This window comes from Natrialba taiwanensis DSM 12281, assembly GCF_000337595.1.
Classification (GTDB): domain Archaea; phylum Halobacteriota; class Halobacteria; order Halobacteriales; family Natrialbaceae; genus Natrialba; species Natrialba taiwanensis.
Map to the genome: position 1 here is coordinate 1 of NZ_AOIL01000049.1, position 55,690 is coordinate 55,690.

The window sequence follows — 55,690 nt, forward strand, 5'->3', positions numbered from 1 at the left end:
ATTCCTGCTGACCCGCTCTTCCGATCTGAGCAATGGTCCCCCGCGACATCGGGCTGGTGATCGGCGAGACGGGGATCGCTCGCGGCGACCGCGTCCTCGACGCCGGCACCGGAACGGGCGTGCTCGCAGCCTCGATGGCCCGGGCCGGCGCGTCGGTCGTCACCTACGAGCGCGACGCCGAGTTCGCCGACGTCGCCCGCGAGAACATGGAACTGGGTGGCGTCGAGGACGCCGTCGACGTCCGAACCGGTGACCTGACCGCTGAACTCGAGACCCTCGACCGCTCGTCGTTCGACGTGCTCACACTCGACACGGGCGATGCGGCGGACGTGGTTCCGCACGCCCCGGACCTGCTGGTCGAGGGCGGCTTCGTCGCCGTCTACAGCCCGTTTATCGAGTCGACCCGCGAGGTCGTCGACGCGGCCCGCGCGGCTGAACTCGCGAACATCCGCACGCGGGAGACGATCCAACGCGAGATGCAGTTCGACGACCGCGGTTCCCGACCCTCGACGGCTCCTGTGGGTCACACGGGTTATCTGACGATCGCGCGGAACGAATAGCGTCTTTTTACACCGTCACGGCCGGAACCGGCGACACATCCGAAGCGGCAGCTATGCTCCCGCAAGACGCGACAGACCGCAGCGTAAAATTCCGTTAGTTGTCGTCCTCGCGCCACTTGTGCTCGCACTCGGTACAGATGAAGAATCTCGTCTCGGATTCGTCGGCCGAGCGAATCTGTTGCATGTACCAGTACGCGCGGTCGTTGCCACACTCCGGACACTTCGCATCCGTCTCGGGAAGCGACGTCTCCTCCGAGGACTCGATGACCTCACTCGCCTCCTGATCTTCGGTGACGGTGTACTGATCCGCGTCGCCCTTCGGTTTCGTAAACCCGCAATTACCGCACTCCCAGACGCCGTCTTCGGCTTTCATCATCGAACCGCATTCGTCACAGAACTCCATTGTTGTCCGGCTTACGGCGGTCGAGCGACTTAAGCCACCCGTTTGGATACGGGACGGCTACCGGCCCGTCTCCCCGTGCGTCTTGCAGGTCCTTGCAGATCCGAACCCCCTCAGCCCTCTCCTTCCGACTGAAACGGCTCGCCCACCGCCTCCCGTGGCAACACGTTGTGCAACTCCGCCTCGAGTTCATCGGCCGTCTCGAAGCGGTCGGCCTGCAGCTGCCGAAGCAGCGACCCGAGGTTCCGTTCGCCGTCGGCGAGCACCAGCGTCGTGTCGCTGAACTCGTCTGCCGCATCGTCACTCGTCACCGGGTACGTGAGCGTCTCGAACGCAGTGTCGATCTCGTTCAGTTTGAGTGTCGATACCATAGGGGACGAAACGCCGTCTACCGGCTTGTACCTCCCCATCCGTGGCGATGACGCTCACTCGCGGGGACATTTCGGTTCGAAACGCTAATCGGTCGAGGGGGCACACGTCACTACCAATGCGAAGTCTCGTTCGACTGGTCGCTGCGCAGTTTGCCGTCGATCGGCGAGTGCTCGCGCTCGCGTTCGCCCGCATGGCGGACGGAATCGGGAACTCGTTTCTGGTCATCGTTATTCCCCTCTACATCGGAAGCGACATCGTCGGTGGAACGACGTTCGGACTGTCGGAGTCGATGATCATCGGCGTTATTCTCTCGTTGTTCGGTTTCTTCAACAGCAGTTTTCAGCCGCTCACCGGCCGTCTCTCGGATCAAACCGGTGCCCGAAAACGGTTCGTGCTGATCGGTCTCGCCGGCCTCGCAACGACTAACGCGGTCTATCTGTTCGCCGAAACGTACGTCTCGCTCGTCGTCATCCGCGCACTGCAAGGCGTCAGCGTCGCGTTCATCATTCCGGCGTCCGTCGCGCTCGTCAACGAACTCGCGACGACGCAGGACCGCGGCGGAAACATGGGCGTCTACAACACTTTCAGGCTGGTCGGCTTTGGCTCCGGACCAGTCGTCGCGGCCGCAGTCGTCAACGCGGGTCCGTACGGCCTTCCGATCGGAGGGCTGACGGTGTCGGGTTTCGATGCCGCGTTCTACATCGCGACGATCACGGCCGTCATCAGCTTCCTGCTGGTAACCGTGTTGATCACCGACCCGCAGACGACGCGAGCGAACGCCGGTGCGGACCTCTCGATTCCGATCCGGGATCAGTCCGGCCGGCACCTGCTCGATCCGATCTTCACGCTCGGCGTCGCCTCGCTGTTTATGGCGACATCGATCGCGCTCTTTGCGACCATCCAGATTCAGGTCAACGAACATCTACAACAGGGAGAGGTCTGGTTCGGGTTCCAGTTTGCGGCGTTTATCATCGCCCAGGTCCTGCTCCAGACGCCGATCGGCCGCGCCTGTGACCGCTACGGTCGCCGTCCGTTCATCGTCGTCGGCATGCTGCTCTTGATTCCGACGACGCTCTCACAGGGGTACGTCCCGACCTCGGAGACGATGTTTCTCGCCCGCCTTCTGCAGGGTGTCGCCGGTGCAATGGTCTTCGCACCGTCGCTCGCACTTGCGGGAGACCTCGCCGGCGAAGGCGAATCGGGCTCGAAACTCTCGGTGCTGACGATGGCTTTCGGCTTCGGCATCGCTATCGGTCCGCTTTCCTCGGGCGCACTGGTCGGATTCGGTTTCAAAGTGCCGTTCATCTTCGGCGCGGTACTCGCCACGCTCGGCGCAATCTTGGTCTACACGCAGATCGAGGAAACCCTCGAACACACCCAGCCGGTTCCGGTCGTCGGCGACGACTGATCGAGACCAATCCGATTTGACGCCGCGGGACCGACACACGACCACCACGAAACCGGCACAAAACCGGCTGTCAGCGCCACTACGACCCACGCTGCAACGCTGGAATCGGGACGCAACGCAAAAGTACCACATCCCCGTACGCTTCGACGATGACGCTCTCGGAGGAGGCCAGTGAACGGCTGGCCGACGTAGTGGAGTTACAGCCGACGAAAAACGCCGAGTTGCAAGATCGGTGGGGGTTAGAGAGCGGCAGCGAGGTCCACCAGTATCTGGAGAACGAACTCGGCGACTACTACTTTCGCGACGACAACAGTCTGATCCGCGCGACCGCCGAGGCAGCCGAACTGGTCGACGTCGAACCCGGTATCGAGAGCGACCCCGAGAACGAGGGCGTTCCCTCCCGCGTTCGCGTTCCCGAACTTCAGGTCCAGATCGTCGACGTACTGGCCGGTCCCGACGAGGAGTCCGAGAGCGTCGTCTCGGTGCTTCACGCGCTCCGGGACGAGTTCAGCGTCGATCCCGACGCCGAGGACGTTCGGTCTGGGTTACAGAGTCTGCGCCGGAAGGGTGTCGTCGAGGTCGAGTACCGGACGGTGCCGACGTTTCGGCTGGCCGTTTCGCGCGACGAGATCGATGTCGAGGTTGCCGACTGAGAGCTGCGTTCGGTCACTGACTCTGTAGCACGGGCCGCTGTTGATCGGGGGTCGGGAGTATTCGCCTGGAGTGGGTCCGTGCGATCGCGTCTGTGCGCCACATTCGATACCGTCCAGACGAATCTACTCGCAACGTATCTCCCGAACGAATAGAAGGGATTATTGACAGTATCTGCGTACTGTTCGACATGGACGACACCAGCAGCATCGATTACGCCCTTTCCCTCGACAGATTCGCGTTTACGTTCGCTATCGGACTGCTACTGATGGGGTATTCAGCGGTGACGTACTGGCAAGTCGCGTACTCGGCCACACGTCCAACGGTCTCAAATCTCTCTCCGGGCCTCCCTAATACACTCCTGTACCTTGCCGTGTTTCTGATCGGCGCAGTTCTGGCGTTCGCAGCGACCATGACTGCACTTTACAAGGTGTTACAGGATGCGGATTTCCAGCACTCCCGATAGGACAGTTGACTCTCGGTCGTGTACTGCGGCCGCCGGCAGAGGCGGGTGTGCCCTCGTGATCGATTTTTCATCGACTGCTATTCGACAGTCTGAGTGTGAGTGTGAGTCTGAATTTGGATCGGGATCTGGATCTGAGTTCGACAGTCTACGGCTGATTTTGATCGTGGGTCCCTGGGTCGATACCGGCCGTTAGTGGTTCTGTCCTGGCCGTCGCCGCCGCCGTCGTGCTGCCAGCAGTTGCTGGCACCGTTTTCCGGGACCGCCTTCGATCGGCCAGCCGCGCGTCCGCCAGACCGGCGGCTCCGGTTCGAACGCGGGACACGACCCGCAACACTCTGCCCCCGTCGGCTGGCAGTCCTTCGCCGTACAGTAGGGCACGAGCTGCGTTCCATCCTCGCGCAGCGTAAACCGTCGACAGTCCGGCCGCATCGTCTCGACGAACGACCGCCAGCCGCGCTCGTAGGCCCGCTCGGCGATCGCGAGTCGCGTCTCAGCTTTCGCGTCCGGATCAGCGAACTCGAAGCGAGCCGCCGAACCGTCACGATCGCCGCCGCTCGAGCGCTCTATGATCCGCGTTCCCGGCTCCTCGACTGCAAGCTGGCGGGGGTGCCACGCGATTTCGGCATCGAGCGTCGCCGAGTTCAGGACGAGGATGCCCGCTTCGACCGGAAGGTCCTCGAAGAGCACGGGTTCGACGCGGCCGTCGGTTTTCCGTGTGGCGACCCAGACCTCGTCCGCGAGCGCCATGCCGACGTCGAACTCGAGTTGGGAGGCGAGAGCGCGGGCGGCGCTCGCATCCAGATCGGGTTTGTTCTCGATGGCGACGATACGCTTGACCCACGCCGGATAGGGCCACTTGCGGCGAATCTGAATCCGATTGCCCTGCTTGCGCGTGTCCAGAACGTCGCGGTCAGCGGCGCGGTGAATCGATTCGCGGACGTACCGCCACGGATACCCCGGCTCGGGAAGCGCATCGCGATAATAGGTCCACTCTCGGGGTGCGTTTCGAACGACGTGCAACAGGTCACTGTCGAGTCGCTTCGGCCCGAACTTCGCGCGCTCGCGAAGGGCGCTTGGATCGCACTCGAGGACGATCGTGTCCCAGCGGCGGCGTTTCGTTCCGAGCTGTCGGGCGACGAGCGCATATGTGTCGGTCTCGCGTTCGTCCAGTGGCCACTCGCGTTCGGCCCATCGGCAGGTCCGTAGCTCGAAGCTGAACTCGGCAGTGTCCGTGCTCACGGACGCCGTTGGATGCGTGGGAAGAAAAACGCTGCTCGACCGATTCGTGAGGACGGTTCTCAACGCATCGTCAGTCTCGTCGCAGCAACGGTCGTCGTCAAGCAGCGGTAGTCACCGCCGAGCGGCGCGCTTACCGACCCACGCTGACCGTCCAATCGCTCTCGGCCGCATAAGTAGCGGCCCCGCACAAGTGGCGGGCGGGGACCGCTTACGCGTTGTCCTCGTCTAAGATTTCGTCTAAGTACTCGTGGGCGTCCTCCAAGATTTCTCGTGGGCCGTCCTGTGTGACGGTGTTGACTGCCTGCTCGTAGTCGCGCCATTGCAGGTCGCGGTGTTCGTTCGAGAGTTCAGCGCTCGCCTCGAACGACTTCGCAATAAAGAGGTGAACGGTTTTGTGAATCGTCTTGCCGTTCGCCTCGAAGACGTAATCGTAGTCCTTGCGAAACCCGTCGAGAAGGCGAAACTGATCGATACCTGCCTCTTCCTTTACTTCGCGGATCGCCGTCTGTTGTAGCTCTTCAGCTCCTTCGACACCGCCCTTCGGAAACTCCCAGTCGCCCGGGCGGCTCTTGAGTAGAAGATACTCGCGCCGGCCCCGCGTGTCGCGGAAGAGGATCGCGCCTGCGCTCGTAGCTTCGACTGCCATTATCAGTGCTAATAGATGCGACGTTAAGAGAATATCGGACTGTTCGTCGCGCGTAGACGTATCTCAGCAGGTTTTTACGCGCCGACCGTGGACGATTGGACAACACAGCCATGACCTTCGTCACCCGCCTTACGCTCCAGAGCGGCGATCGCGCCGCCCTCGACGGTATCGTCGACGACATCAAAACCACCGCCGAGCGGAAGGGTGCCGCCCTGAAGGGTCCCCACTCCCATCCGCCGAAGAAACTATCGGTGCCCCAGCCCTGTCGGCTGCACGCAGACGACGACCGCCGCTTCGACTCGTGGGACTACACGGTGTTCACCCGCGAACTCGAGATTCACGGGCACGATAACCTCGCCCGCAACATCGCCTCGCAGAACTTTCCGGATTCGGTCCATATCGAGGCCGAAGTCGAACAGATTCACGGTGCAGGCCGCGGAAACCGAAACTAGTCCCACCCGGTCGATCCACGGGTGCGTGCGTTCGATCCTGTCTACGGCTTCTCCAATGTCACCCAGTAATGGGCCTGATTTTCGCCGGATTCGTGCCGTACCTCGGCGACGTGCCACCCGGTCCCGACGGCGGCCTCGCGCACTCGTGAAGGACTGAACAGCCGAAAGAGCAACGTTTCGCCGACCTCTCCTTCGTACTCAAAGTGCAGCAATCGGTACGCCAGGCCGGGCGTCGGATCCGACCGGTACCCACACAGTGTCTCGGCGCCGTCGACCGTCGGATCGTAACAGTCCAGAACGGCCGTCGCCTCGGGCGCGGTCACAACTGCCAAGTCTCCGAGAAAGCGCCGTAATCCCTGCATCGACCCCGCAAGGCCGAGTTGCGTCCCGTGAGCGAGCGCCGACCGGAATTGGTTTCGGTCGAACGACTCCCGGAGTTCGAACATGTCGGCACGCCGCGCGTCGCGAACGCCGCGCTCGCGCATCGTCTCGACGAGGTGCTCGCTCACCTCGATGGCGACCGTCTCGAACCGCTCTTGAAAGTATCGCGCGTGCCGTCCCGCCCCCGCACCGATATCCAGGAGCGGCCCCTCCAGCCGCGATTCGAGCCACTCGCCGTCTGCACTCTCGCCGGTGAACGGCGTGAGGTAGAACTCGCCGATTGGATGCTCGCCGGATTCCGGCCCGTCTCGATGGATGAGCGGCTCGGTTTGGTTTCCCTGAACGCGATCCCGGATAGCGCGGCCGTACGGATCTGGTGACATCGCACCTCGAGTTCACTCGCCATCGGTACTAACGCTAGGTATGCATTGGTACCGAGACACACTGTCTGTGACTGCAATCGATGACGCCGTCTGCAGTGAGACGACTCGGTGACCGACCGACACCACGAGACGCGACTACGACCGGTCGGCACGCCTTTCACACCGCTCGACAATAGTCCGCTATGGTCGATAGCGACCTCGTCACACTCCGGCGAGACCTGCACCGCAAACCCGAACCAGCCTGGCGCGAGTTCTACACGACCGCTCGCATCGTCTCCGAACTCGAGTCTCGATTCGAACTCGACGAACTCCACGTCGGCCCGGACGCGCTCGCCGGCGAGCATCGGCTGGCCGTCCCCGACGACGCCGAACTGGCCGACTGGTACGAGCAGGCCCGCGAGTACGACATCGACCGATCGGTTCTCGATGAACTCGAGGGCGGTTACACGGGAGCCGTCGCGGTCCTCGAACGCGGCGAGGGACCGACGGTCGGCCTGCGGGTCGACATCGACGGTCTCCCGCGACCCGAGTCCGACGACGCCGACCACGTCCCCGCCGCTGAGGGATTCCGCTCGGAACACGACGGCGCGATGCACGCTTGCGGGCACGACGCCCACGCGACCATCGGCGTCGGGGTGCTCGAGGCCATCTCGGAGAGCGACTTCTCGGGCACGCTCAAAGTGTTCTTCCAGCCCGCCGAGGAGGTCATCGGCGGCGGCAAGTCGATGGCCAAGAGCGAGCACCTTCAGGACGTCGACGCCCTGCTCGCCGCCCACGTCGGCCTCGATCACCCGACCGGCGAGATCGTCGCCGGCATCGACGGCTTCCTCGCCGTCTCGCACCTCGAAGCCACGTTCACCGGTGAACCGGCCCACGCCGGCGGCCACCCCGAGCAGGGGCGAAACGCCGTTCAGGCGATGGCGACGGCCGTCCAGAACCTCTACAGCATCCCCCGACACAGCGACGGGCCAACGCGGATCAACGCCGGCGTCGTCGAGGGCGGCAGCGCCGCGAACGTCATCCCCGAAGAAGCCCGCATCGTCGCCGAAGTCCGGGGCAAGACGACCGATCTCATGGAGTACATGCGTTCGAACGCCCGCCAGGTGCTCAACAGCGCCGCCGACATGCACGACTGCGAGGTCGAGATCGAACTCGGTGCCGAGGCTCCCAGCGCGACCAGCGACGCCGATCTGGTCTCCGTCGTCAGCGATGTCGCCAGCGAAACGACGGGCGTCGAAACCGTCCTGGAACGAGATGAACTCGGCGGCAGCGAGGACGCGACGTTCTTGATGCAGGCCGTCCAGGACAACGGCGGCAGCGCCTGCTACGTCGGTATCGGGACCGACCACCCCGGCGGCCACCACACCGCGACGTTCGACGTGGACGAGGAGAGCCTTGAGCACGGCGTGGCTGTGCTCGCCGGTGCGATCGAACGGCTCGACAGCGAGCGGTAGTCGTTTCCGGTCCTGTTATTCCAGAATGTTATTATAACCCAACCAGTATAGGTATCTGACAGTGCGTTTCACTACAGTCACTGCTTGGCCCGACCCGGCCGAGGTGACGTGTCGGTGATCCAGCTGACGCGATTCCGGCTCGGACTCTGGCTTCGAATGACTGTCGCACTTATCTTAGTCACACTCGGCCAACTCACCATCCTTGCCTTTGAGTTCGTCATCGTTGCGATCTGTGTCGTATATCTGTACCTCGAACTCGAGACGCTGCTGGCGATCTTTTTCGTCTTCGGACTGGTCTTCACGTGCGTGTACGCCGGCTGGGTCGCCGTTACGAAACCGATACGGTGGCTCTATCCGGATCGGACGCTTTCCGATCGGATCGCTCATGACGGCGTCGCCGACGCTGTCGAATCCGTCGGTGAGTGGCTGCTGTCCTCACAAGTACTCATGAAGTGGCAAAAGTCCCTCGCGACACTCCTCACACTGGTTGTGGGACTCTTTGTCGGCTTCGCCGTCGCGGAGTCCACCAATTGGCGTGCGGCGATCAACCTCCAGCAGACAGCAGTCGTGGTCGGCGTTCTCGCAGTGCTAGCCCTCCTCGCGCGGGTCGTCTACGGCGAATGGACCGACGACGCGGCCGCGCTCCGTGAACTCGAGGACTCTGCCCGCGTGCCCGAGGACCCAGCGGTCGAACTTGCGGCCCAACGGGCAGCGGTCCAGGCTCGCGTCGACCGCCTTGCCAGGCAAGTCGACGTGCCGTCGCCGACGGTCGTACTCGGAACGTCGTCGACTCCGATCGCCGCAACCGCCGGCTACCGCCCCACGAGTTCGACCGTCGTCATTTCGCGCGGACTTGTCGACGTACTCGAGGCCGACGAACTCGACGCCGTCCTCGCACACGAACTCGCGCACGTCCAGAATCGAGATGCCGCAGTGGTGACGATCCTCTCGGTGCCGGCGGCGTATGCGTGGGAAATGGTTGAACGGTACGAGCACGGCGCCATCATGATCTTGGCCGGGGCAGTCCTCGCTGCGGTCCGCTGGTCCGTCGCCATCGTCAGCAGATACCGCGAATACTGCGCGGACGAGGGGTGCGTCGCGATCACCGGCGATCCTGCCTCGTTGGTGAGCGCTCTCGAGACACTTGATACCGAACTCGAGCACCGTCCCGCAGCAGATCTCCGACACCACGACTCGGGTGCGGCGTTCTCGATCGTGCCGCCTCCGTGGAAGGAACACCGGTTTTTCGATCGGACGCGGAAGTTCATCGACCGGAAACTGTTGGGAACACACCCGCCGACCGAAAACCGAATCGAACGACTCCGTACTCACGTGTGAAATCCGTTGTCGCAGGCCGGGAGAGCATCGAACACCGTGAGAAGCTCACACTCCGGGAAGAGAAGACTATCTGTACGTTCTCGACCGCGAACGGCGACGCCGTGAGGCGGACCGACGACTGACGTGGAATACGCTCTGTTCACCCGAAACGAGAGGGGGAGTGCTTTGTATTGGCTGTTACCGAGACATTGCGCCGTGTGGCGAAGCCACCAGTTCGCCGGATCCAGCGTGAGATTTCGTTGCTAGTACTTGGGGTCCGCGCCGGTCGTCTCGTACACCGCTTCCATCAGCTCGTCGCGGCGCTGTTGCCAGTGTTCGAGCGCGGCGGGGTGGTCGGGATAGTGCTCGTAGAGTTCAAGGAGCTCGTCGGCGCGGCGTTTGGTCTGGAAGAGGTTCCAGATAGTGCCCCAGTGACCGCGGCTGTTGAGCAGGCTCTCGAGCGCGAGTTTCGGGCCGATGCTGGTACTCCCGGAGTACAGCGCTTCGGCGAGTTTCTCACCGGGCATGGCCGCGAGCAGCCCCATCAACTCGTCAACGTCGACGGCCGTCGAGAGGATGTTGTATACGTCGAGTGCAGCGTAGCGCGCCCCGAAGTGGTCCATCACGCGCTCGTTGTACTCCCAGAGGGCCTTCTCGCCGAGGTCGCCGTCCTCGAGGCCAGCGATGATCGCTTCGGCGGCGTACTTGCCGGCGTAGGCGGCCCCGGCGATACCCCCGCCCGTCGTGGGGTTGACGTGGCCGGCGGCGTCGCCGATGGCGACGTAGCCCGGATGGACGGCGGAGTCGTACGGCCGGCGAGTGGGCAGTGCGGCACCGAGTTTGTCGTCGACCGTCGCGCCGTCGAACTCGGCGCGGTTCTCGAGGTCGTATTTGAGGTCGTCGACGAGTTTCATCGGCTCTTCGCTCATCTGAAAGCCCAGGCCGGCGTTGATCTCGGTTTCCGTTCGCGGGAAGTACCAGAGGTAGCCTGCGGCTCGTTCAGTCGGCTTGAAGACGAGCGCATCCGACCACTCGACCGGCTCTTCGACGTGAACGATCTCGCGGTAGGCCGAGCAGAAGTGCGAGTAGTCGACGTTGGTGTCGAACGTCGAGTTCGAGAAGTCGACGTAGTCCTGGAGCACGGAGAGCGATCCCGCGGCGTCGATGACGACGTCGGCCTCGTAGGTGCGCGGATCGCCCTTGTGGACGGCTTCGACGCCGGTGACGGGGCCGCCGTCAGATTCCTGGGTGACGTTCTGGACGACGGTATCGTAGTGGAAGTCGGCACCCGCATTTTCGGCCCCATCGATGATCCGACGGCCGTACTCCCAGCGGTCGATAACGGCAAGTTCGCCGGGAATCGGTATTTCGAGGACGGTATCCTCCTGTGGAATCTCGAAGCGGCCGTGATCGACGCCGGTGTTCGTGAACGCGGGTTCGAGGTGGGACTTCGGGATCGACTCGGGGAACGCGTCGGCTCCCTTGAGCGCGTCGCCGCAGGCGATGTGGCCTGCTTCGTCCTCGGTCTTGCGTTCGAGGACGACGACGTCGTAGCCGTCGCGTGCGATTGTCGCCGCCGCATAGCAGCCCGCGGTTCCGGCCCCGACGACGACGACATCCGGCGAGTGGGTCGTGCCCTCGAGGGTCGACGCGGCAGCCGACTGTTCCTGTGTGCTCATACCAACACTGTGGACACCGTGGTAAGAAAACGTTTTATGGTCTCTCCGTCCCCTGCTCGGGGTCAAAATACGTCCCAGCGACGGATCTCCACGTTCCCTGTTTCGCGTCCGAACCGACCGGCATTCGCTCGACGACAGGTTCGATCCCGCGAGTTTCGTCCCATCAACGAGGACAGAAGCGTAATAAAGAGTTTTAGTGCCGTTCTTCGTAGCTACTCGTATGACTGACTACACGATCGAGTTCGTCGGCACGGGTGAGACGATCACCTGTTCGGACAAGGAAACCATTCTCAGCCGGTGTCTCGAGGAGGGAATCGCCCAGGAGTACTCCTGTCGCGTCGGCATGTGTCTGGCCTGTTCGGCCGAAATCGTCGAGGGCGAGGTCACCCAGCCGGCGGCTCGCGGGCTCACCGAAGAGGAGGCTGAGTCGTACGCACTGACCTGTATGGCCCGCCCCCAATCCGATCTCAAACTCGACCGCGGGGAGTATCCGCCGAGCATCGAAAGTGAACTCGAGGCGGGCGGTGCGGGCGAGACGGCTGCAGCGGACGACTGAGACGCATCGAAGCGAACAGATCTGATTCCTTCCTTGCGAGCGTCCTCGTCCGATCGTCTGCACTGATTTGAACGCTGATTTATCGAAGGTGAGTGGCAAACGTTACTACGGGTGAAGAGAGAAGCGGCGTGTATGCCCGCCTACGACCGGTCATCTGCAACGGGATTTCGAGAAATCGATCGATGGCGCGGCGGTGTCGGCTGGATCGCGCATCCGAACGAGGACGGGGAGCGGGCAAGCCACGCGCTCGTAGGTACTGGCGGCGACGAGGTCTGGCTCGTCGATCCCGTCGATGCACCCGGGATCGACGAGTTCGTCGCGGAGTTCGGCGAGGTCGCTGGCGTCGCCGTGCTCTCTAGCCATCACGCCAGAGACGCCGGCCCCATCGCGACGCGCCACGACGTTGCCGTCCACATCCCGCAGTGGATGGGTCGCGTCGCAGCGCGCGTCGACGCCCCGATAGAGCGCGAGGAGCGCGTTCTCGGCACGCTGGGATTCGAAACTCGCCGTGTCGAACCGCTCTCGCTCTACCAGGGCGCGATCGCGTACCGCGACGCCGACGGAACGCTCATCGTTCCGGACCTGCTCTCGTCCGGGTCGGCCTACCCGATCGGCGACGAACGCATCGGCGTCATGTTGGGGGCTAGACTCTTCCCACCGCGAGAGCCGTTCGCTGCACTCGAACCCGAACGGATACTGTTCGGCCACGGCGAGGGCGTCTTCGAGGACGCGACCGACGCGCTCGACGAGGCGCTTGCCGGCGCACGCAGGCGATTCCTGCGCGCTCTCGTGCAAAACCTCGGGACAAACCTCCGGTTGTTTGGCGCTGCGATGAGAGACTAGCGCCGCACGGCGACGCTCAGAATTAGCTTCAGGCTCGTATCGACGACGTCTCGAACGTGTCCGGTTTCTCGACCGCGCCAGACCGACCGGTCGTCCACCCAGCCGATCGGTTCATCGCCATCAACCCATCGCCATCAGTCCACGAAATCGATATCGTCAGCGTCCATCTCGGGTTGGACCGGTTCGCCTTCACCGTCCGGCCGGCCGTAAATCTGGGGCGACTGGACGCCTGTCACGACGATCATCGTCCGCATGCTCCCCTCGAGCGTCTCGTCGATCGACGTCCCCCAGATGATGCGCGCGTCGGGATCGATCCGGTCGTAAATCTCCTCGACGACGCCTTCTGCCTCCTCGATCGACATATCGTTGCCGCCCGTCACGTTGACCAGCGCTGAACTCGCGCCGGAGATGTCGACATCGAGCAGCGGCGATCGCAGGGCGGTCTTGACCGAGTCCTCGGCCTTCGCTTCGGAGTCAGACTCGCCGAGGCCGATCATCGCGACGCCGCCGCGTTCCATCACGGTCCGCACGTCGGCGAAGTCCAGGTTGACGAGGCCGGGTTTCGTGATGAGTTCGGTGATGCCCTTGACCGAGCGCATCAGCACTTCGTCGCTCACCTTGAACGCCTGGCGGACGGGAAGTTTGCCGACGGAGTCGAGCAGTCGGTCGTTCGGGACGACGATGACGGTGTCTGAGACATCGCGGAGCCGTTCGAGGCCGGCTTCGGCGTTCGTCCGGCGAACCTCACCCTCCGCGGTGAAGGGGGTCGTGACGATCGAAATAGTCAGCGCGCCGGACTCGCGGGCGGCCTTCGCGACGACCGGTGCGGAGCCGGTTCCGGTGCCGCCGCCGAGTCCGGCCGTGACGAAGACCATGTCAGAGCCATCGATGGCGTCGTAGATGTCCTGTTGGCTCTCGAGGGCGGCCTCCTCGCCGACCTGCGGGAGCGAACCGGCACCGCGGCCGCCGGTCTTCTCCTCACCCATCAGGATCTTGGTGTCGGCCTCGATTTCGACGAGGTGTTGGACGTCCGTGTTGGCGGCGACGAGCTTCGCGCCGTGGATGCCCTCCTCGTGCATGCGGTTGACGGTGTTGCCACCGGCACCGCCGCAGCCGACGACGGTGATATCCGTCTGCAGATCCTGCAGAACGTCTTCCAGTTCGTCGTCCGTCATCGTCCCCGTCTGTCTGCTCGCTGACTCGTCGACCGACTGACCGTCCACGGGAGCGTCGGCCGACTCCCCGTCCTCGGCCTCGTCGATGGCGTCGTCGATGAGTGAGTCCATTCTTGACCCCTTCTAAACCATGGAGCATAATTACCTTTCCCCTACACGTCAGCCACCTGGTTGACATATTACTCCTGTATTACCTGTCAGGTGTTTTTTGCGTGATGACTGCGGTCCGGAAACGAGTAAGATATTCTTACTCCCGCTGTTCGAACCAATCAGATTAAAAACCGATCAGTTTGCTGACTGCACACGCGGTCCGGGCTGATCGATTCACCATCGACCGCGACGGGATTTCCATTCGCGAGTTCACCGAACTTCGGTCCCTCGGGGACGCCGGCTTTGCGCGCGAGTTCGGGATCGAAAGCGGTTTTTTCGGCGACGACGGCGTCCGCTTCGATCGTGACCGTTTCGTAGGTCGATTCGAGGAGCGCTGCGAGAGCCTCGATGATCGCGGTCCGCGCTGCGGGGTCGGGAACGGCGGCCCGCGATCCGACGCGGCTGCCGCCGTTGTCGGTGGTGAAGGCGACGGTTCGCTCCTCGACGGCGGCGCGGACGGCGTCGGAGTCGATCCCTTCCGCGGTGTCGACGAGGTCGCCCGGCAGGTCGACGACGGTGAACGACTCGGTGTCCTGATCACCGAACCGAACGCCGTCGTCGACGGCCCCAAGGTTCGACTCGACGGCGTCGACGAGTTCGAGCGAGCGGTCGCCGACTTCGCGGAGCCACGTTTCGCTGACGACGCGGTGGCCCGCGTCGGTCAGGGTCTTCTCGAGAACCGGCCAGTCGCCGTCGAGGAGCGCGATGTCGGCGTCGCTGGCTGCGAACGCCGCGTCGAGAACGTCTCGGTGGGCCGTCGGGTGGCCCAGCTCGTCGAGCGCCCAGTCGGCCGCCATGTGGCCCACCGCCCAGGGCGTCTCGCGGACGATTCGTTCGAACCGGGGCGCGTAGTGGTTGCCGCCGAAGCCGACGATCTGCTTCCGACGGTGCGGGGCGACGCCGCGGAGGGAGAGAATCGCGCGGGCGACGGCCCGTGCACCGGCGGGGTCGTCCCACTGCGCGTCGTCGCTGCCGAGTTCGGCGAACAGGGACGGACAGCCGACGTCGGTCGGGCCGTGGTGGGTGCACTCCATGCCGACTTCGTACGCGTCGGGAGCGAACTCGTCGAAGGCCCCGAGCAGTTCGGCGAGGGCGTTCGGGCAGGCCGCGGCGACGGTGTCCTCATCGCCGCCGAACTCGGCCGGGCCGAAGTTACCCGTGAAGTGGCCGGTCAGCAACGCGTCGGTGTCGCCCGAGTGGCGCGAGGCGAAGACGAGCAGATCGGGGTCGCAGTCGAACGCCGCGGCGGGCCGTTCGAGTTCGATGTGTAACTGCTCGAAGGTGCGGAGTTCGGCCCCGTCGGTGGTGTAGTAGGTGCCGCCGCCGTCATCGTCGGGGCGGCGTTCGTCTTGGCGGGTCTCCCAGGTTTCGAGTTCGCGCAGGTGGTCGCAGATGTGAACGGAGGCGCGGTCGGCGCGACTTTCGACGATCGCGAGGGTCGTGTCGCTGTCGCTCATATCCGTTCTGCGAAGCGCTCGTCGTTAAGTCGCCCGCTTTCGCTTTTTCCTTTCGTCCGCGTCTCAGAGCGCGAGCAGGGCGATGAAGACGCCGTAGCCGGCGATGAGGGCGACGCCGTCGCGGCGCGTGAGACGCCGGCCGTAGGCCATGAGCCCGACGACCATGACGGTGACGGCGACGAGAAAGGGGAACTCGAATCGGAGCGTTCCGGGCGCGATGTCGATGGGCGTGATGACGGCGACAACGCCGAGGACGGCGAGGATGTTGTAGATATTCGAGCCGACGACGTTGCCGATGGCGAAGCCGGCTTCGTCGCGGATCGCACCGACGACCGAGGCGGCGAGTTCGGGAAGCGAGGTGCCGAGGGCGAGGACGGTGAGGCCGATGAAGAGATCGGAGAAGCCGAGTGCGGACAGGAGGTCGGTGCCGCCGGAGACGAGCCAGCGCGAGCCGACGAGGAGCGCGAGCAGGCCGGCGAGGACGAGTGCGATGTCGCGGAAGGTGATGCCGCTTGCGGTGGCGGTACTGGCGGTCGCGTCCGTCGTGTCGGTTGCGCTCGTCGCGTCGGCGGTATCGCGGCCGGTGGCGTCCGCAGCGCTGTCGTCGTTCTCGGCCTCGCCGTCGGCGACATCGTCGGGAAGCTCGTCCATCGCGATCGGATCGTTCCCGGCGTTGTGCAGCAGGTAGCCGGTGAACCCGGCGAGTACGAGCAGGAAGACGATCCCCTCGATGCGCCCGAGCGTGCCGTCGAGCCCGAGAACGACCAGTAAGAGCGCGGCCAGTCCCATGACGGGGACGTGGCGACGCATGACCGTTTCTCCGACCGGCAGCGGACGGATGAGCGCCGAGACGCCGAGGACGAGGCCGATGTTGGCGATGTTCGAGCCGACGATCGCGCCGAGTCCGATGTCGGTCGAGACGTTCAGCGCGCCGATGGTCGACACGAAGAGTTCGGGTGCGGTGGTCGCGAACGCGATGACGGTGACGCCCACGGTCGCGGCCCGGATCCCGATCCCCAGCGCGAGCCGGCTGGCTCCGGCGACGAGGAGTTCAGCGCCGACATAGAGGGCGACCACGCCGGCCGCGAGCAGGAGGATCGGCAGGAGGGTTTCGCCAGACACGACCGGTGGTACTCACGAGGGGGGTATAAGCGATTCGAGACGAAATCTCCGCCGCGTCGAAGCCACACCCATTATACCCTCGCCGCGTCGAACCAGAGCCAGACATGGCTATGGACGTCTTCGGACTGCTCGGCAATCCCGTCGGCCACTCGCTCTCGCCGCCGATGCACGAGGCCGCCTACGACGAACTCGGATTCGACGCCCGCTACGTCACCTTCGAACCCGACTCGGACGAGCTCGCCGCCGCGATCGACGGCGCAGCGGCGCTCGGAATCACGGGACTGAACGTGACCATCCCGTTCAAGCAGGACGCGCTCGATCTTGTCGAGCCAGATGATTTGGCCGCGCGAATCGGGGCGGTCAACACGATCGACTTCGCGGATGCATCGACCGAGCAGCCGACCGGATATAACACCGACGCCGCGGGTGCGCTGCGCGCGCTCCGCGAGCACGAGGTCACGATCGAAAACGCCACTGCCGTCGTCGTCGGTGCCGGCGGTGCCGGCCGCGCGATCTCGTTCGCGCTCTCGGACGCGGGCGCTGACGTTGCGATCGCCAACCGCACCGAGTCGACGGCCCACGACCTCGCCGCCGATGTGCCGGGTGCGACCGGTCACGACCTCGCCGATGACACACTCGACTCCCTCCTCACGCAGGCCAACGTGCTGGTAAACGCCACCAGCGTCGGCATGGAAGACAACGCCACGCCGGTGCCGGCCGATGCGCTCCACGCTGAACTCGTCGTGATGGATGCCGTTTACCGGCCGCTCGAGACGCGCCTGCTTCGAGATGCCGCGGCGATCGGTGCGCAGACGGTCGACGGGGCCTGGATGCTGCTCTATCAGGGCGTCGAGGCGTTCGAACTATGGACTGACCGCGATGCTCCGGTCGATGAGATGAACGAGGCGTTGCGGTCACGGTTGTAGCGCCGGCGCGGAGCGCGGTAATTCCTGCGTTTCAGGCCTGTCGTATCAGACGAATTTAAGTGACAGAGACGACTATGTCGGGACAATGGCACTCCTCGAAAAGCTAAAGTCGTTGTTGGGTCTCGGCGACTCGAGTTCAGATCACCGGGGGTCTCGGGAAGTCGGTGTGACGGTCGAACGGGAACGGGAACGGGAACGGGCAGGTGACCAACAGGGAGGGGCAGCAGACGATACTGGTGCCGAGAGTACGCCAGCACCGTCGTCCGCGTCGTCCACGTCGTCCACGTCGTCTTCGTCGACCGAGCAAGCGTCTGCGGCTGATGATGGTGAGACAGGCGATGTTGATGCGGATGCTGATACTGGTACTGACGCTGACACTGCTACTGATCTCGCGACTGATGCCGACGCCGACGCTGACGCCGACGAGTCCGAATCGGCCGCAGCCGAAACGAGCGCTGCTGGGTCGACGGGGTCAGTAACCGAGACGCCCGACGAACCCGACGAGGCAGCCGAACCCGCCGAGGCAACAGGGCCGACGGAGACGGATGCAGCGCCGACAGCGGACAAGACGCCCGATCTTTCGGAACGAGCGGAGGGTGATGAGGAACCGATAGAAGAGCCCGAGCAGGAGCAAGAACCCGAGGCCGACGAGGCAGCCGAACAGGAACAGGACGACGACCCCATCGAACAGGCCGAGCCCGATGCCGCCGCCGAACAGGCCGATCCGGTCACGGATATCAAGGGTATCGGACCGGCCTACGCCGACCGACTCGCCGGTGCCGGCGTCAACACCATCCCCGAACTCGCCGACGCCGATGCAGCCGCACTCGCCGACGCGACGGACATCTCCGAAACGCGGATCCAGGGCTGGATCGACAGGGCTGAAGTCCGCTAAATTTGGAAGTACCGCAAGCGGCTGGTGGCGAGGATCCATCTTCGAACTCTCGCTTCTCGTCTTCCTGGCTCACGTTGGACCGCTGTATGAATCGCAACATGATTAGGGTACTGGCTCCTCTCAACGGCTATGTGCGACCCGCGTGTCATCACCTCGCGTGCGGCCTTTCGAGCTGTCGCCCGCGAGTCACTGCACTCGACGGATGGCGACGCTACGCCGACGACACGTGATCCGTGCGTTCGCGTGCCGGTCGAAGTCCAACTCACCGTTTCGGACCCGTTCCTTGCGTACCGCCGCGCACGTCTCTCGAGAGACGAGTTCAACGCAACCACCGACGCGGGAGGCGGCCGGCCGAGAAGTGCCGTTCTCGAGACCACCGGCGGGCAGTCCGGGTGGGGATACTTCGGTATCGACCCGATCGATCGGGTGACGGTCGGTGGCGAGGCGGTCACCAGGTCGAACGACGCCGGCTCTCCGTCACTCGCCGCACTTGAGTCCCTGCTCGCGGGGACGACCCTCGCTCGCGGCGACTGTGACGTTCCCGTCCCCTGCGGCGCAATCGGCTGGCTCTCCTACGACATCGCCCGCGAACTCGAAGCGCTGCCGAACGCGGCCGACGACGACCGCGGACTGCCCCGGCTCGAAGTCGCAGTGTACGACCGGCTGGTGTCCTGGCAGGCCCCGACCGAAGATGCGGTGACGCTCCGGATTACGGCGTGCCCGCTGATCGACGGCGGCACAGTGGGACAGGAACAGGAACTGGGACAGGGACAGGGACAAGCAGAGACGAGTTCAGCTGCTGTCGCCGCCCGCGCGAACGAGCCCCGGTTCCGGTTCGGGCCGACCGAGGACGAACTCGGGGCCGCCTACGAGTACGGTCGCGAGCGCGCGCTCGAACTCGCAGGTCGGATTCGAGAGGGTGATCCGGGGGTCGGAGCGCCGCCGGTCGAAACGCCCGCGGCGACCTTCGAGAGCGAGTGTGGCCGCGAGGCGTTCGCCGAACGCGTCCGTCGGGTCAAAGCGGCCGTTCGGGACGGAGAGACCTTTCAGGCGAATATTTCCCAGCGGTTAGTCGCCCCCGCGGCGGTCCATCCCGTCGCGGCCTACGACGCCGTCCGCCGCGTGAATCCGGCTCCCTACTCTTGCTTGCTCGAGTTCGGCGCTGTCGATCTGGTGAGTGCGAGCCCGGAACTGTTGCTCGAGCGCTCGGCGTCTGCTCGTGGACGCGGTCGGCACGCGCGCGACGGTGCCCTCGTCAGAACGGAACCCATCGCGGGCACGCGACCGCGCGGAGAGACGCCGGCCGCGGACGCCGAACTCGAGGCCGACCTGCGGCGGGACGAGAAGGAGCGCGCCGAACACGCAATGTTGGTCGATCTGGAACGCAACGACCTGGGGAAGGTCTGTGAGTACGGCTCCGTCGACGTGGCCGAGTACCGCCGGGTCGACCGCTACGCCGAGGTGATGCACCTCGTTTCCGATGTGACCGGCAGGCTCCGAGAGGGGGTATCGCTCGCGGACGCCGTCGCAGCCGTGTTTCCAGGCGGCACGATTACGGGCGCGCCAAAGCCCCGGACGATGGAACTCATCGACGAACTCGAGGCAACCCGTCGCGGCCCGTACACGGGAAGCGTCGGCATCTTCGGGTTCGATGGCCGAGCGACCCTCAACATCGTGATCCGGACGCTGGTCCGTCACGAAAACGAGTTCCATCTCCGCGTCGGCGCGGGGATCGTTCACGATTCGGACCCCGACCGCGAGTACGACGAGACGCTCGCGAAGGCCCGCGCGCTGTTGAACGCGGTCGACGAGGCGCTGGGTGACCGAGCCGATATGGAACTCGACGCCGAGAGGGAGGATTCCGACACGGTGGACACAAACGCAAATGCGAACCCAAACGCGAACACGAACACCAACCCGAACCCGAACGGCGGTGAGTCGCGTGACTGACCCGATCCGAATTCTGGTCGTCGACAACTACGATTCGTTCGTCTACAACCTGGTCCAGTACGTCGGCGAGGCTGTTTCGGCATCGCACGCGGCCGCAGTCCCCGACGCCGGCGAGGTGCTCGTCCGCCGCAACGACGCCCTCGATCTCGATACCGTTCGCGAACTCGACCCGACGGGAATCGTCGTCTCTCCCGGCCCGGGAACGCCGCGGGAGGCCGGCGTCTCAGTGCCGCTGTTCGCCGAAACCGACTACCCGATCCTCGGGGTCTGTCTCGGACACCAGGCCCTCTGTGCGGCTCACGGGACACCGGTCGGCCACGCGCCGTCGGTCGTCCACGGCAAACCGTCGACGATCAGCCACGACGGCGCGGGCGTGTTCGCCGGCCTCCCGGCGCAGTTCCAGGTCGGGCGCTATCACTCCCTCGCCGTCGAGCGCGACGCGCTGCCGGAGTCGCTCGTCGAAACCGCACGGACGACCGACGATCGGCGTATCTCGATGGCGGTCCGTCACCGCGAGAAGCCCCACTTCGGCGTGCAGTTCCATCCGGAGAGCATTCTGACGCGCCCGGCGGCAGCAGAATCGACGACCGACCACGATCCTCACACCGACACCCCTGACGGCAATGATACCGGCGACGACATCACGCTTGCACTCGGTAAACAACTCATCGAAAACTTCTGCCGGCTCGCAGCCGCCCCCTCGAACACGGAGGCTCGCCGATGACTGACGGATCCGAGCACCAGTATCACGTCGACGGTGAACTCGTTCCCGCGAGCGAGGCCACTGTCAGCGTCGACGACCGCGGCTTTCGCTACGGCGACGCCGCCTTCGAGACGCTTCGCGCCTACGGCGGCACGGTCTTCGAGTGGGATCGCCACGTCAATCGCCTCGAACGGACTTGCGAGGCGCTCTCGCTCGACCACGGGCTGTCGGACGACGACCTTCACCGGCGCATCCGGGCCACCCTCGACGCAAACGAACTCGACGACGCCTACGTCCGCCTCTCGATTACACGGGGTGTCCAGCCCGGCAAATTGACGCCTCGGTCCGACGTCGACCCGACCGTCGTCGTCTACGTCAGCCCGCTCCCTCGCGGTGGTCTCGATGGGCGGCCGGTCTGGGATGCACCGGCGACCGTTCGACGGGTCGACACGCGGCGAATTCCCGACGACGCGCTTCCGTCGGGCGCGAAAACGCACAACTACCTGAACGGCATCCTCGCTCGAACTGAACTCGCCGCCGCCGATTCGCAGGCCGACGAGGCGCTCATGTGCGATACCGAGGGTTTCGTGGCCGAGGGTGCGACGAGCAACCTATTTTTCGTCCGGGACGGCATCCTCTATACCCCCTCGACCGACGGCTCGGTGCTTCCGGGCATCACGCGCGAACTCGTCCTCGAACTGGCCGAGACGACCGACGTGCCGGTTCGAACGGGTGCCTACGAGTTCGAAACTGTCGCCGGCGCCGACGAGGCGTTTCTCACGAACCGGACGTGGGAACTGCGTCCGATCGAAAGCCTCGACGGAACCCCTATCGGCGGCGGGCCGATCACGGCACAGCTGTCGGGGCTGTACGATGAACTCGTCGAGCGGACGTGTTATTCGCTACCCGGTGGGAGCGACTGGCTCTAAGGCGCGAGACTGCTTCCAGCAGCGGCTTGCTGAGTCGAAACGTTGACCACGCGGCGCTCAAAACTGCGTTCCGATGGGGATTGACGCCGAGCGGCGGATCGCAGCGCTTTCCGAGGTACCGAGGGACTCGACGCTGTTGTTTCGAGTTGCAGAACGGACACTGGACCAGTCGACCGACTCCGCAAGCGACGGTCGTGCGAACGCGCCTGAATCTGAGCAGGAGGCGATCCTCGTCGCAACCAGAGTCGAATCCGGTGAGCAACTCGAGGTCGCCTGCTGGCTCAACTTCTGCCAGCACTTTACACACATCAAACTCGACAAAGGCTCCGGTGCGGCCATGCGCAATGACGAACTCGTCTGTGAGAACCACGGGGCGTACTTCGAGGCTGACTCCGGGCTGTGTACGTACGGTCCCTGCGAGGGCGCGACGCTCGCTGCACTCGACGTGACGGTCGAGGATGGAGCCGTCTACCTTACCGACGACGACTACGAGTTCGTCGGCCGCGGTCCGGTCGAGACGGACGACGATCTCACGTCGACCTCGAACGTCGAGTTCTAACTAGGGCGTTCGGATCGCGGTGGGGTGGACGAGGTCGCGTTCCTGGTCGTACTCGATGAGGCCGGCGTCGACGAGCCGCGGCAGATGGTCGTGATACAGGGAGATATACGTTTCCGCGACGCGATCGGCCGGGAGCTCGGCCACTGTCGTGTCAGTTTCGCGGACGGCAACCTCCTCCGCCACGTCGGGCAGGGTCAGATCGTCCTCGTAAGTGGTCATCACCTCGAGAAACAGGCGCCGTCGTTCGCTGGCGAGGAGTTCGAACGCGTCATCGATGGCTGTCGGGTCCGTCAGGTCGTCGCGAGCCTCGAGCCAGTCGAGGGCTGCGAGGATGAACTCGGCGCAGTCGACGGCTGAGTGAGAGGTTGCAGTCATGTGTGATAGTGGGTGCTGTGGGTAGCGTGCGGTGGGTGTTTGTGTGTGGCCGTCTCCGCGGGCAGTTGCGTGGGGACCTCGCTGTGGGCAGTCGCATGGGTCCGATCTGAACGGGAATCTCGATCGCGTGTTCGAGACTGTGTCCCCATTTCTCGGGACCCCACTAAATATTAGTGTCGAAGTGAGGGTAGATTTTTCTCGATTCCTTATCTATCGGTCTCCGTGAGTGTTTCGAGCGCGGGCAGTGACGCGGTCTGGGCCGCGAACACTGTCCCTCGAGACGCTCAGCTACAGTGTCACGACTCGATCGTAAACGTCGGCTCCGTGACCGACTCGCTCTTACAGGAGGGACACCGGGACGGGCGATTCACCAGGTCGTCGAACTCCTCGAACCCGCAGTCTCGACACTGCGGTGGTGCAACAAGGAGTTGTTCGTCCGTTGGATCGACCGACCGAGAAACGTGTTCGACATGCCGGAGTACTGCCTCCGGCGTCAGCTCGAGTTGCACTGCGAGTTCACTTGGCGTCGCTGGCTCGGCGCGAAGCGCGTCGGCGAGTCGCTGCCGGGTCGTTTCGTCGGCCTCTCGCATACGGACTGGTTCGCACCCAACTGTTATCGGTTTGGCGCTCTCCTCACAGTGGCCCTCACTACTACTGGAAATAAGCAGCACCGCCGAATCGCCCGATAGAGCCGGGGCGGTTCATGAAAGGGTAAGTAACTTACATCCAGCAGATGAACACGCTCTCATGAAGGCCGTCGTCCTCGCAGGTGGCTATGCAACTCGCATGTGGCCGATTACGAAACATCGGCCCAAGATGTTCCTCCCGATCGGTGACTCGACCGTGATCGACCGAATCTTCGCTGAACTCGAAGCGGACGAGCGAATCGACGAGGTGTTCGTGAGTACGAACGAGCGATTCGCCGCCGACTTCGAGGCACACCTCGCCGACAGCGAGTTCGACAAACCCCAACTCTCGATCGAGGACACGACCGAGGAGGACGACAAATTCGGCGTCGTCGGCGCGCTGGCCCAGTTGATCGACCGCGAGAACGTCGACGACGACCTGCTGATCATCGCCGGCGACAACCTGATCAGTTTCGATATCGACGACTTCCTCGATTACTTCCAGGAACAGGATGCGCCGACGCTTGCCGCCTACGATGTCGGTTCGCGGGAGAAAGCCAAATCCTACGGCCTGGTTGAACTCGAGGGTGACCGCGTCGTCGACTTCCAGGAGAAACCCGACGATCCGCGGAGTACGCTCGTCTCGATCGCCTGTTATGCGTTTCCACGGGATTCGCTTTCCTTGCTCTCGACGTATCTCGAGGAGGGGAATAACCCGGACGAGCCCGGCTGGTTCGTTCAGTGGCTCCAGAACCGCGAGTCGACGTACGCCTACACCTTCGAGGGTGCGTGGTTCGATATCGGGACGCCCGAGAGCTATCTCGACGCCGTCTCCTGGCACCTCGACGGCGAGTCGCTGATCGCCGATTCGGCGACGCTCGAGAACGTCACGATCGGTAACAACGTCCACGTGATGGGTAACGTAACGCTCGAGGAAACGACGGTCGACCACGCCGTCATCTTCCCGTCGGCGACGGTCCAGAACGGCGATATCCGTCGGTCGATCATCGACGAGGGGACGTATCTCGAAGATCTCGATCTGGCGGGCGCGCTCATCGGGGCCCACACGACGATTACAAACGGTTCGCCCTAGTATTCAGCCCGCGTAGCACTCGTTTCCCCTGGTTCTGATGCAGGAGAGAAGCATGATCAGCAGTAAACATTTAATCGGGGTGAGCCCGTAGCATCAGCCATGCTTGATGCCCTTGCTGGGAACGCGCCGCTGTTGCTCCTGTCGGTGGGTCTCATCCTCATGCTGCTCGAGGCCCTCTCCCCCGGGGCACATCTCATCGTTATCGGTGTCGCACTGGTCGGTGCAGGGCTGATCGGCGTCCTCTTCCCGGGGCCCCTGAACCTGTTCGTTCTGGCAGCACTGACGCTCGGATTCGGGATCGTCGCCGCCTACATCTACAACGAGTTCGACTTCTACGGCGGGAAGGGGACGGCCCAGACGTCCGACTCCGATTCCCTGTCGGGTTCGACGGGCTACGTCACCGAGACGGTCTCGACCCGTGGCGGCGAGGTGAAACTCGACGATGGCGGCTTTGCGCCGTTCTACAGCGCCCGGACGACCAGCGGCACGATCGAGGAGGGCGAGGAAGTCATCGTCATCGATCCGGGCGGCGGCAACGTCCTGACGGTCGAATCGCTCGGATCGATCGGCGAGGACGAAATCGATCGGGCGCTCGCGACGGAGTCTACGGATGCCGAACGCGAGGCCACCGAACCGGAGGCGGTCGACGATGACAGTACCGACGCTGGTACCGACACGGAGACGACGACCGGCTCGTCGAGTTCCGATTTCGAGGGCGATGACAATGACAATGGCGATGGCGGTGGCGATAGAGAGAGTGATGGCAGGGACAAGGACAATGTGGACGCCGATGCCGATACGGACACACAGCCCCGGTCTCAGTCCCAATCATCATCCGTTCTCAACGAATCTCTCTCCGAAACAGACCACTCTTGAGGTGAGTTCGGCTGCCTTAGGTAAATACGGGAACACTTTTCCCGTCACCGCCACAAGGGCAGATTATGGTCGTAGAACTGTTCCCCCTGCAGACCGCCGGTACTATTGCACTGTTCCTCGGTGCACTCGTCCTCGTCCTCGTCATCGCCGCACTTCTCAGTGCGATCGAGATCGTCGACGCGTACGAGAAACGAGCACTCACCGTCTTCGGTGAGTACCGCAAACTCCTCGAACCCGGTATCAACTTCGTCCCGCCGTTCGTCTCGAACACCTACCGGTTCGACATGCGAACGCAGACACTCGACGTTCCCCGCCAGGAAGCCATCACCCGCGACAACTCGCCCGTCACGGCCGACGCCGTCGTCTACATCAAGGTGATGGACGCCAAGAAGGCGTTCCTCGAGGTCGACAACTACAAGAAGGCCGTCTCCAACCTCGCCCAGACCACCCTCCGTGCCGTCCTGGGCGACATGGAACTCGACGACACGCTCAACAAGCGCCAGGAGATAAACGCCCGCATCCGCCAGGAACTCGACGAACCCACCGACGAGTGGGGTATCCGCGTCGAGAGCGTCGAAGTCCGCGAAGTTAACCCCTCGAAGGACGTCCAGCGCGCGATGGAGCAACAGACCTCCGCCGAGCGTAAACGCCGCGCCATGATCCTCGAAGCACAGGGTGAACGCCGCAGCGCCGTCGAGAAGGCCGAAGGTGACAAACAGAGCGAGATCATCCGCGCACAGGGTGAAAAGCAGAGCCAGATCCTCGAAGCGCAGGGTGACTCCATCTCGACCGTCCTGCGCGCTCGCTCGGCCGAATCCATGGGCGAACGCGCCGTCATCGACAAAGGCATGGACACGCTCGCCGATATCGGCCAGGGCGAGNTCGCTCGGCCGAATCCATGGGCGAACGCGCCGTCATCGACAAAGGCATGGACACGCTCGCCGATATCGGCCAGGGCGAGTCCACGACGTTCGTCCTCCCGCAGGAACTCTCCTCGATGCTCGGCCGCTACGGCAAACACCTCTCCGGCAGCGACGTCAAGGAAGACGGCACCGAACTCGAGAGCCTCGGATTCGACGAGGAGACTCGCGAACTGATCGGTCTCGACGACATCAGCGAGATCATCGGCGAAATCGACCAGGAGGCCGATATGGATGTCGAGGCGATGGAACAGGAAGCACAGGCGATCAAGGAGGGCCAGGACCCTGCCAGCATCTCCGATCCCGACGATGTCATCGAAGAGATGGACCAGGAGTTCCAGGAAGGCCAGACCGACGGCGGCGCTCCTGTAAGCGAGAGCGACTCATCGGAAACGGACGATTCAGCGACGACTAACTGATACCTAATCGCTGAATCGCTCCCGTTCAGCCCACACAACCCGCGGCAATCCAAACTGAACTCGGGCAGCTGCTCCGAGTGCAGCCGACTTTTTCGTCCCGCCCGAGACGCAACCGCTTCAGAAACGAGACTGTCTTCGCTTTCAATTCGAGTGAGGGAGCGAAACCTGTTTTACGGTACAGGTCCTTTCGGACGATAGACACTCATGACATCGTCCGACGGGGTCGACGACGAGAAACGAGCCACCTTGCGCCGCTTTGCCGCCGTTGGTGCTGCTTCCCCGCTTGCTGGCCTCTCCGAGACAGCGTCGGCTGAAACGGGCGATAACGACGCTCGCGACGCGATCACCGGCTACCTCTCGACGACACCCGGTGCACACTTTTCGAAAATCCGGGATGATCTCCAGCTCGGAACCGGCGAAACCCAACACCACCTGCGTCACCTGACGGACGCCGGAACCATCGAGCGCTACCGGGATGGCGACTACAAACGGTTCGTCCTCGCGAACCGTTTCGACGAGTTCGAAAAACACGCACTCGGCTACCTTCGCCGCGAGACCCCTCGCGGCATGCTCGTCGAACTCCTCTCGGACCCGGACGCGACCGGCGGCGATCTCGCGGACGCACTCGCCGTGTCCGCCCCGACGGTAAGCAAGTACGCGGGTGAACTCGAGGAGGCGGGACTGCTCTCCCGCGAGGGTGGCTATACGGTCGAGCGCCCGACGACGGTGCTCTTGCTCGTCGTGCGCCACGCGGACTCGTTTGGCGAGCGAGCGATGCGACTCGCGCGGGACGCGGATCAGCATCTGGCCTATGACTATGCGGGCGATGCGCGCGAGTTCTAACCGGCACGTGCCGACTCGAATCGAGTTCGCACTCGGCACTCGGCACTCAGCGGTCGAGGTCGTCGAGTAGCGTCGACAATTCGGTCAGTGAGTCGAGTTCGTAGGTCGCGTCGGCAGGGCAATCGAGGTCGCGATTGTGCTGGCGGCGAACGAACGCGGTCTCGAGGCCGGCAGCGGTGCCAGCGATGACGTCTTTCTCGAAGTCGCCGACGTAGAGGCCCCGTGGGTCGTCGATGCCGAGTGTTGCGAGGGCATCTTCGATGTAGTAGGGATTTGGCTTTCGGCGGCGGTAGCCGTCGATGGTCGGGTCGCGCCCGCGGATGACATCGAACTCGAACTCGAAGTGGTCGGCGACGAACTAGGCGGTCTGGTGGCGGTTGTTGGTGACGAGGCCGAGGGTCGTGCGTTCGGCGAGTTCGTCGAGAACGATAGTGTCGTCGTAGCGGCCTCGGTCACCCGATCGAAGTCGGTCGTGGGTTCCGTCGGAGGCGTATCGTTCTGCGAGTGCCCAGAACCGGTCGGGATCGATACCGAGTGCGGTGCAGTGCTCCGAGAGGTGGGTTGTATCGTGTCGTCTCAGCTCGCGGCGCTGGGCGGGTGACGGTGTGGCATCGAGTTCGGCGAGGGCGGCGTCGACGGCGTCGGCGTACACCTGGGGGCTGGTTCGCGGGCCCTCGAGGATGATGCCGTCCATATCGAAGAGGATCGGGAGTGGCATTCGGTAGTAACGAGGTGGACGGAGGAGCGAATAAAGGCGAGGGAAACAGGTGTCCCGTGGGCGGTGAGGGTGGCAGCCTTAGAGACTGACCTTCCAGGTGGTGCTCGAGGAGTAGCCCCACTTCTCGATTTCGACGTCGCAGTTGTCTTCCTGCAGGGCGCTGATGTTCGAGCCGACCTCCTTTGCGGTCATGCCGAGTTCCTGTCCGATGAGTCGGGATTTGAAGTAGGTTTTCGTGGCTGCGTGTTCCCGGAAGTACTGCAGGATCTGGCGTTGTTTGCTCGTGAGGTCGGGGGCCATTGCGGTGCTCATACTACTCGGCACGGCGGTGATTCCCTTAGGGGGTTTGGTACGTGAAGTTAACCCGCCGCCTGCGTGCGGTTTCAGGGGGAAGTAATAGATCGATAATCGTCTCGAAAGGGGAAGTTGGTACGTCCAGTTAATACGTTCAGCGCGTTGACTCTCCGGTGTGGCTGACCATCAGGTTCGTGGGCTACTCTCGATCGTAGTAGCCGGTCAGAAACGGTCCGAACGCACACGCGACGCCCTCCGCGAGCGCCTGCGTTCGGTCGGTGAGCCCGTCGGTCAGGACGCCCGCCGCTCCCTCCGTTTCGGCGACGCCGGTCGTCTCGAGCAGGTCGTCCATCACCGGGCCGAGTTCGTCGCCGGCCTCGAGACGACTGGTCACGTCGTCGGGGAGACGCAGTGACGGGCCGCTGCCGACGTCGGTGTGCGTGCCGTCCGTGACGGCTGCCCACATGATTAGCGAGAGACTATCCGTGCCGTCGAACCGAGCAACGCCGCCTTCCAATCCGACGCCGTAGTCGGGTGGCTCACTGTCCGGTTTGTCCGCCAGCACCCGGTACGCACGACGAGCGCGGTTGCGTGCGCCGGTAATCGTCTCCTCGACAGACCAGGGCTGTTCGGAAACGCCGGAATCGACCGCGACGGCCGTAACTGTCGGCTCGAACCGCTCGAGCGTCCGTTCGACGGCCCCGATTTTGACCGGATTCGTGCTGCCAACGACGACGTTCATGGCCGGCAGTGGGGGCCGTTCGTACTTGGGTTGGCCGGTTCGGTTCGGCCGCTTGTTCTATTGTCATCTATCATCCCTGTTCGGACGAATTACGCGTTTTCGAGCGGTGTCAAGCGCAGATTCCGAAATCCTTAACCCGTGTGTCCCGGAACGGGGTAGGTAACGAATCCGTCCGGGCTTTTGCAATCGCCTGTCCGGGCAGTATTTGCCACCGTATGACAAACACATCATCAAACACGAGAGTACGGCGTAGCGAACAGGAGACGGCCGAACAGGAGACCGAGACCGAAGAGAGCGACCTGGTCTGTCCAGAATGTGCAGGCAACCTCGTCGTCGACGACGAACACGGCGAAACCGTCTGTGAGGACTGCGGGCTCGTCGTCGAGGAGGACTCCGTCGACCGCGGTCCCGAGTGGCGCGCCTTCGACGCCGCCGAGAAAAACGAGNACCGTCTGTGAGGACTGCGGGCTCGTCGTCGAGGAGGACTCCGTCGACCGCGGTCCCGAGTGGCGCGCCTTCGACGCCGCCGAGAAAAACGAGAAGTCCCGCGTGGGCGCACCCACGACGAACACGATGCACGACAAGGGGCTCTCGACGAACATCGACTGGCGCAACAAAGACGCCTACGGGAACTCGCTCGGCTCCCGTCAGCGCGAGAAGATGCAGCGCCTTCGCAAGTGGAACGAACGCTTTCGCACCCGTGACTCCAAGGAACGCAACCTGAAGCAGGCGCTGGGCGAAATCGACCGCATGGCCTCCGCAGTGGGCCTGCCGACGAACGTCCGCGAGACAGCCTCCGTTATCTACCGACGCGCACTCGACGAAGACCTCCTTCCTGGTCGCTCGATCGAAGGCGTCTCGACCGCCTGCGTCTACGCCGCCGCCCGCCAGGCCGGCGTTCCCCGCTCGCTCGACGAAATCGCCGATGTCTCCCGCGTCGAGAAAAACGAAATCGCTCGCACCTACCGCTACGTCGTTCGCGAACTGGGACTCGAAGTCCAGCCCGCAGACCCCGAGAGCTACGTTCCGCGATTCGCGTCGGGACTCGACCTTTCGGACGAAGCCGAACACCGCGCTCGCGCGCTCCTCCAGAACGCCAAGGAAAAGGGCGTCCACTCCGGCAAGTCCCCGGTCGGACTCGCCGCCGCGGCCGTCTACGCCGCCGCACTGCTGACCAACGAGAAGACCACGCAGGCCGCCGTCTCCGACGTTGCGGACATCTCCGAAGTGACCATCCGGAACCGCTATCACGAACTCCTCGAAGCCGAGGAAACGCTCGGACTGGCGTAATCGGTCTCTCCTGATTCGGTTGGCAGCAACTTTGCATCAGCGCTTCTCTCGCAACACTCGCCGGACCGACACCGTTTTTCTCACGCTCGTCTACGTTCTCGGTATGGGTCTCGAGTTCGATTCGTTCACGCTCGCCGCGTCGACTACCGATCTCAGCGAGGAACCGGCCGCCCGCGAGTTCGCCGACGCGATCGAGTTCAGAATGGATCTGGCGAGTGAGCCACTTGCCGCTCTCGAGGCGTACGACGAGCGGGTCGCGTCCACGCCCGATTCGGTGCCGATTCTCGCCACGAACCGGGCCGCGTGGGAGGGCGGCGAGGCGGCGGACGACGGCCGACTCGAGACGCTGGCCGCAGCCGCCCGATTCGACGCCGTCGAGGCGATCGATATCGAACTCGAGTCGCTTCGGGCGGGTGCGACGGCAGCGACTGACGCCCGCAAAGCGGCACGAGAACGCGACGTGAGTGTCGTCGTCTCCGCCCACGACTTCGAGGCGACGCCGCGTGCCGTCGAGATGCGTGAGACGCTTACCGAGGCCTGTGAGTACGGCGACGTGGGCAAACTCGCCGTAACGGCTGCGGATCGCGAGGATGCGCTGGCGGTGCTCACGGTGACACACCAGCTTACCGCCGCCGGACACGACGTGGCAACGATGGCGATGGGCGAAGCCGGAAGCCATACCCGAGCCGTCGCCCCGGTCTACGGCTCGCGGATCGGCTATGCTCCAGTCGTCCCCGAGCGGGCGACGGCACCGGGTCAGTACGACCTCGAGACGCTCGCCGAACTCGTCGAGCGGCTGCAGGCAGCTTCCCCCTCGGCTGCGTGAACTGACTCGTTTCGCCGCTCGAACGGGACGATCCGGCTGCAGGCATCTCCATCCCGGCTGGAGGGTCCGTTCTCAGTGACCATCTCTCGTGCGTGACTATCGAAACGAATCGGAATGTTAAGGGGCTGGCACTCCGAGGACTAAGTACGATGACTTGGCTTCGTGCGCTCGTTATTGGTGGGATCTCTCTTCTCGTCCCTGGAGCCGGCCACGCGCTGCTTCGGGACTGGCTTCGCGCGTTCGCTTTCGGCGGGCTGTTTATCGTTGCTGGACTGTTCTTCCTGCCGACAGCAGAAATCGCTGCGGCTGATTCGTTCGCCGATAGTATGACGATCGCAACCCAGGAAACCGAGCGGATCACCCAGTTCCTCTTCTCGTTTATCGCGCTGTTTGCCGCAATCGATGCGACCTTCCGCGCGCTGGGAGTCCCGCCCGGCCGGGGTAGTAACGACGCGGACGGGCCGACCTGTCCAACCTGCGGCAAAGAACTCGACGAGGACCTGTCGTTTTGTCACTGGTGTACGACTCGACTCGAGTCGCCGCCCGCCGGCGAGGGTGAGACGGCAGGTGCCGTTAACGCGACGGACGAGTCTCGAAACCACTGAATTGCCGACCGTCAAATGACGACCAACGAGCGGAGAACATCAAACGGCGAACATCAAACGACGACCGCCGACCCGGCTACTTCTCGATAATGCTCTCTTCGACCGCTTCTCCGAAGTGGCGAGCGGTATCCTCGTAGTACAGGAGGAGTTCGTCGCCGGCCTCGAGTTCAGTCACCGCCGTCCGTCCGGTCGCCGTTGCTACCTTGATCGTCTCCGCGTTCTGGAGGAGCGTCTCGATTCGGTCGCCCTCGTCCGTTTCCAGGGCGACGCGGAACATCGGCCGCTGCTCGATCTTGACGCGGCCGACGATGGCCTCGCGCGTGTTCCCGTCCGTATCGACGATCTGAACCTCGTCGCCGCTTTGGAGTTCCGAGAGATACTTCGTTCCCCCGTCGGGTGTGCGAACGTAGGCGTGAACCGCTCCCGCGTTGACCCGGAACGGGCGCGAGGCCACGTATGGCGAGTCGGCCGTTTCGGCGTGGACGAAGACCAGCCCGCGGCTCATCGAGCCGACGAGCATCCCCTCGTCGTGTTCGAGCAGGCTGCCGGTATCGACGCAGACCCGATCTGCGCTGCCGATCTGCTCGACATCGAGCACCTCGGCGAACTCGAGGTCGAGCGATTCGCGTTCGGCCTCGTCGCGGACCTCGACGGTTCGTCTGATCTCGTCCGGATCGTCGGCATCGAGGAGGACGGCGTCGGAGCCGAGTTCGAGCGTTTCGAACGCGGTCTTTGCCTCCTCAGCGCTGGTCACGCCCGCGACGAGGTCGGTTTCGTCGCCGATGCGGGCGATCAGGTTTTCGAGCGGGATGATCGTCCAGTCCTCGCCGATGACGATCGTGTACTCGCCTTCCTCGGCGGCCGTTTCGGCGAAGGCCTCGTACTCCGTATCGAGGATGCGGACGTACGCGCCGCGGTCGAGATCGCCGTTCCGCCGGAGCGTCGAAAGGTCGGCCGAGCCCGAGAAGTCGTTCGGTAGATCGATCGTCGCGTCGCCCTCGCCGTTCTTGCCGACGATGATCGCGTCGGGGTCGGCCGCTGAACTCGCGGCGAGTTCAGCGTCGCCGTCCTCGTCGGTGTCGTCGGCCTCGGCGTTGTCGACCAGTGTCACGTCGCCATCGGTTCGGAACGCGGCGATATTGATGTCGCCGAGTTCACGCACGCGTTCGACGTCGTCCTCGTCGACCAGCACCCAGTCCGCGCCGGCCTCGAGCGCGGCGGTAATCCGCGCACGGCGGTCGTTCCAGTCGCCGACGGTGTCGTCGGCTTTGATCCAGACAGATCGTGTCATGACTCGACGGTCAGTGGGAACCGGCTTGAACGTGGCGGATCTGGCAGGCGATGACGACAGTACAACACCCTACGGCGACCGGTAGGTTTGCGTCGCTCGTCACAGTTGTCATGATCATAGCAATAGTACTGATAGTAACGATGGTAACGATACTTTCGTAGAAGTGAATAATATCCTACCGGTACTGCGTTTTTGTATGGGTCAGCGTCAGTTCAAACCCGAAGAGACGGCGGAGTCGGTTTCCGTCGAGCAGGCAGTGAGTCGCCTCGATGTCGACGCGCTCGGCGAGGTCGCCGGGACTGCGTTCGACCATGCGGGAGAACTGGCCGCATTCGAGTTCGGTCACACCGCCGCCGTCCTCGGTGCGATTCGACTCGCGAGTCGGCGCAGTCGACACGCGACACTCGAATGCGAGCGGCTTGCGGCCGTATTCGACGTCGACCCCGATTCGATTCGGGGAGCCGACGCGATGATTGCGAGCCATCTGACCCCACCCGCTGACGCCGCGGAGATTCGAACGCTCCGCCGGCACCTCATCGTGACGGAGGAACTGCTGACTGCGGTTCGGTCCGCGACGCAGCCCCGTCCGAACTGCCGCCCTGCACTCGCTGCTGCCGCGCCCTGGCTCCTCGGGCGGGCGGAGCAAGCGACCACGCGCCCCGATGACGACGCAATCGGCCTCGATGAACGAGCCCTTCGCACCCACGCCGCCCGCATCCGACGCGATCTCGAGCTAGCTCGGCTCGGGACGAAACTCCACGCACTGGTCGTCGAAGAGCGCTAAGCCGTCATCCGTTCTGTTTCGCCGCAGTCTCATTCCCCATCGACTGCCGAGAGCTTGTGTTTGAACGCGCGGTAGGCGTTGTCCCCTTGCTCCGTGAGCGAGACGACGCGACGGCGGCCGACCGACTCGATCGTGACGTACCCGTCTGCCACTAGCGGGTCGAGAACGTGCGTATCGAGGACGCGAAAGGCACCCTTGTCCTCGCCGGCCCGCTCCTCGGGCGACTGGCGATCGGCCATGAACGAGAGCCCCCGATCCCGCGCGAACTCGATGAGGTCTTTCTTCTTCGGCGGCGCGGTCCGATCCGCGTGGAACCCGTCCCACTCGCCCGGATCGCGGAGAAACCCGAGAATCGCGACCTGGTCGGGTGTCGGCGAGTCGACCGGATACGTCGGCAGCCGTTCGACTGCGGCGATGCCGGTCGAGGCCGGTTCCCGTCTGCCGTCGTGGGCGTAGGATTCGGGTTCCACGTAGTACGCTCGCGCGTCGGTCGAGCCGTCCATACACGCGATCGTCGCCCCGATCGCGGCGATCGTTCCCGCGCCGGAAACGTTCACGGAAACGTCGTCGTCCGGGTGCTTCGAGGCGATCGTCGTCACGGCCCCCAGCACGGCGTACACGTCCGTCAGATCACACGCCCACGTCCGCACCTCGGGAACGATCGCGTCGAGTTCAGTGCGCAGGTCGTCGTGATAGGTCGCCTGGGAACTGTCCGTCGTCCGTCGGTGGGAGTCCTCGGCGACCTCGGTGTCCGCCGCTTGGGTTCGAGATTCATCGGTGTCCGCCGTCGGTTCGAGCAGATAGACCAGGTCGGCACGCTGGGTTCGGATCGGTTCGCAGATCCGATCGTACTCGTAGCCGAGCGGCACGATGTGAACTCGTTTCACCACGTCCATACGCTGAGGAGACGTGGCGTCGAAATAACACCTGTTGTCTCGAAATTTTCAGCGCTGTGGTCGGTCCTGCTCTCCGGTGACGGACGGCGAAACGTTGAGAACGGTTGCGTTCCTACGAGGGATAGATGGCCGCCTACGATGCGATCTGTTTCGATCTCGATAGAACTCTTTGCGAGGCGACGCAGGACCCCGAGACCGTACTCGCGTCGACGTTCGATCGAGCCGGCGTCGATCCGTTCTGTACGCCTGAGGATCTCAGGGACGCGATTCCGGCGCTGCCGACGACCGGGACGGCTCGCGAGTTCTACGAGGCGCTGTTTACGGAAGTCGTGGATCGGACGGTGACGGATTCAGGAAACGGGTCCGCACCCGGTTCCAGTCCCGATCTCGATCTCCGTCACGACGCTGCAGTGCGGCTCGCCGACTCGTATCTCGAAATCCAGGACCCGACGGCCGTCCGGTTTCGCCCCGGTGCGAAGGCGGCCCTCGAACGCGCTCGCGATCTGGGACACGTCGGGCTCATCACGAACGGCGGCCGGGAAACCCAGACGCAGAAACTGCGGGCCTTGGGCATCGAGGACGCCTTCGACGTTCGCGTCTTTACCGACCCGGACGCCGGAATCTTCCCCAAACCCGACGCGGCCCCCTTCGAACACGCCCTCGCGGCGCTCGAGGCGACGCCGGACACGGCAATCCACATCGGTGACTCGCTCCACGCAGACATCGGCGGTGCCAACGCGATGGGCCTCGATTCGGCCTGGGTTGATATCGACACCGAAACCCAGAACGAACGCACAACACGACGCGACGGCCCAACGGCACACGAACGCAAACTTCAACCGACGTACGAACTCTCCTCGCTGGAGACGTTCGAAACGATCCTCTGAGGTCTTCGTGAGACGCCGCCCCGGCTACGCTGTATTCGACTCCAGAAGATCCGTGTGAACGACAGCCCGATACTGGCTGTCGGTCGCATCCTGGAGGCGTTTGAGCAACGCCGCCGCGTCGGCGAACGTTTCCGGAAGGTCGAAGGGGTCGTCTGCCTCCTCGTCGCGCTGCTTGCAGAGTTTCGTGAACGCGAGCAGCGTCTCGTCCGTCCCGGGCGGGGCGTAGACCGTGGCGATATCCGTCGTCACCTGCTCGCGCCAGTGCTCGATCACGGACTCGGCTTTGCGCCGCGTCTGTCGCTTTTGCTCGACGAGTTCAGTTGCGTCGATGCCGGCGTCACCGAGCACGTCGTCGAAGACATCCTGGAGTTCGTCGGTCTCTTCTTCTATATACGGCGCGTCGGCTTCGGCCTCGATCAACTGGGCGAAGGCCTCCAGTTCGTCCCGCCTGACGGCGACGGGATAGACGAACTCGTGGGTGTCCTTCGGCAGCGTATAGGAGTTGCCTTCGGTCCCCTGTTCGCCGGGGCCCGACTGACCCAGCATCAACTCGAGTAGTCCCATACCTAAAACAGGTAGCGAGAGGCGAATAAGTGTTCCGCGGTCGGATCGGCGGTATCGTCTCGGTCGCCCCGCAGGCGTGTGTTACCACTCGTCGCCGAGTGCCGTCTTCGCGCCACCGTACTCGCTTGCGGTCGTCCACGTTCTGCCGCTGGCCGTGTGTTCGACCTCGTAAGCCGCACCGCAGTTCCCACAGCGATACCCGTCCGGAGAGCGGACGGGCTTTGAGGCCCGGTGGCGCTGTGCCGTCCAGTCGCAGTCGGCGGCGAGACACCGCAGGATGTACCGCGGCTCGGTGAACGCGCGACAGTGGCGAGGGGCATCGAGTTCAGTTGCGCGCTCGCGAAACCGCGGGCCGTGTCCCGATTCGCCGAAGCGTCGAAACTCCCAGGCGTGGACGAGTTCGTGTCTGACGATGCCGGCGAACTCGGGCCAGTCGTAGCGGTCGTAGGCGCGTCTGGCGAGGATAACGGTCGCGGTTTCGCGGTCGGCGTGCCAGCGACACGCGCCGGCGCGGCGTTTCGCCCGGGTGGAGACGGTCCATTCGAGCGCCGAGAGGTCGAGTTCGAAGTCGGCATCGGCGAGGACGTCGCGGGCGTGAATCCGTGCGCGTGCGATGATCTCGTCGTCGATCGTCAACCGGTTGTCCTCTCCGTCGGTCACGGGTACGCGGTGGCAAACGGACGGGGAGCGTGAAATTCTTCCGATCAGTACATCGGCTCATCCGGCCTCCGGAGCGTCTTTGGCCGCTCGCGATGATCCCACTCGCATGACCGATTCCGGATCCGGCTTCGACTCTGAATCCGACCCCGACCCAGATCCCGTTCCCAATCGCGATCCCGATCTCAACCCCAACATTCCGGAGCCCCGCAGTCCGGACCCCGACGAGTTCATCCGACCGTCCGCACTCGTCCTTCCCGCCGTCGCCGAGCCGCCGCTGGCCGAGCGCCGTCCCTGGCTCGAGCGTGCCGACCTGACCGACGCGCTCTCGATTCCGGGCACCGAGACGCCGCTCTACCTGACCGCGGACGGCGTCGCGATCACGACAACTGGAATCGGCAAGAGCGACGCGGCGACGACCGTGACGGCGCTGCTCGCCGCGCCCGCTTTCGAACTCGACTCCGCGTACGTCGTTTCGGCGGGCATCGCCGGCGGGCCGCCCGAGCGGGTCGCCCTCGGCTCCGTCGTGATCGCTGATTCGGTCGTCGACTGGGACCGAAAGCATCGCTGGGATCGGACCCAGACCGGCGCGTCCGACGGTGGCGATGCGCACGGGGATGTCGGTACTGCCGCCGATACCGATCCCGCCGCCGGCCTCGACCTCCTCGCGTACCGCCCGCGCGATTACGTCCACCGCCTCGACACCGAACTCGTGGACGCGGCGCTCGAGGCCGCCGCCGACGCGACCCTCGACTCCGATCCGGCTGCCCGCGCCTATCAGGACGAGTACGAGTTCAGCGACGCGCCGACCGCGGGGCCGACTGTCGAGCGGGGCACGACCGTCTGCGGCGACGAGTTCTGGCACGGCCCGCGGTACGCCCGCGAGGTCGCGTGGCTCTGTGACGCCTACGGCGTCGCGCCCTACCTGACGACCCAGATGGAGGACGCGGCGACGGCGACCGCGCTCGATCGGTTCGGCCTGCTCGATCGGTACCTGAGCGTGCGCGCGGTCGCGAACTACGACCGGTCGGCTCCCGGCGAGACCGTCGAAGAGAGCTTCGACGGCACCGCCGCCAGTCTCGACCTAGCACGCGAGAACGCCGCCCGGGTCGGTCGTACGGTCGTGACTGAACTCGTGGCGAGCGATCCGCTCGGGATCGGGACGGATTCGGCCTGAAAACTTAGACTTCGAGCGCCAGTCCGGACTCGGTCAGGGCGTCCTCGGTCGAGAGGTCGTCGTGGACGACGCCGGAGACGGCGCGGGTGATGGCTTCGGGTTGTTCGTGCTGGAAGATCGACCGTCCCATCGAGACGCCCGAGCCACCGGCGTCCATGACGCCGCGGACCATCTCGACCGTCTCGCGGTCGGTGCCCCGCGACCCGCCGGCGATGACCACCGGCAGGCGCGTCGATTCGACGACGTGCTGGAAGCTCTCGGCGTCGCCGCTGTAGCCCGTCTTGACGAGGTCCGCACCGACTTCCTCGGCGAACCGGACCGCGTGGCCGAGCGACTCTGCATCCGTCGAATCGACACCGGGTCCGCGGGCGTAGGCCATTGCGAGCACCGGAATCCCGAATCGATCCGCCGTCTCGGTAACCTCCGCGAGCTGGGTGAGCTGGTCGGGTTCGTAGTTCGAGCCGACGTTGATGTGGAACGAGACGGCATCGGCCCCCGCTTTGATCGCTTCTTCGACGGTACCGGTCATGCGTTTGTCCTGCTCGTCCGGCCCGATGGTCGTCGAGCCGTTGAGGTGGACGATGTAGCCTTTCCCGTTCTTGTTATCGTGGACGCGGGGGGCGATCCCCTTCTGCGTGAGCACTGCGTCGGCCCCGCCGCGGGTGACGCCGTCGATGGTCGATTCGATGTCTTTGAGTCCCTGGACGGCACCCATCGTGAGGCCGTGGTCCATCGGGATGATTACGTACGAGTCGTCTGTACCGATCCGGTTCAGTCGCGCGTCGAGTCCTGCTGTAGTCATTGCGAGTGTATAGCAAACTTGCGGTTATGGCTGTTCTGGTTCCGGTGCTTCTTCCCGTCCGCGGCGCGCACCCTGCTTGAGTTCGCGCACCTTGGCCTCGAGTTCGTCCGCCGCGGGTGCATCGCCTGCACCGTGGTTGGCTATAATGTCGACGAGCGCGCTGCCGACGATGACGCCGTCCGCGCCGGCGTCGACGATTTCGGCGGCGTGGTCGCCCTCGCTGACGCCGAACCCGACCGCCTTGGGGACGTCGTAGTCGGCCAGGCGAGTTAGGCTGTCGTGGGTTGCGTTCGAGACGTCCGCTCGCGCACCGGTGGTCCCGAGACGGGCCTGGACGTAGGCGAAGCCCGAGACCTGGGACATGATGCGATCGAGGCGCTCGCCCTCGGTCGTCGGCGCGACGATGAAGACGAGGTCGATATCGTGATCGTCACAGGCGTCCCGAAGCGGGCCGGCTTCCTCTGCGGGGAGGTCGGGGACGATGATGCCCGAGAGGCCGGCGTCGGCCGCGCGTTCGACGAACGGACGGACATCGGGCTTGTTCTGCGGCTTCGCCGCGCCAGCTTTCGAGGCGCGTGACGCCTCGCTTGGCCCGTACTGTAGGATCATGTTGTAGTAGGTCATCACCAGCAGCGGGGCCTCGGTCGAGAGGTCGTCGACGAGGTCGAAGAACTGCCCGGGGGTCGTCCCGGCGTCGAGCGCGCGGTTGATCGCGGCCTGGATGGTCGGCCCCTCGGCGGTCGGCTCCGAAAAGGGCAGTCCGAGTTCGATCAGGTCCGCGCCGCCGCGGTCGAGGGCTTCGACGTACGCTTTCGTGTCCTCGAGAGAGGGGTCGCCGGCGGTGATGTAGGTGATGAGTGCGGGGTGGTTCTCGCGGATAGCAGCCTCGATGTCGCTGTCCGTGGTCGCCAGTTGCTCGCCGCCGTCGGCTCGCAGCTCACGGGTCACTTCGTTCCCCGTTCGCTCGGACCGGGACGCTCGCGTCTCGCGACTCATGCGTCGAACACCTCCACGTCCGGCGCGGCGTCGAGGTCACGCTTTTCGGTCTCTTCGAGAACCGTCTCCAGATCCTTGTCGCCGCGCCCGGAGACGTTGACGACGACGAGGTCGCCGAGTTCCTCGTAGTTCTCCTCTAGGTATCCGAGCGCGTGACTCGACTCGAGCGCCGGAATGATTCCCTCCAGGTTCGAAAGGCGATGGAAGCCGTTGAGGGCGGCCTCGTCGTCCACGCTCGTCGGCGTGACCCGGCCGGTCTCGACGAGCCGCGAGAGTTCGGGGCCGACGCCGGCGTAGTCCAGCCCCGCGCTCACGCTGTGGGACTCGACGATCTGCCCGTCGTCGGTCTGGAGGAGCTTCGTCAGCGCACCGTGGAGGACGCCGTCGGTCCCGGTCGAGAGCGTCGCCGAGTTCGGCGCGACGCCCTCCTTCTCGTCGATGTCGAGGCTCGAGCCGCCGGCCTCCACCGCGTAGAGGTCGACGGACTCGTCCGGTACGAACTCGTGGAACGCCCCCATCGTGTTCGAGCCGCCGCCCGCGCAGGCGACGACGCTGTCTGGGAGCCGCCCCGCTTGCTCCTGGATCTGCTCGCGGGCCTCCGCGCCGATGACGGACTGAAAGTCCCGCACCAGTCGCGGGAACGGGTGCGGGCCGACGACGGAGCCGATGACGTAGTGGGTGTTCTCGACGGTGGTTGCCCAGTCCCGAAGCGTCTCGTTGATCGCCTCCTTCAGCGTCCCGCTGCCGGCCTCAACCGGGTTGACCGCCGCGCCGTTCATCCGCATCCGATAGACGTTCGGGCGCTGGCGGTTCACGTCCGTCCGGCCCATGTAGATCTCGCAGGGCATATCGAGATGAGCCGCCGCCATCGCGGTCGCCGTGCCATGCTGTCCCGCCCCCGTCTCGGCGATGATCCGCTCTTTGCCCATGTACTTCGCGAGCAGCACCTGTCCGAGCGCGTTGTTCAGCTTGTGTGCGCCCCCGTGGACGAGGTCCTCGCGCTTGAGGTAGATTTCGCGGTCGTAGCGCTCGCTGAGCCGGTCCGTGCGCTGGAGCGGCGTCGGCCGTCCGCCAAAGTCGCGCATGCGCTCGCTGAACTCGTCCATGAACCCGTCCTCGTTCTCGAGGACGTAGCGCTCGTAGGCGTCCTCGAGTTCTTGGAGGGCGGGCATCAGTGCCTCCGGTACGTACTGGCCGCCGTAGTCGCCGAACGTTCGCTCGCGGTCGGTTCGGTCGGCGGACGCGTCTACGTGGTCTGATTCGGTGTTGCTCATATCTGTGTCTGTGTTTGTGTCTCCGTCTCCGTTTCCGCCGTCGCTCGCACCAGCGCTCGCGTGTTTGCGGTAACGTCGGTGTCGCCGTCGTGATCCATGATCGCGCTGCCGACGAGCAAGGCGTCGGCCCCGGCCTCGCGCATCCGGCGAACGTCCGCCGGTCCCGAGATTCCGCTCTCGGCGATCAGGGTCACGTCGTCGGGCACTTCGGGTGCAACCGACTCGAACGTGTCGAGATCGACCTCGAGTTCGGCGAGATCGCGGTTGTTGATCCCAATGATCTCCGCGCCCGCGTCGACTGCGGCGTCGAGTTCGGCCTCGTTGTGGACCTCGACGAGCGGCTGGAAGCCGCGGTCGCGGGCGGCGGTGACGAGTTCGTCGAGTTCAGCCTCAGAACGCGTCGCGTTCCGGCTGGCTCGCGAATCGGTCGGTTCGCGAACGCCGACGAATCGGGCGATCAACAGGAGTAGATCGGCCTCGACGACGTCCATCCCGGCCTCGTCGAGCACGAAATCTTTCCGAAGAACCGGAACGTCGACGGCCTCGCGGACGCGGGTCAGCGCCTCGGGCGAGCCGCCGAAGTGGGTCGGCTCGGTGAGAACCGAAATCGCCGTCGCCCCGCCCTCGACTATCGCCGTGGCGAGTTCGACGGGGTCGTCCTCGCGAGTGCCATCGCTCGTCGGACTCGTCGGCTTTACCTCCGCGATTACCGGCACGCGACCGTCTCGTTCCGCTCGGTCGATCGCGTCGGTGAGCGACCGGGCATCAACCGCAAGACGGTCGCGCTCGGCGCTGTCGTCGCGCTCGCTAGCGGCTGTAAGGATAGACCGCACCGCCGGTGCGAGCTCCCTACTCTGAGTCATTATTGTACATCAACGTACTCTTTTGTACAAAAACCTTGCGTCATCGGCGGTGCTCACGGCAGTGTGACCGGCGACTATTCAAGGCCGTGTCACCTACGAGCGCGTATGGAGGACGCTACGGACGCCGGTATTTACGCGCGCGAATCGTCGTATCTCGACCGGTACGTGCAACTCGGTGCCGCCAGCGGACGGGTGCTGAGCGTCTCCGTTCCCGACACGCCAGAGGCGAACGCCGAGGCCGACCACCCGGTTCTCGACCGCATCTTCGAGTACTTAGACGGCCTCGATCCCGTCGCGTTCGATGACGTCCAAGTTGCACTGACGGTCCCCACAGACCAGCGGGCGGTCCTCGAACAGGTCCGCGAGATTCCCTACGGCGACCAGCTCGATGTCGAGACCCTCGCGCAGGTCACGCCGACGCTCGACGCCGACGAGCAGTCCGACCACACGACCGTCCGAACGGCACTCGCCGAGAACCCGGCTCCGATTTTGATCCCCGACCACCGCGTCCGTGACGGCCCGAGCGCCCTTCCGCCGACGGTCGAGCAGAAGTTACGGTCGCTCGAGGAGTTGTAACCCGACTAGTCCGATCCCCGATCCGACACGCTCCGTCGCGTCGCCCATTCCAGTTCGAGTCCCTCGTGAACGACGAACTCGAGGGCGTTGATCAGGTAATGTGCGACGACGACCACGAGCAGGCTTCCGGTGGCGATAAACACCGCCGCGAGCACGAATCCGAGCGCGCCCGTAACGGCGACCCCGACCGATCCCTGCATGCCGTGGCCGAGCGCGAACGCGACCGACGAAACGACCGCGAGCAGCCACGGCGACGCGTCGAACCCGGTCGCGAAGACGCCGATCAGCGCGCCGCGAAAGAGCAACTCCTCGAACACGGCGATGATCGGAAGCACGACCAGCAACAGCGTGAGCCAGCCGCCGGTCGAGTCGGGTGCCAGCATCGATCGGAGTTGCTCGTCGTGGTCGAACCCGACCCGCTCTGCGAACGCCGCCCCGAGTTCGTTTGCCGCGTAGAGGGCGATCCCGGCTCCCGTCCCCAGCGCCAGGCCGCTCGCGAGATACGCGAGGCTGAACTCGATCCCGAGCGCGCTCGCCGGAATCGCAGTGAAGAGGATAGCTCCGAGAAGGACGACCAAGAACAGCCCCTGCGAGGCGGCGACGTTCGCCAGGAGCAGTCCCGTCGAGAGGTCGTCGGGATCGAGTTCAGCGCGGCCGGGGTGTCGGTGTCCGTCGTCAGTGCGGATGGACCGATCGTCTCGAGAACTCGACCCGTCGTCGTCGCCCGTCGGCGGCTCCGCGTTCTCGTGCGTGTCCACCGTGCCATCGCCGTTGCTGTCGCCGCGACCGAGCTGTTCGTGGCGGGTACCCGCGTCCGACTCGTCGGTCACTGGGGGCGAACGCTCCCCGAACTCGTCCGCGTCGCTGTCGCGGGTCGCCTGCGGCGCGTCGAACGCTTCGCGTCCATCGTCGGTTTCGGCGGTGTCGCCTGCGGGAGTCTCGGCGTCGGCACTCGAAGAAAACGATGTCTGTGTCAGGTGCGAGAGAACGAGCAAGAGCACGAGGACGACGACGGTCAGCCCCGCAAACGCCGTCCACTGTGCCATTAGTCTCGTCTGTGCTTACTGCGGGCTCGGGTTCGAGCCGCCGGCGGAGCCGACCGACTGTTGCTCGAACGCCGTGCCGGTGATCGACTTGAGACGGTCGAGCAGCGAGTCCTTCTCGGGTTCGCCCTCGAGGGCGACATCCAGGACTTCGCTGATGTTCGAACACGGCACGATGTCGATCATCTCCTCGTACTCGTCTTCGATCATCACGTCCTGTTCGTTCGCTTCGGGGATGATGACCGTGCTGCAGCCGGCCTTGGCGGCGGCCTCGATCTTATGCGTGACGCCGCCGACGGGGAGGACATCCCCGCGGACGGACAGCGAGCCGGTCATCGCGATCGACTGATCGACCGGGATGTTTTCGAGCGCGGAGATGACGGCCGTCGCCACCGTGATGGAGGCAGAGTCGCCGTCGACGCCCTGCTGTCCGGCCTGGACGAACTGGATGTGGATGTCCTTCTCCGAGAGGTCCACGTCGGAGAACTTCTTGATGATCGCGGAGACGTTCTGGACCGATTCCTCGGCCATCTCCTGAAGCTTCCCGGTGGCGATCACCTGTCCGCCGCCCTGTGCGGGCGCGATCTCGGCCATCACGGGGAGCATGATACCGGAGTCCTCGCCCATGACGGCGAGACCGTTGACGCGGCCCTCGACGCCGTCCTCGGTGACCTGCAGCTCGTAGTCTTTGCGCCGCTCGATGTAGTCGTCGGCGAGCTGTTGCTCGATCGAGCGCGAGCGGCCTTTGGCCTGCAGCACGTCATCGCGGGTGGTCAGATCCCGATCCTCGGCGCGGGCGATGTCGCCTGCGACGCGGACCAGTCCACCGAGACTGCGGAAGTGAAGCGTCAGGTGGTTCTTCCGGCCCGACCGACGCTTCGCCTCGAGGAGCAGTTCCTCGACTGCCTCGTGGGTGAAGTGGGGCAGGCGGCCGTCGCGTTCGACCTCCTGAGCGATGAAGCGGGCGTACTTGCGCCGCATCTCGGGCGTATCCTCGATGGTGTCGTCCATGTACACTTCGTACCCGTACCCTTTGATCCGGTTCCGGAGTGCAGGGTGCATGTTCTCCATCGCGTCCAGGTTCCCAGCCGCGATCATGACGAAGTCACAGGGAACGGGCTCGGTCTGGACCATCGCGCCCGAGGAGCGCTCGGACTGGCCCGTGATCGAGAACTCGCCCTCCTGGATCGCCGTCATGAGCTTCTGCTGGGTGCGCACGTCGAGCGTGTTGATCTCGTCGACGAACAGCACGCCCTTGTTGGACTTGTGGATCGAGCCCGGTTCGACGCGGTCGTGAGACGGCGTCTCCATTCCACCGGACTGGAACGGGTCGTGTCGCACGTCACCGAGCAGCGCACCGGCGTGGGCACCGGTCGCGTCTTCGAACGGCGCGGTCCGCTTGTCGCCGTTGTTGACGATCATGTTCGGCACCATCGCGTCCGTACCGCGACTGGTGTACCGGAAGATCAGCCAGATGATCCCCGCTGCGAGAACCCCAAGGAGGATATTGACGGGGCTGATGATCGCATAGCCGATGATGACCGCGATGATGATCCACATCAGGATCGAGCGCATCTGGTTGCGCTTTCGCGCTTCCTCCTTGTGCGCATCGATGATCTGATCACCCTTCCCGGCTGGAACGGTCCGCACCTTCGGCTCGTTCCCGTCGTCCGGGTTGTGATAGACGAGTACGTCCTGTAACTCCTCTTTCGGCAGGAGTTGACTCATCGCCTTCGCCAGCATCGACTTGCCGGTCCCCGGCGAGCCGATCATCATCACGTGACGGCGCTGTTTTGCCGCCTTGATGATGATGTCTCGTGCTTCGTCCTGCCCGATGACCTGATCGACGAGTCGATCCGGAACCTCGATATCTTCCGTCGAGTTGATTTTGAGACCGCCCAGAAGGTCGTCTTCGGCGATCTCCTCGTCTACCTCGACGCCCGGATCGACCTCGACGGAACTGCCGAGATCGTCGACGGTTTCGATATCGTCGGCCTCGTCGCGTTGATTGCCGTCACCGGCAGTATCTTCGTCACCGTCGGTCGGCGATCGTTCTCCCTGACGCTCCGTGGACTGTGACTGCGACTGTGGCGTAGACTCCGGGGGAGACGGCGTCTGCTGAGAGGGCGAGCGCTCACGGTCGCGCTCATCCTGCACACGCTCGGACTCCCGTCCACGCTCACGCTCCTCGTCCTGTGCCTGCTCTTCGCGTGGCACAGTCCCAGAGGCGTCCTCGGGAGGGTCGTCAGCGTTCGTATCGTTGCTCATAGAACTCTGTTCGGTATCTGATTCGAAGGGATTGCCACTGATATACTTTCTCCATATGAAGAACCGCTAGTAGTGCCGAAAACGCCAGTTCTGAGCCATGTGCGCTCGTTTCCGATCCGCCACCGAGTCTGGCCGTCGTCCCGGAACGTGATGGGCACCCAACGGCTCCCGCCCGCTTTCGAGTCGTTTCACCGGTGCCGGTTCGTTCCCACTCTCGATCCGCCCAGTAGTTCTTCCACAGTGCCGTAACTCGTCACGCTTAAGCGTACTGCCCGAACACTGTCCGGCATGACACGGGGGTTCTATATCGGTCGATTCCAGCCCTTCCACAACGGCCACTACAACATGGTCGAACGAATCGCAGCGGACGTCGACGAACTCGTACTCGGCATCGGGAGTGCCGACCACTCACACACCGTTCGAAACCCGTTCACCGCCGGCGAACGGATCATGATGATCACCAAGTCCCTCGTCGACACCGACCTCGTGACCTACGCCGTCCCGATCGAGGACCTCGATCGGAACTCCGTCTGGGTGAGCCACGTCCAGAGCATGAGTCCGGACTTCGATGTCGCCTACTCGAACAATCCGCTCGTCATCCAACTGTTTCGCGAAGCCGGCATCGATATCCGCCAGTCGCCGATGTTCAACCGCGACGTACTCGAAGGCTCGGAAGTCCGCGAACGCATGATCAACGACGGCGACTGGGAAGCCCTCGTCCCCGAAGCCGTCGCCGAAGTCGTCGACGAAACCAACGGTCTCGAACGCATTCAAATGGTCAGCGATTCCGACTCGAACGGGACCTAACCGACTGCAAACGTTCGATACCACCGGAATACGGTCGGTGTCTCTCAGTCGGACCGAATAGTCTCGCCGTCGCAATCCGATCCGTCTGGAGGCAGGACCGCTGCGACGGACCGTTCCGAACACCTTTCCTCAACCGGCGAGTTCACTGTGACATGCTCACGCTCGCATCGGACTTTGGCACGCCGTACCCCGCGGCGATGAAGGGTGTACTGGTGCAGCGAACGGACGCGCGGCTGGTCGATGTCGCACACGATTTCCCCCGGCAGAACGTTCGCGCGGCCGCTTTTTGGCTTCGAGAAGTGCTGCCCTACTTTCCGCCGGCGACCCATCTCGTCGTGATCGATCCCGGCGTCGGCACTGACCGGCGTGCGATCGTGGTTCGCGCGGGTGATCACGCGCTCGTCGGGCCGGACAACGGTGTCTTGCTCCCCGCGGCGCGCCGACTCGCCGACGGCGTCCCGCTCGAGACGTACACGATCGACGAGACGCTCCTCGATCCGGTCGAACCCGCCGGCACCGGTCCGGACGCGACGGCGCTCTCGGCGACCGGCGGTCGAGACGGTCGCGAGGGGCCGGCCAGCGCCACGTTCCACGGGCGGGACGTCTTCGCACCGGCGGCTGCGGGCGTCCATGAAGCCGGTATCGAGGGCATCGACGACCTCGAGTGGCTCGAGCCACTCGCAGACGACCCCGTCGATCATACGCTTCCTACCCCGACGCTTGCGGACGACCGCGCCGCGGGAGAGGTGCTGGTCGTCGACGAGTTCGGAAACGTCATCACGAACGTTCCCGGCGACGTTCTCGCGGAACGAGAGCGGATCGTCGCGAACGGCGACCCCGTCTCCGTTGGAGAAACGTTCGCCGCCGTCCCTGCCGGCGAACGAGTCGCAACGGTCGGCAGTCACGGCTACGTCGAACTCGACGTTAACCGCGGTCGTGGCGATGCGAGCTTCGGGCTCGAACCCGGCGATCGGATCGAACTCGAGCCGATCGACCGCGACGAGGGTTGAGCGGCGAACTGCTCGGTTCCGGTTTCCGTTCGAAGCGTTCCGTGGCGTCTGTTGTGCATCTCGGACCCGTATTGACCGACCGAAAGCGTTCCCTTCGGAGCGTGAATCCAAGGTGCCACAGTGTATGAAAATTATACGATTAATTTGGGAGTAGTTTTAACTTCACTAGGGAAGATATTATATGTGCATGGCTCACGCGTTCTCCTACCCGTGGTGGCTGAGATTTGCCCACTGGTTCAACCTCTTTTTCATGGTTCAACTGTTCCGAAGCGGGTACGAACTGATCATGACCCACCCCCGATTCTACTGGAACGACGACGCCGAACCGGGCGGGGAGTGGCTCCGCGTCGGCGATCGGGAACGGTCGACCGAGTTCGACAAGGACGCGATCGAGGGCGAGGATCTCTGGACCGCAGAGGACGAGATCGATCCGCCGTCAGCACTCATCTCTCTCCCCGGTCGCGACGGTCTCGGACTGGGGCGACACTGGCACTTCTGGGGCGCGCTCGGGTGGATCGTCACCGGCGCGCTCTACGTCGGTGCGCTGGCCGTCAGCGGCGAGTGGGCGCGACTGATTCCGACGTCGATCTCGGTCTTCCCGCAGGCCGCGGGCGATTTGATAACATACCTTCAGTTGCAGGTTCCGCACGCCGAAGGGTACAATGCACTCCAGCAACTGACGTACTTCGGTGTCGTGTTCGTGCTGTCGCCGCTCATGATCGTCACCGGGGTTCTGCAGGCACCCGCCGTCCGAGCGCACTTTCCGGCGTGGTTTACTACCGTTCGACAGCGGGCCCGAAGCATCCACTTCCTCGGCCTTGTCGCGTTCGCCGTCTTCGCGGTCGGCCACGTCGGGATGGTTATCGTGCACGGCTTCTGGTCGGAGATGGCCAAAATAGTCCTCGGGAGTTCGGCCGCATCGATCGATCTGACGATCGTCGCGACCCTCCTCGGCGTCGGAATCGTCGTCGGCTTCTCCGCGGTCGCCAACTGGGCGTCTCTCACCCGCCCGCTGCGGACGCAAAACGCACTCGAGATCGGACTCGATCCGCTGTTGCAGACGTTTTTCCACCACGTGTCCTTCGTCGAGGGCGACGATGTCGACGAGTACTCGGATTTCGCCCGCGTCAACGGCAAACCGCCGCGAAACGACGCGTACCGAAACCACTACGAGAACGACTTCGAAGACTGGACGATCACGGTCGACGGCGAGGTCGAGAACGAACTCGAACTCGACCGGGAGGACATCCGAACGTTGCCGACGGAGCGCCACATTACCCGCCACGACTGCATCCAGGGATGGACGTACTACGCCAAGTGGGGCGGCGTTCCCCTGACCGAGATCATCGACCGCTGTAACCCCCACGAGGACGCCGAGTGGCTCGTCTTCTGGACGCTCGACGAAAAGTGGGAGTACTCCGAGGCGGGTCCGTTCGAGGAAACCGATCCCGAGGTCCCGGAGCGCTACTACGAGGCCATTCGGATGGACAAGGCCCGGGAGCCCCGGTCGATCCTCGCCTACGAGATGAACGACGACGATCTGCCCGTCGCCCACGGGGCACCCTACCGGCTCCGCGTCGAAAGCCAACTCGGCTACAAGATGGCCAAGTGGGTCACCCGCATCGAGTTCGTCGACGACATCGACGATATGGGGAAGGGAAAGGGCGGTTGGCGCGACGACGTGCTCAACTACTTCCCGCACAGCGCCGATATCTGACCACTAGACCGCTTTTTCGCCGCCCCGCTGCACGGCCGGCCTGCCAGTCCGCTATCTCCTCACCCCACTGCCCGGACCGCTGCGTCGACGTTCGGCCCGATCGTCCGCTGCACTCGTCTCGGCCGCGCCGTCCCGCGGACGATCCGATCGACTGAACTCGACGCGACTTCGGACCGCGGCAGCGACCGTGACGGTCGCTTTCGGTCGGTTCGGTCGTTCCAGGACGAGAAACGGCGGTCTCGTCGCGACCGATCACCGCGTGGTCCGATCCGGATCGATGACGATCTCGCCGTCGTCGTGGATCGTAATCTCACACCGGGAGAAGAGAAACGAGACCGAGCCTGCTCGCTCGTCGACTGTACCGTGTCGTGTCGTCTCACACCAGTCGACGACGAGTGCGTTCAGAGCGTCCGGATCGATGCTGTCCGCGAGCGGCTCAAGGGCGGCTGGATCGACGCCATGAATCGACGAGACCGCGAGGGGAAGTGCCGTCGTTACCGGCTCGTACTCGCTTTCATCACACCACATGTGATAGGTCTCGCTCTCGGTGTTGTAATAGACGGTTTGGTCAACCGCCTCGGCGACCGGCGTCAGTCGATCTGAAGAAGCCATGCCGGACATAACGATCGGTAGTCTCGAGTGTTAACACTTAACACTATTGGCCAGTCAGAGTCACCGACACAGTACGGAAACCGAAGAAAAGGTGAGAGCGAGTTATTCCGCGGCGATGACGTCGTCGATTCTGACGATCATCGTCGCAGCCTCAGTCGCACTCTCGATCGCTTCGCGCTTGACATCTGCCGGATCGACGACGCCGAACTCGAGCGGGTCGTCGATGGTCACGTCTTCGCCATCGGTGATCAGGCCGGCACGGCCCTCGGAGTCGTGCGCGGCGCGGAGATCGACGAGCGCGTCGATCGGGTCCTGGCCGGTGTTCGCCGCGAGCGTGCGCGGGACGACATCGAGCGCGTCCGCGAAGGCGGTGACGGCGAGCTGTTTGCGGCCCTCGATACCGGCGGCTTCCTCGCGGATCTTGTTTGCGATGGCGATTTCGGTCGCGCCAGCGCCGGGAACGACTTCACCGGAGGCGAGTGCGGTCGCGGCGACGTCGAGTGCGTCACCGATCGCGCGCTCGAGTTCGTCGACGATGTGTTCGGTACCGCCGCGGACGAAGACGGTGACGGCTTCGGCGGCCGCGCCGCCCTCGACGAACGCGAGGTCGTCGTCGCCGAAGTTTGCGCTGCGGATGCGGTCGGCTTTGCCGAAGTCGGCTTCTTCCAGGTCGTCGAGTGTGCCGACGCGGGTTGCACCGGTTGCGGAGAGGATGTCTGCAGTGTCGCTGCTGCCGACGTTCTCGAAGACGAGGATGCCCTCGTTGGCGAGGAACGTGCTGACGCGGTCGTCAACGTCTTCGGTAGTGACGACGACGTCAGCGCCGCTTTCGGCGACGGTTTCGGCGTAGCCCTGGACTTCGCTTTCCTCGGCGTCGATGGCGGCGTTGAGCTGGTCGATGGAGTCGATGGCGTACTCGGCGTCGACGTCGCCGGTGCGGACGCCGAGTTCAACATCGAGGACGGCGATCGAGGCGTCCTCGATCTCGGTCGGCATGCCCTCGTGGGCGGGCTCCTCGTCGATGACGATACCGGGGACGAGTTCGGTCGCGTTCGAGGAGGCACCGATCTGGGTGTGGACGGTGACGTTCTCGCGGGCGACGCCGTCGTCAGATTCGACGTGGCGGACGGCCTCGACGACCGTTTCGGCGAGCGATTCGGCGGTGAGACCGCCGGTGCCCTTGCCGGTCATGCTGGACTCGGCGACCTGCTTTAGAACCTCGTCGTCGACGGCGGCTTCGCTGATCTGTTCGTCGATGGCGTCGAGGGCAATCTCGGCGGCTTCGTGGTAGCCCTCGACGATGGTCGTCGCATGGACGTCCTGTTCGATGAGGTCTTCGGCCTCCCCGAGCAGGTTGCCAGCGATCACGCCCGCGGTCGTCGTGCCGTCGCCGACCTCCTCTTCCTGGGTCTCGGCGACTTCGACGATCATCTGGGCCGCGGGGTGTTCGATGTCCATCTCGTTCAGGATGGTCGCCCCATCGTTGGTGATGACGACCTCACCACCCGAGTCGACGAGCATCTTGTCCATGCCGCGGGGGCCGAGGGTCGTCCGTACCGACTCGGCGACCGCCTTGCCGGCCATGATGTTGGACGATTGGGCGTCCCGGCCCTGTGTTCGCTGACTATCCTCGCTCATAATGAACATAGGCTGTCCGCCCATGCGTCGCTGTTGTGCCATAGCTGAATCCTCACTAACTATGTCGTCAGCACTTCTATATAAGCGTTTCCCTCTCGCACCCACTCCGTCTTGCGATTCCCTGTATCGCGTGCCCGCGTGACCCGCGCAACGGCGAAGTCGGTAGCAAAATATGGATCGACTCGAAACGATGGGGTGGGATGCTGGAGCTGGAACACGGGTTTCGCGTCGTCGATAGCTATGCACGGCTCACGCCCGATCGACGCGAGCAGCCCCGCGGTCGGTCGATCACCCCCGACCGACTCGAACGGGAGATGCACCAGGCGGGAATCACCAGATCGATCGTCTTCCCGCCGGCAACACCAGAGACGAGCTACATCGCTCCGAACAACGGCGTTGCCAGACGAAGCGTCGACCGTCCGTTCGTCGCGTTCGCTCGCATCAACGGCACCCGCCGCCCCGGTAGCACCGCAACGAATTGCCTCCACAACGCCGTCACTCGCCGCAAAGAGTACCACACGACCCCAGAAGACGTCGAAAAATACGCCTACGACGACCGGTTTCACGGCTTCGTACTCGACCCCCTCACCGACGACCTCCCCGACGAGGACGTCATCGACACTCTGGAGGCCGTCGGCCTTCCCCTGATCGTCCGCGGTGGCGCGGACGCGACGCCAGCTGAACTCGCGGAGACGATCCTCGGCCGCTCGTTTCCCGTTATCATCGCTCACTTCGGCGGGCATCCCCTGGATCGCTCGAAAATGCACGAGACGATCGACCTACTCGCCGAGTTCGACGACTGCTACGTCGAGACGAGTTTCGTCAAGTACCGTGACCTTCTCGAGCGCGCCCTGCTCGAACACCCGGATCGAGTTCTTTTCGGAAGCGGCGCGCCCGCCTGTCATCCGAACGTCGCCGTCATGGAAATCCTCACGCTTGATGTCTCGGAGGACAAACTCTGGCGTGCCTTTTCGAAGAACGCCTGCCGCGTGATCGACGCGCTCGCACCGGACGCCTACGTGTAGCCGGGCCCGCGACGGGATTGGTGCTACGTATAACTGGTTCGACGTATTGGTCTCCGTCGGTTGTCCTCGTCTTCTGCTCTCCGCTCTCTGCCTATCATCTGACCGTCTTTCATCGCCGTTCCGGAACTGCTCCCGTCGCCCTTCGTCCGGTTCCGGTCGCCGTTTCGGTGATCCTCGATTCGCACCTGTAGCTGCACTAACTCGACTGCTGCGAGGAGTGACGCCATTTATGGTCGTGCCTCGATACCCACTACGTATGGACTACGGACGACCCTCCCAATCGCCAGCCCTGCACACGATGCGGTCACACCTCCACGCAATCGATGGGATATAACCTCACCCAGCGCGTCGGCGACCGCCTCGCGATCCTCCGAATCTACTGTTACGGGCTCTGCATGGGCACCGCCGACGCCCTCCCCGGCGTCTCCGGCGGCACAATTGCCCTCCTACTCGGGTTCTACAGCCGCCTGATAACCGCCGTCACTGCCTTCACGCCCGGACGCCTCCTCGACATCCTTCGCGGCTACGATCCCGGCCGCCGCGTCCGGGCACGCGAAGCCCTCCTCGAACTCGATCTCCCGTTCTTGCTTCCGCTCGGCGTCGGCGTGTTCACTGCCATTGCAATCATCGGCAGCGTCGTCACTTCGCTCGCATCCTCACACCCCCTCGCACTCTTCGGGTTCTTTATCGGCCTGATCGCCGCCTCCGCCGTCGTCCTCTTTCGAAGCCTCCCGTTCTCGACCACCGAACACGTCCTCGCCGCGGGCGCTGGTACCGGTCTCGCCTTACTCGTCGCCAGCAACGTCCTCCAACTCCCCGGACAGGGCCCCGTCCGCACCCTCCTTGCCGGCGCTTTCGCCGTCAGCGCCATGATTCTACCCGGCGTCTCCGGCTCGCTCATCCTGATCCTCCTCGGCCAGTACGTCTACCTGATGTCCGAACTACACGCGTTCCTCGACGCGCTTCACGAACTCGTCTCGACGACGGGAACGCTCCAGACGCTCGTCGCTCCGGGCACGACCGTGATCCTCTTCGTCATCGGCGGCGTCGTCGGACTCGTCACGATCGCCCGCGTCGTCCGCGCGTCGCTCGACCGGCACTGGACGCTCACGATGTTGTTCCTCGTCGGCCTGATCGCCGGCTCCGTTCCCGCGCCGCTTCACGAAATCGGCGACACGCACGCCTGGACCCCTGACATCATCTTCCTGACCGTCGTGTGGGCGGCCCTCGGTGCACTCGCACTGTTCGTCCTCGATGAACTCGCTGGCGGGTTCGATCCCGAGTAAGGGGCGAGCAGTATCGGTTATCGATCGCTGATCGGGTCTCGTGCCGACGGAATACCGACTGCGCCCGATCGCTACCGCCGGTCGTACACGCGAACAGCGCGGTCGTGTCTGACCGAGATCCCGTTCGGGTTCCGCTGGGCCGTCCGATCGCCGTAGCGGGCACGAGTTCCGTCTACAAATCCGCGGGCCGCGTTTTGAACCACGTCCGTTCCGTCCGATAGCCACCCCGTCGGCGTTTCCTCACCGGAAACGATTCGTCGAGCCCCGCTGAATCCGTCACGGAGCGCACTGCCGACCGTCCGAGCGACGACCGTCGGTCGCGGGCCGTAGTTCTTCGCAAGCCGATAGGAGAGTGCCCGATAGGTTGTCCCCCAATCGAGTTCAGTCATCGTCCCGCCGTCGGCTCCGAGTTCGGTACGGACGGCCATCTCATGTTGCCAGTTCGTATCGAATCCGAGTCCGGCGATCCGGTGGGCGCAGTCTCGATCGCCGCCGGTTTCGAGGTATTCGTCGAAGCCGTCGAGTGCGTCGAGAACGGTTCGATCGAAGGCGACGTTGTCCCCATTGATAAGCGTGACCGAGCGGCCGGCGATGGTTTGGGTGTGGGGTTGTGCGGGGCCTTCGATTGCGGCGGGGTGGCTGGGTGCGCTGGGGGAACTCGATGTAGTAGCTGTGCTGGCCGTGCTGGCTGAGGTGGTTGTGTCTTCGTCTGTCTCGCCGGGTGGCTGTATCGGTTCCCCTGCTGTAACCGCGGGACCAGTTACCACATCCGTTCCATCCGTGTGTGCCTGCTCGATGGCTTGGAACCAGGTCGGTTCGACGGCGTAGCTGCCGTCGAGGAAGGCGATTACGTCGCCCGTGGCAACGCTGAAGCCGACGTTTCGGGAGACGTTTGCGTTCCGTTCGGAGATCTCGACGAGAACGTCGACATCGGGTCGGTCGCGGACAACACCAGTCGTGCCGTCGGAGGAGGGTCCGTTGACGACGATCACTTCGGTCGCCGCTGGCGTGTGCTCGGCGAGTGCATCGAGACAGGAGAGCAACTGCTCTCGGTCGTTGAGCGTCGAGACGACTACCGAGAGCTCCATACTATGTGGTAGAACACCCGGGGAGTAAAAAGACGATGGGATTACTGCCAGCTATCGTCGCCCACTACCGAAGCCGCGTATTCCAGTACGATACCGACGCTGCATGATCCGTGATTGGATGCCCGCCAA

General features: G+C 64.2%; 55 protein-coding genes and 4 pseudogenes (1 of these 59 cut by a window edge). 31 read left to right on the top strand and 28 right to left on the bottom strand.

All coding sequences use genetic code 11. From position 1 onward, the window contains the following. Positions 1–32 precede the first annotated feature (32 nt). A pseudogene (locus C484_RS12970) lies at positions 33–560 on the top strand (methyltransferase domain-containing protein); the annotation flags it as partial. A 94-nt stretch (positions 561–654) separates the two neighbouring features. Here the strand turns inward: C484_RS12970 and C484_RS12975 are convergent. Both C484_RS12975 and C484_RS12980 read right to left on the bottom strand, forming a co-directional pair. Beyond that, positions 655–963, bottom strand: a complete 309-nt coding sequence (locus tag C484_RS12975) for a transcription factor S (protein WP_006826377.1) — start codon at positions 961–963, stop codon at positions 655–657. 110 nt (positions 964–1,073) lie between these two features. Next, positions 1,074–1,331 carry a DUF5789 family protein gene (locus C484_RS12980; protein WP_006826378.1) on the bottom strand — a complete coding sequence of 86 codons (258 nt, stop codon included), beginning with the start codon at positions 1,329–1,331 and terminating at the stop codon, positions 1,074–1,076. 116 nt (positions 1,332–1,447) lie between these two features. On the opposite strand from C484_RS12980, the gene C484_RS12985 reads away from it, so the two are divergent. The 3 genes from C484_RS12985 (at position 1,448) to C484_RS12995 (ending at position 3,857) form a co-directional block, all read left to right on the top strand. After that, positions 1,448–2,740, top strand: a complete 1,293-nt coding sequence (locus tag C484_RS12985) for an MFS transporter (protein ID WP_006826379.1) — start codon at positions 1,448–1,450, stop codon at positions 2,738–2,740. A 149-nt stretch (positions 2,741–2,889) separates the two neighbouring features. Continuing rightward, positions 2,890–3,393: a DUF5797 family protein gene (locus tag C484_RS12990; RefSeq protein WP_006826380.1), complete on the top strand. Its 504-nt coding sequence runs from the start codon at positions 2,890–2,892 to the stop codon at positions 3,391–3,393. A gap of 188 nt (positions 3,394–3,581) precedes the next feature. Then, on the top strand, positions 3,582–3,857 hold the full coding sequence (locus C484_RS12995) for a hypothetical protein (protein ID WP_006826381.1): 276 nt from the start codon (positions 3,582–3,584) through the stop codon (positions 3,855–3,857). Between the two features lie 189 nt (positions 3,858–4,046). On the opposite strand, the gene C484_RS13000 is transcribed toward C484_RS12995, so the two are convergent. Then, positions 4,047–5,096 (bottom strand): DUF5787 family protein, encoded by a 1,050-nt coding sequence (locus C484_RS13000; RefSeq protein ID WP_006826382.1) that lies wholly within the window; start codon positions 5,094–5,096, stop codon positions 4,047–4,049. A gap of 208 nt (positions 5,097–5,304) precedes the next feature. After that, entirely contained in the window at positions 5,305–5,742 is a 438-nt protein-coding gene (locus tag C484_RS13005; RefSeq protein WP_006826383.1) for a bis(5'-nucleosyl)-tetraphosphatase, read from the bottom strand. A 110-nt stretch (positions 5,743–5,852) separates the two neighbouring features. Here C484_RS13005 and C484_RS13010 point away from each other — a divergent pair, with 110 nt between their 5' ends. Then, positions 5,853–6,194 (top strand): uS10/mL48 family ribosomal protein, encoded by a 342-nt coding sequence (locus C484_RS13010; protein WP_006664852.1) that lies wholly within the window; start codon positions 5,853–5,855, stop codon positions 6,192–6,194. A 41-nt stretch (positions 6,195–6,235) separates the two neighbouring features. Here C484_RS13010 and C484_RS13015 read toward each other — a convergent pair whose 3' ends face one another. Next, positions 6,236–6,958, bottom strand: coding sequence for a class I SAM-dependent methyltransferase (locus tag C484_RS13015; protein WP_006826384.1), 723 nt, complete (start codon positions 6,956–6,958; stop codon positions 6,236–6,238). 182 nt (positions 6,959–7,140) lie between these two features. Here C484_RS13015 and C484_RS13020 point away from each other — a divergent pair, with 182 nt between their 5' ends. Then, a complete protein-coding gene (locus C484_RS13020) occupies positions 7,141–8,412 on the top strand; it encodes an amidohydrolase (RefSeq protein ID WP_006826385.1) in 1,272 nt (423 codons plus the stop codon). A gap of 108 nt (positions 8,413–8,520) precedes the next feature. Further along, positions 8,521–9,750, top strand: coding sequence for a M48 family metallopeptidase (locus C484_RS13025; protein ID WP_006826386.1), 1,230 nt, complete (start codon positions 8,521–8,523; stop codon positions 9,748–9,750). A 242-nt stretch (positions 9,751–9,992) separates the two neighbouring features. On the opposite strand, the gene C484_RS13030 is transcribed toward C484_RS13025, so the two are convergent. Beyond that, entirely contained in the window at positions 9,993–11,408 is a 1,416-nt protein-coding gene (locus C484_RS13030) for a geranylgeranyl reductase family protein (protein ID WP_006826387.1), read from the bottom strand. Between the two features lie 220 nt (positions 11,409–11,628). On the opposite strand from C484_RS13030, the gene C484_RS13035 reads away from it, so the two are divergent. Continuing rightward, positions 11,629–11,964, top strand: coding sequence for a 2Fe-2S iron-sulfur cluster-binding protein (locus C484_RS13035; RefSeq protein ID WP_006664847.1), 336 nt, complete (start codon positions 11,629–11,631; stop codon positions 11,962–11,964). 132 nt (positions 11,965–12,096) lie between these two features. Continuing rightward, positions 12,097–12,807, top strand: coding sequence for a hypothetical protein (locus C484_RS13040; protein ID WP_006826388.1), 711 nt, complete (start codon positions 12,097–12,099; stop codon positions 12,805–12,807). A 134-nt stretch (positions 12,808–12,941) separates the two neighbouring features. On the opposite strand, the gene ftsZ is transcribed toward C484_RS13040, so the two are convergent. The 3 genes from ftsZ to C484_RS13055 form a co-directional block, all read right to left on the bottom strand. Beyond that, complete coding sequence (ftsZ, locus tag C484_RS13045) at positions 12,942–14,093, bottom strand: cell division protein FtsZ (protein ID WP_006826389.1); 1,152 nt, start codon at positions 14,091–14,093, stop codon at positions 12,942–12,944. A gap of 158 nt (positions 14,094–14,251) precedes the next feature. Further along, positions 14,252–15,589, bottom strand: coding sequence for a D-aminoacyl-tRNA deacylase (locus C484_RS13050; RefSeq protein WP_006826390.1), 1,338 nt, complete (start codon positions 15,587–15,589; stop codon positions 14,252–14,254). Between the two features lie 63 nt (positions 15,590–15,652). Then, a complete protein-coding gene (locus tag C484_RS13055; RefSeq protein WP_006826391.1) occupies positions 15,653–16,711 on the bottom strand; it encodes a calcium/sodium antiporter in 1,059 nt (352 codons plus the stop codon). Between the two features lie 110 nt (positions 16,712–16,821). Between C484_RS13055 and C484_RS13060 the strand changes: the two genes are divergently transcribed. From C484_RS13060 to C484_RS13085, 6 genes are all read left to right on the top strand, one after another. Then, positions 16,822–17,637 (top strand): shikimate dehydrogenase, encoded by an 816-nt coding sequence (locus C484_RS13060; protein WP_006826392.1) that lies wholly within the window; start codon positions 16,822–16,824, stop codon positions 17,635–17,637. An 85-nt stretch (positions 17,638–17,722) separates the two neighbouring features. Continuing rightward, positions 17,723–18,532 carry a helix-hairpin-helix domain-containing protein gene (locus C484_RS13065; RefSeq protein WP_006826393.1) on the top strand — a complete coding sequence of 270 codons (810 nt, stop codon included), beginning with the start codon at positions 17,723–17,725 and terminating at the stop codon, positions 18,530–18,532. A gap of 129 nt (positions 18,533–18,661) precedes the next feature. Continuing rightward, a complete protein-coding gene (locus C484_RS13070; RefSeq protein WP_006826394.1) occupies positions 18,662–20,482 on the top strand; it encodes an anthranilate synthase component I family protein in 1,821 nt (606 codons plus the stop codon). Then, positions 20,475–21,206: an anthranilate synthase component II gene (locus tag C484_RS13075; protein ID WP_006826395.1), complete on the top strand. Its 732-nt coding sequence runs from the start codon at positions 20,475–20,477 to the stop codon at positions 21,204–21,206. Before C484_RS13070 ends, C484_RS13075 begins: the two co-directional genes overlap by 8 nt. Then, complete coding sequence (locus C484_RS13080) at positions 21,203–22,114, top strand: aminotransferase class IV (RefSeq protein WP_006826396.1); 912 nt, start codon at positions 21,203–21,205, stop codon at positions 22,112–22,114. The genes C484_RS13075 and C484_RS13080 overlap by 4 nt, the downstream gene beginning before the upstream one ends. A gap of 73 nt (positions 22,115–22,187) precedes the next feature. Next, positions 22,188–22,673, top strand: coding sequence for a Rieske (2Fe-2S) protein (locus tag C484_RS13085; protein WP_006826397.1), 486 nt, complete (start codon positions 22,188–22,190; stop codon positions 22,671–22,673). Here the strand turns inward: C484_RS13085 and C484_RS13090 are convergent, their stop codons facing one another. Then, positions 22,674–23,048 carry a DUF7344 domain-containing protein gene (locus tag C484_RS13090; protein ID WP_006826398.1) on the bottom strand — a complete coding sequence of 125 codons (375 nt, stop codon included), beginning with the start codon at positions 23,046–23,048 and terminating at the stop codon, positions 22,674–22,676. Between the two features lie 296 nt (positions 23,049–23,344). After that, positions 23,345–23,638, bottom strand: a complete 294-nt coding sequence (locus C484_RS13095; RefSeq protein WP_006826399.1) for a transcriptional regulator — start codon at positions 23,636–23,638, stop codon at positions 23,345–23,347. 157 nt (positions 23,639–23,795) lie between these two features. Between C484_RS13095 and C484_RS13100 the strand changes: the two genes are divergently transcribed. The 4 genes and pseudogenes from C484_RS13100 (at position 23,796) to C484_RS13115 (ending at position 27,825) form a co-directional block, all read left to right on the top strand. Then, on the top strand, positions 23,796–24,767 hold the full coding sequence (locus C484_RS13100) for a sugar phosphate nucleotidyltransferase (protein WP_006826400.1): 972 nt from the start codon (positions 23,796–23,798) through the stop codon (positions 24,765–24,767). Between the two features lie 99 nt (positions 24,768–24,866). Then, the gene (locus C484_RS13105) at positions 24,867–25,643 is read left to right on the top strand and encodes an NfeD family protein (protein ID WP_006826401.1); all 777 of its coding nucleotides are present in this window, start codon (positions 24,867–24,869) and stop codon (positions 25,641–25,643) included. A 65-nt stretch (positions 25,644–25,708) separates the two neighbouring features. Next, positions 25,709–26,982 (top strand): annotated as a pseudogene (locus C484_RS13110) (SPFH domain-containing protein). A 204-nt stretch (positions 26,983–27,186) separates the two neighbouring features. After that, positions 27,187–27,825, top strand: coding sequence for a winged helix-turn-helix transcriptional regulator (locus tag C484_RS13115; protein WP_006826402.1), 639 nt, complete (start codon positions 27,187–27,189; stop codon positions 27,823–27,825). A 46-nt stretch (positions 27,826–27,871) separates the two neighbouring features. On the opposite strand, the pseudogene C484_RS13120 reads toward C484_RS13115, so the two are convergent. From C484_RS13120 to C484_RS13130, 3 genes and pseudogenes are all read right to left on the bottom strand, one after another. Then, a pseudogene (locus C484_RS13120) lies at positions 27,872–28,543 on the bottom strand (HAD family hydrolase). Positions 28,544–28,621: 78 nt separating this feature from the next. Further along, positions 28,622–28,843, bottom strand: a complete 222-nt coding sequence (locus C484_RS13125; protein WP_006826404.1) for a DUF7123 family protein — start codon at positions 28,841–28,843, stop codon at positions 28,622–28,624. A 193-nt stretch (positions 28,844–29,036) separates the two neighbouring features. Next, positions 29,037–29,579: a DUF84 family protein gene (locus tag C484_RS13130; RefSeq protein ID WP_006826405.1), complete on the bottom strand. Its 543-nt coding sequence runs from the start codon at positions 29,577–29,579 to the stop codon at positions 29,037–29,039. A gap of 215 nt (positions 29,580–29,794) precedes the next feature. Here C484_RS13130 and C484_RS13135 point away from each other — a divergent pair. From C484_RS13135 to C484_RS13145, 3 genes and pseudogenes are all read left to right on the top strand, one after another. Further along, positions 29,795–30,869, top strand: a pseudogene (locus C484_RS13135) (transcription initiation factor IIB). A 103-nt stretch (positions 30,870–30,972) separates the two neighbouring features. Further along, positions 30,973–31,695 (top strand): type I 3-dehydroquinate dehydratase, encoded by a 723-nt coding sequence (locus tag C484_RS13140; RefSeq protein WP_049915450.1) that lies wholly within the window; start codon positions 30,973–30,975, stop codon positions 31,693–31,695. A 149-nt stretch (positions 31,696–31,844) separates the two neighbouring features. Continuing rightward, entirely contained in the window at positions 31,845–32,300 is a 456-nt protein-coding gene (locus C484_RS13145) for a DUF7575 domain-containing protein (RefSeq protein WP_006826407.1), read from the top strand. A gap of 76 nt (positions 32,301–32,376) precedes the next feature. On the opposite strand, the gene C484_RS13150 is transcribed toward C484_RS13145, so the two are convergent. After that, the gene (locus C484_RS13150) at positions 32,377–33,591 is read right to left on the bottom strand and encodes a 3-dehydroquinate synthase II (protein WP_006826408.1); all 1,215 of its coding nucleotides are present in this window, start codon (positions 33,589–33,591) and stop codon (positions 32,377–32,379) included. A 196-nt stretch (positions 33,592–33,787) separates the two neighbouring features. Between C484_RS13150 and C484_RS13155 the strand changes: the two genes are divergently transcribed. Beyond that, on the top strand, positions 33,788–34,375 hold the full coding sequence (locus C484_RS13155) for a hypothetical protein (protein ID WP_006826409.1): 588 nt from the start codon (positions 33,788–33,790) through the stop codon (positions 34,373–34,375). Between the two features lie 29 nt (positions 34,376–34,404). Here C484_RS13155 and C484_RS13160 read toward each other — a convergent pair whose 3' ends face one another. Then, complete coding sequence (locus tag C484_RS13160; protein WP_006826410.1) at positions 34,405–35,271, bottom strand: HFX_2341 family transcriptional regulator domain-containing protein; 867 nt, start codon at positions 35,269–35,271, stop codon at positions 34,405–34,407. Between the two features lie 125 nt (positions 35,272–35,396). On the opposite strand from C484_RS13160, the gene C484_RS13165 reads away from it, so the two are divergent. Then, complete coding sequence (locus C484_RS13165; protein ID WP_006826411.1) at positions 35,397–36,158, top strand: HAD family hydrolase; 762 nt, start codon at positions 35,397–35,399, stop codon at positions 36,156–36,158. Between the two features lie 24 nt (positions 36,159–36,182). Here the strand turns inward: C484_RS13165 and C484_RS13170 are convergent, their stop codons facing one another. Together C484_RS13170 and C484_RS13175 are read right to left on the bottom strand one after the other, a co-directional pair. Continuing rightward, positions 36,183–36,722: a hypothetical protein gene (locus C484_RS13170; protein ID WP_006826412.1), complete on the bottom strand. Its 540-nt coding sequence runs from the start codon at positions 36,720–36,722 to the stop codon at positions 36,183–36,185. Positions 36,723–36,803: 81 nt separating this feature from the next. After that, entirely contained in the window at positions 36,804–37,382 is a 579-nt protein-coding gene (locus C484_RS13175) for a SprT family zinc-dependent metalloprotease (RefSeq protein WP_006826413.1), read from the bottom strand. A 106-nt stretch (positions 37,383–37,488) separates the two neighbouring features. Between C484_RS13175 and C484_RS13180 the strand changes: the two genes are divergently transcribed. Beyond that, positions 37,489–38,556 carry a purine nucleoside permease gene (locus tag C484_RS13180; RefSeq protein ID WP_006826414.1) on the top strand — a complete coding sequence of 356 codons (1,068 nt, stop codon included), beginning with the start codon at positions 37,489–37,491 and terminating at the stop codon, positions 38,554–38,556. A gap of 4 nt (positions 38,557–38,560) precedes the next feature. Here C484_RS13180 and C484_RS13185 read toward each other — a convergent pair whose 3' ends face one another. Genes C484_RS13185 through trpC form a run of 4 tightly spaced genes read right to left on the bottom strand, consistent with a single transcriptional unit; the run spans position 38,561 to position 42,491 of the window. Continuing rightward, positions 38,561–39,358 (bottom strand): 2-amino-3,7-dideoxy-D-threo-hept-6-ulosonate synthase, encoded by a 798-nt coding sequence (locus tag C484_RS13185; RefSeq protein ID WP_006826415.1) that lies wholly within the window; start codon positions 39,356–39,358, stop codon positions 38,561–38,563. A gap of 24 nt (positions 39,359–39,382) precedes the next feature. Beyond that, positions 39,383–40,354 carry a tryptophan synthase subunit alpha gene (gene trpA, locus C484_RS13190; RefSeq protein WP_006826416.1) on the bottom strand — a complete coding sequence of 324 codons (972 nt, stop codon included), beginning with the start codon at positions 40,352–40,354 and terminating at the stop codon, positions 39,383–39,385. Continuing rightward, complete coding sequence (gene trpB / locus C484_RS13195; RefSeq protein ID WP_006826417.1) at positions 40,351–41,628, bottom strand: tryptophan synthase subunit beta; 1,278 nt, start codon at positions 41,626–41,628, stop codon at positions 40,351–40,353. Before trpB ends, trpA begins: the two co-directional genes overlap by 4 nt. Beyond that, positions 41,625–42,491: an indole-3-glycerol phosphate synthase gene (gene trpC, locus C484_RS13200; RefSeq protein ID WP_049915452.1), complete on the bottom strand. Its 867-nt coding sequence runs from the start codon at positions 42,489–42,491 to the stop codon at positions 41,625–41,627. The genes trpB and trpC overlap by 4 nt, the downstream gene beginning before the upstream one ends. 105 nt (positions 42,492–42,596) lie before the next feature. Here trpC and C484_RS13205 point away from each other — a divergent pair, with 105 nt between their 5' ends. Further along, entirely contained in the window at positions 42,597–43,067 is a 471-nt protein-coding gene (locus C484_RS13205) for an MGMT family protein (protein ID WP_006826419.1), read from the top strand. A gap of 5 nt (positions 43,068–43,072) precedes the next feature. Here C484_RS13205 and C484_RS13210 read toward each other — a convergent pair whose 3' ends face one another. After that, positions 43,073–44,113, bottom strand: coding sequence for a CPBP family intramembrane glutamic endopeptidase (locus tag C484_RS13210; protein ID WP_006826420.1), 1,041 nt, complete (start codon positions 44,111–44,113; stop codon positions 43,073–43,075). 15 nt (positions 44,114–44,128) lie between these two features. Next, on the bottom strand, positions 44,129–46,378 hold the full coding sequence (gene lonB / locus C484_RS13215; RefSeq protein WP_006826421.1) for an ATP-dependent protease LonB: 2,250 nt from the start codon (positions 46,376–46,378) through the stop codon (positions 44,129–44,131). Between the two features lie 288 nt (positions 46,379–46,666). On the opposite strand from lonB, the gene C484_RS13220 reads away from it, so the two are divergent. The 3 genes from C484_RS13220 to C484_RS13230 all read left to right on the top strand — a co-directional run bounded on the left by C484_RS13220 (position 46,667) and on the right by C484_RS13230 (position 49,912). Next, positions 46,667–47,185, top strand: a complete 519-nt coding sequence (locus tag C484_RS13220) for a nicotinamide-nucleotide adenylyltransferase (protein ID WP_006826422.1) — start codon at positions 46,667–46,669, stop codon at positions 47,183–47,185. 152 nt (positions 47,186–47,337) lie between these two features. Further along, a complete protein-coding gene (locus C484_RS13225; protein ID WP_006826423.1) occupies positions 47,338–48,195 on the top strand; it encodes an SAM hydrolase/SAM-dependent halogenase family protein in 858 nt (285 codons plus the stop codon). Positions 48,196–48,382: 187 nt separating this feature from the next. After that, positions 48,383–49,912 (top strand): molybdopterin-dependent oxidoreductase, encoded by a 1,530-nt coding sequence (locus C484_RS13230; protein ID WP_083867343.1) that lies wholly within the window; start codon positions 48,383–48,385, stop codon positions 49,910–49,912. Positions 49,913–50,164: 252 nt separating this feature from the next. On the opposite strand, the gene C484_RS13235 is transcribed toward C484_RS13230, so the two are convergent. Together C484_RS13235 and thsA are read right to left on the bottom strand one after the other, a co-directional pair. Then, positions 50,165–50,533 (bottom strand): HalOD1 output domain-containing protein, encoded by a 369-nt coding sequence (locus C484_RS13235; protein WP_049915454.1) that lies wholly within the window; start codon positions 50,531–50,533, stop codon positions 50,165–50,167. Between the two features lie 93 nt (positions 50,534–50,626). Then, positions 50,627–52,171: a thermosome subunit alpha gene (gene thsA, locus C484_RS13240; RefSeq protein WP_006826426.1), complete on the bottom strand. Its 1,545-nt coding sequence runs from the start codon at positions 52,169–52,171 to the stop codon at positions 50,627–50,629. Positions 52,172–52,362: 191 nt separating this feature from the next. Between thsA and C484_RS13245 the strand changes: the two genes are divergently transcribed. Continuing rightward, entirely contained in the window at positions 52,363–53,187 is an 825-nt protein-coding gene (locus C484_RS13245) for an amidohydrolase family protein (protein WP_006826427.1), read from the top strand. A gap of 323 nt (positions 53,188–53,510) precedes the next feature. Next, entirely contained in the window at positions 53,511–54,473 is a 963-nt protein-coding gene (locus C484_RS13255; RefSeq protein ID WP_006826428.1) for a DUF368 domain-containing protein, read from the top strand. Positions 54,474–54,544: 71 nt separating this feature from the next. Here the strand turns inward: C484_RS13255 and C484_RS13260 are convergent, their stop codons facing one another. Both C484_RS13260 and C484_RS13265 read right to left on the bottom strand, forming a co-directional pair. After that, positions 54,545–55,561, bottom strand: coding sequence for a glycosyltransferase (locus C484_RS13260; RefSeq protein ID WP_006826429.1), 1,017 nt, complete (start codon positions 55,559–55,561; stop codon positions 54,545–54,547). A gap of 64 nt (positions 55,562–55,625) precedes the next feature. Continuing rightward, positions 55,626–55,690 carry the final stretch of a class I SAM-dependent methyltransferase gene (locus C484_RS13265; protein ID WP_006826430.1) on the bottom strand. It continues 643 nt past the right edge of the window, so only the last 65 of its 708 coding nucleotides appear in the window; its start codon lies beyond the right edge, outside the window; the stop codon is at positions 55,626–55,628.

Bases quoted from the DNA above. Each gene is read 5' to 3' on its own strand.
- C484_RS12975 (WP_006826377.1), bottom strand. From the start codon at position 963: ATGGAGTTCTGTGACGAATGCGGTTCGATGATGAAAGCCGAAGACGGC.
- C484_RS12980 (WP_006826378.1), bottom strand. From the start codon at position 1,331: ATGGTATCGACACTCAAACTGAACGAGATCGACACTGCGTTCGAGACG.
- C484_RS12985 (WP_006826379.1), top strand. From the start codon at position 1,448: ATGCGAAGTCTCGTTCGACTGGTCGCTGCGCAGTTTGCCGTCGATCGG.
- C484_RS12990 (WP_006826380.1), top strand. From the start codon at position 2,890: ATGACGCTCTCGGAGGAGGCCAGTGAACGGCTGGCCGACGTAGTGGAG.
- C484_RS12995 (WP_006826381.1), top strand. From the start codon at position 3,582: ATGGACGACACCAGCAGCATCGATTACGCCCTTTCCCTCGACAGATTC.
- C484_RS13005 (WP_006826383.1), bottom strand. From the start codon at position 5,742: ATGGCAGTCGAAGCTACGAGCGCAGGCGCGATCCTCTTCCGCGACACG.
- C484_RS13010 (WP_006664852.1), top strand. From the start codon at position 5,853: ATGACCTTCGTCACCCGCCTTACGCTCCAGAGCGGCGATCGCGCCGCC.
- C484_RS13015 (WP_006826384.1), bottom strand. From the start codon at position 6,958: ATGTCACCAGATCCGTACGGCCGCGCTATCCGGGATCGCGTTCAGGGA.
- C484_RS13020 (WP_006826385.1), top strand. From the start codon at position 7,141: ATGGTCGATAGCGACCTCGTCACACTCCGGCGAGACCTGCACCGCAAA.
- C484_RS13030 (WP_006826387.1), bottom strand. From the start codon at position 11,408: ATGAGCACACAGGAACAGTCGGCTGCCGCGTCGACCCTCGAGGGCACG.
- C484_RS13035 (WP_006664847.1), top strand. From the start codon at position 11,629: ATGACTGACTACACGATCGAGTTCGTCGGCACGGGTGAGACGATCACC.
- C484_RS13040 (WP_006826388.1), top strand. From the start codon at position 12,097: ATGCCCGCCTACGACCGGTCATCTGCAACGGGATTTCGAGAAATCGAT.
- ftsZ (WP_006826389.1), bottom strand. From the start codon at position 14,093: ATGGACTCACTCATCGACGACGCCATCGACGAGGCCGAGGACGGGGAG.
- C484_RS13050 (WP_006826390.1), bottom strand. From the start codon at position 15,589: ATGAGCGACAGCGACACGACCCTCGCGATCGTCGAAAGTCGCGCCGAC.
- C484_RS13060 (WP_006826392.1), top strand. From the start codon at position 16,822: ATGGACGTCTTCGGACTGCTCGGCAATCCCGTCGGCCACTCGCTCTCG.
- C484_RS13065 (WP_006826393.1), top strand. From the start codon at position 17,723: ATGGCACTCCTCGAAAAGCTAAAGTCGTTGTTGGGTCTCGGCGACTCG.
- C484_RS13070 (WP_006826394.1), top strand. From the start codon at position 18,662: ATGTGCGACCCGCGTGTCATCACCTCGCGTGCGGCCTTTCGAGCTGTC.
- C484_RS13080 (WP_006826396.1), top strand. From the start codon at position 21,203: ATGACTGACGGATCCGAGCACCAGTATCACGTCGACGGTGAACTCGTT.
- C484_RS13085 (WP_006826397.1), top strand. From the start codon at position 22,188: ATGGGGATTGACGCCGAGCGGCGGATCGCAGCGCTTTCCGAGGTACCG.
- C484_RS13090 (WP_006826398.1), bottom strand. From the start codon at position 23,048: ATGACTGCAACCTCTCACTCAGCCGTCGACTGCGCCGAGTTCATCCTC.
- C484_RS13095 (WP_006826399.1), bottom strand. From the start codon at position 23,638: ATGCGAGAGGCCGACGAAACGACCCGGCAGCGACTCGCCGACGCGCTT.
- C484_RS13100 (WP_006826400.1), top strand. From the start codon at position 23,796: ATGAAGGCCGTCGTCCTCGCAGGTGGCTATGCAACTCGCATGTGGCCG.
- C484_RS13105 (WP_006826401.1), top strand. From the start codon at position 24,867: ATGCTTGATGCCCTTGCTGGGAACGCGCCGCTGTTGCTCCTGTCGGTG.
- C484_RS13115 (WP_006826402.1), top strand. From the start codon at position 27,187: ATGACATCGTCCGACGGGGTCGACGACGAGAAACGAGCCACCTTGCGC.
- C484_RS13125 (WP_006826404.1), bottom strand. From the start codon at position 28,843: ATGGCCCCCGACCTCACGAGCAAACAACGCCAGATCCTGCAGTACTTC.
- C484_RS13130 (WP_006826405.1), bottom strand. From the start codon at position 29,579: ATGAACGTCGTCGTTGGCAGCACGAATCCGGTCAAAATCGGGGCCGTC.
- C484_RS13140 (WP_049915450.1), top strand. From the start codon at position 30,973: ATGGGTCTCGAGTTCGATTCGTTCACGCTCGCCGCGTCGACTACCGAT.
- C484_RS13145 (WP_006826407.1), top strand. From the start codon at position 31,845: ATGACTTGGCTTCGTGCGCTCGTTATTGGTGGGATCTCTCTTCTCGTC.
- C484_RS13150 (WP_006826408.1), bottom strand. From the start codon at position 33,591: ATGACACGATCTGTCTGGATCAAAGCCGACGACACCGTCGGCGACTGG.
- C484_RS13155 (WP_006826409.1), top strand. From the start codon at position 33,788: ATGGGTCAGCGTCAGTTCAAACCCGAAGAGACGGCGGAGTCGGTTTCC.
- C484_RS13160 (WP_006826410.1), bottom strand. From the start codon at position 35,271: ATGGACGTGGTGAAACGAGTTCACATCGTGCCGCTCGGCTACGAGTAC.
- C484_RS13165 (WP_006826411.1), top strand. From the start codon at position 35,397: ATGGCCGCCTACGATGCGATCTGTTTCGATCTCGATAGAACTCTTTGC.
- C484_RS13170 (WP_006826412.1), bottom strand. From the start codon at position 36,722: ATGGGACTACTCGAGTTGATGCTGGGTCAGTCGGGCCCCGGCGAACAG.
- C484_RS13180 (WP_006826414.1), top strand. From the start codon at position 37,489: ATGACCGATTCCGGATCCGGCTTCGACTCTGAATCCGACCCCGACCCA.
- C484_RS13185 (WP_006826415.1), bottom strand. From the start codon at position 39,358: ATGACTACAGCAGGACTCGACGCGCGACTGAACCGGATCGGTACAGAC.
- trpA (WP_006826416.1), bottom strand. From the start codon at position 40,354: ATGAGTCGCGAGACGCGAGCGTCCCGGTCCGAGCGAACGGGGAACGAA.
- trpB (WP_006826417.1), bottom strand. From the start codon at position 41,628: ATGAGCAACACCGAATCAGACCACGTAGACGCGTCCGCCGACCGAACC.
- trpC (WP_049915452.1), bottom strand. From the start codon at position 42,491: ATGACTCAGAGTAGGGAGCTCGCACCGGCGGTGCGGTCTATCCTTACA.
- C484_RS13205 (WP_006826419.1), top strand. From the start codon at position 42,597: ATGGAGGACGCTACGGACGCCGGTATTTACGCGCGCGAATCGTCGTAT.
- C484_RS13210 (WP_006826420.1), bottom strand. From the start codon at position 44,113: ATGGCACAGTGGACGGCGTTTGCGGGGCTGACCGTCGTCGTCCTCGTG.
- lonB (WP_006826421.1), bottom strand. From the start codon at position 46,378: ATGAGCAACGATACGAACGCTGACGACCCTCCCGAGGACGCCTCTGGG.
- C484_RS13220 (WP_006826422.1), top strand. From the start codon at position 46,667: ATGACACGGGGGTTCTATATCGGTCGATTCCAGCCCTTCCACAACGGC.
- C484_RS13225 (WP_006826423.1), top strand. From the start codon at position 47,338: ATGCTCACGCTCGCATCGGACTTTGGCACGCCGTACCCCGCGGCGATG.
- C484_RS13230 (WP_083867343.1), top strand. From the start codon at position 48,383: ATGGCTCACGCGTTCTCCTACCCGTGGTGGCTGAGATTTGCCCACTGG.
- C484_RS13235 (WP_049915454.1), bottom strand. From the start codon at position 50,533: ATGTCCGGCATGGCTTCTTCAGATCGACTGACGCCGGTCGCCGAGGCG.
- thsA (WP_006826426.1), bottom strand. From the start codon at position 52,171: ATGTTCATTATGAGCGAGGATAGTCAGCGAACACAGGGCCGGGACGCC.
- C484_RS13245 (WP_006826427.1), top strand. From the start codon at position 52,363: ATGCTGGAGCTGGAACACGGGTTTCGCGTCGTCGATAGCTATGCACGG.
- C484_RS13255 (WP_006826428.1), top strand. From the start codon at position 53,511: ATGGGATATAACCTCACCCAGCGCGTCGGCGACCGCCTCGCGATCCTC.
- C484_RS13260 (WP_006826429.1), bottom strand. From the start codon at position 55,561: ATGGAGCTCTCGGTAGTCGTCTCGACGCTCAACGACCGAGAGCAGTTG.